Source organism: Paenibacillus sp. Y280, from assembly GCF_056786335.1.
Genome location: NZ_JBXCIW010000003.1, coordinates 288,357 through 345,870, shown reverse-complemented (window position 1 = coordinate 345,870; position 57,514 = coordinate 288,357). Strand labels below are relative to the sequence as shown.

General features: G+C 46.4%; 51 protein-coding genes (1 of these 51 running past the window's edge). 7 read left to right on the top strand and 44 right to left on the bottom strand.

Annotated elements, in window-relative coordinates; all coding sequences use genetic code 11:
• Window positions 1-165 precede the first annotated feature (165 nt).
• The 20 genes from AC1TPC_RS06160 to modA all read right to left on the bottom strand — a co-directional run bounded on the left by AC1TPC_RS06160 (window position 166) and on the right by modA (window position 22,310).
• Window positions 166-1,644: an Lsa family ABC-F type ribosomal protection protein gene (locus tag AC1TPC_RS06160; protein ID WP_482065968.1), complete on the bottom strand. Its 1,479-nt coding sequence runs from the start codon at window positions 1,642-1,644 to the stop codon at window positions 166-168.
• Window positions 1,645-2,089: 445 nt separating this feature from the next.
• Entirely contained in the window at window positions 2,090-2,662 is a 573-nt protein-coding gene (locus tag AC1TPC_RS06155; RefSeq protein ID WP_482065967.1) for a flavodoxin family protein, read from the bottom strand.
• 35 nt (window positions 2,663-2,697) lie between these two features.
• Window positions 2,698-3,960: an ATP-grasp domain-containing protein gene (locus AC1TPC_RS06150; protein ID WP_482065966.1), complete on the bottom strand. Its 1,263-nt coding sequence runs from the start codon at window positions 3,958-3,960 to the stop codon at window positions 2,698-2,700.
• Window positions 3,961-4,011: 51 nt separating this feature from the next.
• On the bottom strand, window positions 4,012-5,226 hold the full coding sequence (locus AC1TPC_RS06145) for an MFS transporter (RefSeq protein ID WP_482065965.1): 1,215 nt from the start codon (window positions 5,224-5,226) through the stop codon (window positions 4,012-4,014).
• Complete coding sequence (locus AC1TPC_RS06140) at window positions 5,216-6,151, bottom strand: transketolase family protein (RefSeq protein WP_482065964.1); 936 nt, start codon at window positions 6,149-6,151, stop codon at window positions 5,216-5,218. The genes AC1TPC_RS06145 and AC1TPC_RS06140 overlap by 11 nt, the downstream gene beginning before the upstream one ends.
• Window positions 6,148-6,957, bottom strand: a complete 810-nt coding sequence (locus tag AC1TPC_RS06135; RefSeq protein ID WP_482065963.1) for a 1-deoxy-D-xylulose-5-phosphate synthase N-terminal domain-containing protein — start codon at window positions 6,955-6,957, stop codon at window positions 6,148-6,150. The genes AC1TPC_RS06140 and AC1TPC_RS06135 overlap by 4 nt, the downstream gene beginning before the upstream one ends.
• Window positions 6,958-8,805, bottom strand: a complete 1,848-nt coding sequence (locus AC1TPC_RS06130; RefSeq protein ID WP_482065962.1) for a M20/M25/M40 family metallo-hydrolase — start codon at window positions 8,803-8,805, stop codon at window positions 6,958-6,960.
• Window positions 8,805-9,857, bottom strand: coding sequence for an N-acetyl-gamma-glutamyl-phosphate reductase (argC, locus tag AC1TPC_RS06125; RefSeq protein WP_482065961.1), 1,053 nt, complete (start codon window positions 9,855-9,857; stop codon window positions 8,805-8,807). The genes AC1TPC_RS06130 and argC overlap by 1 nt, the downstream gene beginning before the upstream one ends.
• A complete protein-coding gene (locus tag AC1TPC_RS06120; RefSeq protein WP_482065960.1) occupies window positions 9,854-11,179 on the bottom strand; it encodes a DegT/DnrJ/EryC1/StrS aminotransferase family protein in 1,326 nt (441 codons plus the stop codon). Before AC1TPC_RS06120 ends, argC begins: the two co-directional genes overlap by 4 nt.
• Window positions 11,176-11,838: a degT/DnrJ/EryC1/StrS aminotransferase gene (locus tag AC1TPC_RS06115; RefSeq protein WP_482065959.1), complete on the bottom strand. Its 663-nt coding sequence runs from the start codon at window positions 11,836-11,838 to the stop codon at window positions 11,176-11,178. The genes AC1TPC_RS06120 and AC1TPC_RS06115 overlap by 4 nt, the downstream gene beginning before the upstream one ends.
• 19 nt (window positions 11,839-11,857) lie before the next feature.
• Window positions 11,858-12,754 (bottom strand): RimK family alpha-L-glutamate ligase, encoded by an 897-nt coding sequence (locus AC1TPC_RS06110; protein WP_482065958.1) that lies wholly within the window; start codon window positions 12,752-12,754, stop codon window positions 11,858-11,860.
• Between the two features lie 11 nt (window positions 12,755-12,765).
• A complete protein-coding gene (locus AC1TPC_RS06105; protein WP_482065957.1) occupies window positions 12,766-12,939 on the bottom strand; it encodes a lysine biosynthesis protein LysW in 174 nt (57 codons plus the stop codon).
• Between the two features lie 108 nt (window positions 12,940-13,047).
• Complete coding sequence (locus tag AC1TPC_RS06100; RefSeq protein WP_482065956.1) at window positions 13,048-14,712, bottom strand: ABC transporter substrate-binding protein; 1,665 nt, start codon at window positions 14,710-14,712, stop codon at window positions 13,048-13,050.
• Between the two features lie 64 nt (window positions 14,713-14,776).
• Entirely contained in the window at window positions 14,777-15,697 is a 921-nt protein-coding gene (gene opp4C / locus AC1TPC_RS06095) for an oligopeptide ABC transporter permease (RefSeq protein ID WP_482065955.1), read from the bottom strand.
• A gap of 16 nt (window positions 15,698-15,713) precedes the next feature.
• Entirely contained in the window at window positions 15,714-16,664 is a 951-nt protein-coding gene (locus tag AC1TPC_RS06090; protein WP_482065954.1) for an ABC transporter permease, read from the bottom strand.
• A gap of 29 nt (window positions 16,665-16,693) precedes the next feature.
• A complete protein-coding gene (locus tag AC1TPC_RS06085) occupies window positions 16,694-17,695 on the bottom strand; it encodes an ABC transporter ATP-binding protein (RefSeq protein WP_482065953.1) in 1,002 nt (333 codons plus the stop codon).
• Window positions 17,670-18,701: an ABC transporter ATP-binding protein gene (locus AC1TPC_RS06080; RefSeq protein WP_482065952.1), complete on the bottom strand. Its 1,032-nt coding sequence runs from the start codon at window positions 18,699-18,701 to the stop codon at window positions 17,670-17,672. Before AC1TPC_RS06080 ends, AC1TPC_RS06085 begins: the two co-directional genes overlap by 26 nt.
• A 311-nt stretch (window positions 18,702-19,012) precedes the next feature.
• Complete coding sequence (locus tag AC1TPC_RS06075) at window positions 19,013-20,080, bottom strand: right-handed parallel beta-helix repeat-containing protein (protein WP_482065951.1); 1,068 nt, start codon at window positions 20,078-20,080, stop codon at window positions 19,013-19,015.
• Window positions 20,081-20,259: 179 nt separating this feature from the next.
• Window positions 20,260-21,129, bottom strand: coding sequence for a helix-turn-helix transcriptional regulator (locus AC1TPC_RS06070; RefSeq protein ID WP_482065950.1), 870 nt, complete (start codon window positions 21,127-21,129; stop codon window positions 20,260-20,262).
• Window positions 21,130-21,464: 335 nt separating this feature from the next.
• Window positions 21,465-22,310 carry a molybdate ABC transporter substrate-binding protein gene (gene modA, locus AC1TPC_RS06065; RefSeq protein ID WP_482065949.1) on the bottom strand — a complete coding sequence of 282 codons (846 nt, stop codon included), beginning with the start codon at window positions 22,308-22,310 and terminating at the stop codon, window positions 21,465-21,467.
• Between the two features lie 161 nt (window positions 22,311-22,471).
• Between modA and AC1TPC_RS06060 the strand changes: the two genes are divergently transcribed.
• Complete coding sequence (locus tag AC1TPC_RS06060) at window positions 22,472-23,422, top strand: substrate-binding domain-containing protein (RefSeq protein ID WP_482065948.1); 951 nt, start codon at window positions 22,472-22,474, stop codon at window positions 23,420-23,422.
• A gap of 22 nt (window positions 23,423-23,444) precedes the next feature.
• Entirely contained in the window at window positions 23,445-24,218 is a 774-nt protein-coding gene (locus tag AC1TPC_RS06055) for an alpha/beta fold hydrolase (RefSeq protein ID WP_482065947.1), read from the top strand.
• Window positions 24,219-24,366: 148 nt separating this feature from the next.
• Here the strand turns inward: AC1TPC_RS06055 and AC1TPC_RS06050 are convergent, their stop codons facing one another.
• From AC1TPC_RS06050 to AC1TPC_RS06040, 3 genes are read right to left on the bottom strand one after another with little or no spacing between them, the layout of a single operon-like run.
• Window positions 24,367-25,533: a Ger(x)C family spore germination protein gene (locus tag AC1TPC_RS06050; protein WP_482065946.1), complete on the bottom strand. Its 1,167-nt coding sequence runs from the start codon at window positions 25,531-25,533 to the stop codon at window positions 24,367-24,369.
• Window positions 25,530-26,636 carry a GerAB/ArcD/ProY family transporter gene (locus AC1TPC_RS06045; RefSeq protein WP_482065945.1) on the bottom strand — a complete coding sequence of 369 codons (1,107 nt, stop codon included), beginning with the start codon at window positions 26,634-26,636 and terminating at the stop codon, window positions 25,530-25,532. The genes AC1TPC_RS06050 and AC1TPC_RS06045 overlap by 4 nt, the downstream gene beginning before the upstream one ends.
• Before the next feature lie 18 nt (window positions 26,637-26,654).
• On the bottom strand, window positions 26,655-28,166 hold the full coding sequence (locus tag AC1TPC_RS06040) for a spore germination protein (RefSeq protein WP_482065944.1): 1,512 nt from the start codon (window positions 28,164-28,166) through the stop codon (window positions 26,655-26,657).
• A gap of 286 nt (window positions 28,167-28,452) precedes the next feature.
• Here AC1TPC_RS06040 and AC1TPC_RS06035 point away from each other — a divergent pair, with 286 nt between their 5' ends.
• Window positions 28,453-30,357 carry a glycosyl hydrolase family 8 gene (locus AC1TPC_RS06035; RefSeq protein WP_482065943.1) on the top strand — a complete coding sequence of 635 codons (1,905 nt, stop codon included), beginning with the start codon at window positions 28,453-28,455 and terminating at the stop codon, window positions 30,355-30,357.
• Window positions 30,358-30,449: 92 nt separating this feature from the next.
• Window positions 30,450-31,457 carry a LacI family DNA-binding transcriptional regulator gene (locus tag AC1TPC_RS06030; RefSeq protein ID WP_482065942.1) on the top strand — a complete coding sequence of 336 codons (1,008 nt, stop codon included), beginning with the start codon at window positions 30,450-30,452 and terminating at the stop codon, window positions 31,455-31,457.
• A gap of 121 nt (window positions 31,458-31,578) precedes the next feature.
• On the opposite strand, the gene AC1TPC_RS06025 is transcribed toward AC1TPC_RS06030, so the two are convergent.
• Window positions 31,579-33,411, bottom strand: coding sequence for an ABC transporter substrate-binding protein (locus AC1TPC_RS06025; protein WP_482065941.1), 1,833 nt, complete (start codon window positions 33,409-33,411; stop codon window positions 31,579-31,581).
• A gap of 159 nt (window positions 33,412-33,570) precedes the next feature.
• On the opposite strand from AC1TPC_RS06025, the gene AC1TPC_RS06020 reads away from it, so the two are divergent.
• Entirely contained in the window at window positions 33,571-33,783 is a 213-nt protein-coding gene (locus AC1TPC_RS06020; protein ID WP_482065940.1) for a hypothetical protein, read from the top strand.
• 98 nt (window positions 33,784-33,881) lie between these two features.
• On the opposite strand, the gene AC1TPC_RS06015 is transcribed toward AC1TPC_RS06020, so the two are convergent.
• The 4 genes from AC1TPC_RS06015 to AC1TPC_RS06000 form a co-directional block, all read right to left on the bottom strand.
• Entirely contained in the window at window positions 33,882-34,523 is a 642-nt protein-coding gene (locus tag AC1TPC_RS06015; RefSeq protein ID WP_482065939.1) for a Bax inhibitor-1/YccA family protein, read from the bottom strand.
• Between the two features lie 173 nt (window positions 34,524-34,696).
• Window positions 34,697-36,238 carry an MDR family MFS transporter gene (locus AC1TPC_RS06010; RefSeq protein WP_482065938.1) on the bottom strand — a complete coding sequence of 514 codons (1,542 nt, stop codon included), beginning with the start codon at window positions 36,236-36,238 and terminating at the stop codon, window positions 34,697-34,699.
• A 69-nt stretch (window positions 36,239-36,307) separates the two neighbouring features.
• Complete coding sequence (locus AC1TPC_RS06005; protein WP_482065937.1) at window positions 36,308-37,225, bottom strand: helix-turn-helix transcriptional regulator; 918 nt, start codon at window positions 37,223-37,225, stop codon at window positions 36,308-36,310.
• A 3-nt stretch (window positions 37,226-37,228) separates the two neighbouring features.
• On the bottom strand, window positions 37,229-37,636 hold the full coding sequence (locus AC1TPC_RS06000; protein WP_482065936.1) for a TerB family tellurite resistance protein: 408 nt from the start codon (window positions 37,634-37,636) through the stop codon (window positions 37,229-37,231).
• A gap of 139 nt (window positions 37,637-37,775) precedes the next feature.
• On the opposite strand from AC1TPC_RS06000, the gene AC1TPC_RS05995 reads away from it, so the two are divergent.
• Entirely contained in the window at window positions 37,776-38,672 is an 897-nt protein-coding gene (locus AC1TPC_RS05995; protein ID WP_482065935.1) for a YihY/virulence factor BrkB family protein, read from the top strand.
• Window positions 38,673-38,795: 123 nt separating this feature from the next.
• Here AC1TPC_RS05995 and AC1TPC_RS05990 read toward each other — a convergent pair whose 3' ends face one another.
• From AC1TPC_RS05990 to nirB, 11 genes are all read right to left on the bottom strand, one after another.
• A complete protein-coding gene (locus AC1TPC_RS05990) occupies window positions 38,796-39,305 on the bottom strand; it encodes a hypothetical protein (RefSeq protein ID WP_482065934.1) in 510 nt (169 codons plus the stop codon).
• A gap of 147 nt (window positions 39,306-39,452) precedes the next feature.
• Window positions 39,453-40,895, bottom strand: coding sequence for a bifunctional 2-methylcitrate dehydratase/aconitate hydratase (locus tag AC1TPC_RS05985; RefSeq protein WP_482065933.1), 1,443 nt, complete (start codon window positions 40,893-40,895; stop codon window positions 39,453-39,455).
• Window positions 40,896-40,919: 24 nt separating this feature from the next.
• On the bottom strand, window positions 40,920-42,041 hold the full coding sequence (gene prpC, locus AC1TPC_RS05980; protein WP_482065932.1) for a bifunctional 2-methylcitrate synthase/citrate synthase: 1,122 nt from the start codon (window positions 42,039-42,041) through the stop codon (window positions 40,920-40,922).
• Window positions 42,031-42,930: a methylisocitrate lyase gene (gene prpB, locus AC1TPC_RS05975; RefSeq protein ID WP_482065931.1), complete on the bottom strand. Its 900-nt coding sequence runs from the start codon at window positions 42,928-42,930 to the stop codon at window positions 42,031-42,033. Before prpB ends, prpC begins: the two co-directional genes overlap by 11 nt.
• 15 nt (window positions 42,931-42,945) lie before the next feature.
• Window positions 42,946-44,106, bottom strand: a complete 1,161-nt coding sequence (locus AC1TPC_RS05970) for an acyl-CoA dehydrogenase family protein (RefSeq protein ID WP_482065930.1) — start codon at window positions 44,104-44,106, stop codon at window positions 42,946-42,948.
• 36 nt (window positions 44,107-44,142) lie between these two features.
• Window positions 44,143-44,994, bottom strand: coding sequence for a 3-hydroxybutyryl-CoA dehydrogenase (locus AC1TPC_RS05965; RefSeq protein ID WP_482065929.1), 852 nt, complete (start codon window positions 44,992-44,994; stop codon window positions 44,143-44,145).
• 16 nt (window positions 44,995-45,010) lie between these two features.
• On the bottom strand, window positions 45,011-46,183 hold the full coding sequence (locus tag AC1TPC_RS05960) for an acetyl-CoA C-acetyltransferase (RefSeq protein ID WP_482065928.1): 1,173 nt from the start codon (window positions 46,181-46,183) through the stop codon (window positions 45,011-45,013).
• Between the two features lie 15 nt (window positions 46,184-46,198).
• Window positions 46,199-47,338 (bottom strand): acyl-CoA dehydrogenase family protein, encoded by a 1,140-nt coding sequence (locus tag AC1TPC_RS05955; protein WP_482065927.1) that lies wholly within the window; start codon window positions 47,336-47,338, stop codon window positions 46,199-46,201.
• A gap of 251 nt (window positions 47,339-47,589) precedes the next feature.
• Window positions 47,590-49,161 carry an ABC-F family ATP-binding cassette domain-containing protein gene (locus tag AC1TPC_RS05950; protein WP_482065926.1) on the bottom strand — a complete coding sequence of 524 codons (1,572 nt, stop codon included), beginning with the start codon at window positions 49,159-49,161 and terminating at the stop codon, window positions 47,590-47,592.
• A gap of 118 nt (window positions 49,162-49,279) precedes the next feature.
• Complete coding sequence (nasC, locus tag AC1TPC_RS05945) at window positions 49,280-51,415, bottom strand: assimilatory nitrate reductase catalytic subunit NasC (protein WP_482065925.1); 2,136 nt, start codon at window positions 51,413-51,415, stop codon at window positions 49,280-49,282.
• On the bottom strand, window positions 51,403-53,550 hold the full coding sequence (nirB, locus tag AC1TPC_RS05940) for a nitrite reductase large subunit NirB (RefSeq protein WP_482065924.1): 2,148 nt from the start codon (window positions 53,548-53,550) through the stop codon (window positions 51,403-51,405). The genes nasC and nirB overlap by 13 nt, the downstream gene beginning before the upstream one ends.
• Before the next feature lie 461 nt (window positions 53,551-54,011).
• Here nirB and AC1TPC_RS05935 point away from each other — a divergent pair, with 461 nt between their 5' ends.
• A complete protein-coding gene (locus AC1TPC_RS05935; RefSeq protein WP_482065923.1) occupies window positions 54,012-55,253 on the top strand; it encodes a nitrate/nitrite transporter in 1,242 nt (413 codons plus the stop codon).
• A 53-nt stretch (window positions 55,254-55,306) separates the two neighbouring features.
• Here AC1TPC_RS05935 and nfsA read toward each other — a convergent pair whose 3' ends face one another.
• The 5 genes in view from nfsA to AC1TPC_RS05910 are tightly spaced (at most 45 nt apart) and all read right to left on the bottom strand, a layout consistent with a single transcriptional unit that may run on beyond the window.
• Window positions 55,307-56,065 carry an oxygen-insensitive NADPH nitroreductase gene (gene nfsA / locus AC1TPC_RS05930; protein WP_482065922.1) on the bottom strand — a complete coding sequence of 253 codons (759 nt, stop codon included), beginning with the start codon at window positions 56,063-56,065 and terminating at the stop codon, window positions 55,307-55,309.
• Window positions 56,066-56,110: 45 nt separating this feature from the next.
• Window positions 56,111-56,314, bottom strand: coding sequence for a CLC_0170 family protein (locus tag AC1TPC_RS05925; RefSeq protein ID WP_482065921.1), 204 nt, complete (start codon window positions 56,312-56,314; stop codon window positions 56,111-56,113).
• 37 nt (window positions 56,315-56,351) lie between these two features.
• Window positions 56,352-56,912, bottom strand: coding sequence for a Ger(x)C family spore germination C-terminal domain-containing protein (locus AC1TPC_RS05920; RefSeq protein ID WP_482065920.1), 561 nt, complete (start codon window positions 56,910-56,912; stop codon window positions 56,352-56,354).
• A 21-nt stretch (window positions 56,913-56,933) separates the two neighbouring features.
• Window positions 56,934-57,356, bottom strand: a complete 423-nt coding sequence (locus AC1TPC_RS05915) for a Ger(x)C family spore germination protein (RefSeq protein WP_482065919.1) — start codon at window positions 57,354-57,356, stop codon at window positions 56,934-56,936.
• Window positions 57,260-57,514: the 3' portion of a hypothetical protein gene (locus AC1TPC_RS05910; protein ID WP_482065918.1), read on the bottom strand. Its footprint extends 78 nt past the window's final position; 255 of the gene's 333 nt are visible here — the last part of the coding sequence; the start codon falls outside the window, past its right edge — the gene reads right to left on this strand; the stop codon is at window positions 57,260-57,262. The genes AC1TPC_RS05915 and AC1TPC_RS05910 overlap by 97 nt, the downstream gene beginning before the upstream one ends.

The window sequence follows — 57,514 nt, the reverse complement described above, 5'->3', positions numbered from 1 at the left end:
TTCTAGCTGCATTTCACCGTCAAACAACTTATCACTAAATACTCATCCTATAAATGGATAGTTTTCCCTAATTGTGTAGCCGCCTGTGCTTATTATATTGGGCTTTCGTAATTCAGGATAATTATAGCCGGCAGATTTATTCTACCGGCCATTCCTAGATTTCCATTAGAGCTCAATGATCTTTGTTGCAACATTGTTGCAAAATTCCTTGTCATGCTCCACAAAAAGAATGGTTGGAGCGTATTCAAGCAATAACTCTTCAATTTGCATGCGAGAAATAATATCTATAAAATTTAGCGGTTCATCCCAAATATGCAAATGAACCTTCTCGCTAAGGCTTTTTGCGATCAGAACTTTCTTCTTTTGTCCTCCACTGAAAGCTGATATATCCTTTTCAAATTGAACTCTGGAAAAATCAAGCTTTCTTAAAATCGCTTTAAACAGGCTTTCATCAATTCCATGGTCCGCAGCAAAGTCAGATAAATGGCCTTGAAGATGGGATGTGTCCTGCGATACATAGGAAATTTTCAATTGACCATCCTTAATGAAGGTGCCTTTATAGTTTATATCCTCACCACAAATAAGCTTAATGATACTTGATTTTCCGGAACCATTTTTTCCCGAAAGAGCAATTCGCTCTCCTTGCTCAATTGTAAAACTTAAATCTGTACAAACCCTCTTCTCTTCGTAAAAAATCGAGACATGATCCAGTTTAGCAAGCTCGTTTTTATGATAAGCAAGTTGCGAAATCTCCAAGCTCTCAGCGTTTTCAATATTTTTAAGAAGCTTCGACTTTTCTTCAATGGCGGATTGCTGTCTTTGCTCAATTGCTTTAGAGCGTTTCATCATTTTAGCAGCCTTGTGGCCAACATATCCTTTATCTACCTTGGAACCTGAGTTTCTTGTTCCGTTCTTTGATTTTTCCACTTCGTGCGACCAGTTTCCCGTCCGTTTCGCAGAATCCGACAAGCGACTAATGTCTTTTCTAAGCTTGTCGTTCACGGCAAGCTCAAAGTTATCTTGTCTCCTTTTATTTTCCCACCAACTGGAAAAATTTCCTTTTTGAATCTCAATATTTGTTTTATTAATTGAAAGGATGTGGTCTACGCAGTTATCAAGAAATGATCTGTCGTGCGAAACCAAAATAAATCCGCTTTTGGTTTTGAGATAATCGCTGACAAGTTTTCTTGCATGCATGTCAAGATGGTTGGTTGGTTCATCAATCAACAGAAAACTGTTTTCTTTAATAAATAAAGTAGCCAGCAGCACTTTCGTTTGCTCTCCGCTCGACAATGAATCAAAGGGCCGATATAAAACATCCTCTGAAACCTTTAGCAAGGAAAGCTCGCGCATTAATTTCCAGTGCAGATAGTCTGGGAAAATATCGTTGATCACATCGATGGTATTGTTTTCCTTGTTCTCAACAGGGAAAGGGAAATATTCGAAACTGACATGAGCAGAAATATTTCCGCTGTACTCATATTTACCAAGCAGCAAGCTCAAAAATGTTGTCTTCCCTCTTCCGTTTCTTCCCGTGAATCCTAATTTCCAATCGGTATCGATTTGAAAATTTACGTTTTCAAATATGTTATCGTAACTGCCCTCATAGGCAAAAGTCAGGTTGGTAACATTTATTAATGACATGAAATAATCCTCCTGTATGGAAAATATAAAAGCTACAAGAAAGTTACTTTCTTGTAGCTCAAATAAATACAGTTAATCCAACCCCCAACTACGGCGGAGTTAGATTAGGATATATTGTTTGAGTGAAAAGAAAAAGTAACTTTCTTGCATATAAAGAATAAAACATGCGAAAAAAACCGCTTATAGTGTTTTATTATTTTATATAGAGCGCAAGAAATATTACATTAGACTTTTCAACTCCAATCTTTAAATTAACCGCATCTTATCATACCCATCCTTTTGTTGCAAGCATCGCTACTCACGTTCATTTAATTGCCAATCGCTTTGTAGTAATCAGGCGATGCAAGCTCCATGCAAAGTATCGCCCTTATTTAAGGCTTCACATGAGCAGATTCTTATTCCGGCAAATTGATTTGCCATTCCTATCCTATCCCTTTCCAAACTATTATAAAATGATTTCGTCTTTAGCGTCTTTAGCTGCAACCGCTCCCCACTTCTTCCGGATTTCCTCCACCGTCGCCAAGGATACCGCATCCTGCAATATATCTCCCGGCTTGTTGCCCTTGCCTAGAATATAGCCAGCAAAATTCGTGCCGGTAAAGTTAAAAATATATTGAAATTGCTGAACAAGCGGAAGCCCTTTTAGATGAGGCTCATCATCGCCAATGCCGATCACGTACGCTGTTTTCGTCGCTAATTTAGCTAGAAATTCCGCTTTATTTTCACGTAATGACTGGGACCAACGATCGATGAACGTTTTCGTCAGCCCGGATGCGCCATACCAATAAATCGGAGTCGAAAATACAAGAACATCCTGTGCCAATACCCGTTCGATCACATGATGATAATCGTCATCCGGATAAAGGCCCTTCTCAGAATGGCGGTAGTCTGTGATAGGTTCAATTGTATAGTCAGACAAATAGATGTTATCTGCTTCAAACCCTTCAACTAATCGTTTGGCTAATTGCTCCGAGTTGCCATTTTTACGCGAGCTTCCATAGATTACGGCGATTCCCATTAGTAAACCTCATCTCCTCTACTCTGTGCTTTCAGTTATGCCTTCGCTATTTCTGCCTCTTGCTGCTGATAAATCACTTTCAAGCTTCCAATAAGCGAAAGGGCCAGTTCTTTCGCTTGTAGCGGAGTATCGCCTACGGTAATGAGGTAACCCAGCCGATCATCCGAGCTTTTTGCTACTGTAACGGCATCGCCAGCAGATACCGAGAAATGTGAGCGGACAACATTCGCATGCTGCTGCAGAACTTCAAGCCCTTCTATTCCTTCGAAAATACCATCGCGATCCGCAGTCACATAAGCAATTGCAGCTGCTCGATTATGCTTTTTCTGAATATCAATAGCGTTATCCAAGTAGTAGTTCACAGTCGCTTCGAAAATATCGATCCCGAACGCCTGCACGAGTAAGTCTGAGGAAATGTTGTCCCCACCCGGTCTCCCGTTCACCTCAATAATGCGCGGACCCGTGCTCGTAAGCTTCACTTCCACATGACTTGGACCATTCGTAATGCCAATGGCCTTTAACGCGTCTGCGGCGGTACGAACGATTTCATCCTCACGCTCCGCATATACGGATGTAGGCAGCGTATGAAGAGTTTCAACAAAATAAGGCAATGGCGACGTAATCTTTTCCGTAACGGTCGAAAAAATCGCCTCGCCATCCTTCACGAACAGCTCCACGCTAAATTCCGGTCCATCCAAATATTGTTCAATTAAATATTCTTCGCGGACTTTAAAATCCATATAGGTTACTTTGAACGCAACGATGATATCCATCGCATTCTGCAGCTCAGTTAAGTTATTGATGAAGTAAACATTTTGGCTGCTCGCGCAATTCGTCGGTTTTAACACCACGGGATACCCTATTTCCTCCGCTGCCGCAGCGGCTTCTTCGTAGGTTCTGATCTTCTTGAATTTTGCACTCGGAACACCGTGTTCGGCGTATGCCTCTCGAGCCAAATCCTTATTTCTGGATCTCAGCGCAGCCTCATAGGGGACTCCTCTTAGGCCAAGCCGCTCAGCCACCTTCGCCGTCAAATGGGACGCGTAATCGGTAGCAGGAATTAACGCATCGAGCTGATCTACATAGGCTGAATTGATTATAGCTTGATAGAGCGATTCTTCGTCACGAATATCAGCCACGATGAGATCATGATAAATGCCTTCATAGCCATATTTTTGCGGATTTTCTGTGGAAGAGACGATAGAAATGACTCTATGTCCCTGCTCAAAAGCAACTCTAGCGAAGCTAACGCCATAGAAACTCGGTTCAACAAAAGCGACTGTTTTGGTCCTCGTCATATCATTTTCCTCCTTAAAGGTTTGTGGAACTGACCTGATTCAAGCATGAGCTCACGCTTCTAGCGCTTTCTTTTGGGTTACTCTACTATTTAGCACGTAATACACGACAAATCCGATGGCCATTAAACCGCTCATGCAGATAAAGCCTACGCCGGGAGAATAGCGATCAATGATAACGCCAAGCCCCGTTGCTGAGACGGTCTGCAAAAGCAAGGATATCGCCATCCAGACCGATGTCGCCCTACCCATATAGGATTTGGAGACGGATTCCATCAATGTCGTTGTCATTAAGATCCGCAGCGAAGAGTTCGTTAAGCCGATCAACACGCTGCCAACATACAACAATAGTATTGTGGAGTTAAAAGCAACAGCCACTAAGTTCAATACGGAGATGAGGAAAAATAGTAGAATCGTTCCGTTTTGCGATAATTTCCTCGCCAAGGGTGCCGCTATAAAGCCAGACAATAGCCCTCCAATGCCGTAGAACATATCCGATAATCCAAAGACGACCGAATCTCCTTTGACTGCAGTGCTGACATAGCCAGGAAGAACGACGTTGTATACCATCGTACAAACGAGTGGAATAATCGATACGATTCCTAATAGGAAAATATAAGGACGTTCCGCCAAGTAGCGAATGCCATTTTTAAACGTGCCGTAAAAGGATTCCTCATCATTCTCGGTAGGAATGGGTGTATATTGTACTCGGCTCAGAAAGAAGCTGCTTACGATAAAGGCGAGCGCATTCAGAAGGAGAATAACCTCAAAACCTACATATTTGTATAAAATTCCTGATAAGGCTCCGGCCATGAACATGCCCACTTGCAAGCTGATCTCGATTAAGGAGTTGCCATGAATGAGATCCTTCTCGGGAAGAAGCTCTTGCACCAAGCTGCGCGAGGCAGACATATACAAGGCCCATCCCATCCCGTTAATAATGGCAAACGCATAAAGGTATTCAATTCGAAAACCCGTCCATACAAAAGCACCCGTAATGATAAGCAATAAAACGGCTCGAATGATATTGGCCCATAGAATAATCGTTTTCCGATTCCACTTGTCAATCAAGGTGCCTGCAAATGCAGAAATAAGGAAGCCTGCGATGACATTTAAGGAAAGCATAAACCCGATGGAGGTTATCGATTTCGTTTGATCCATGAGATACCAGTTCGCGCCAATCGTACTCATCCCTACGCCAAACCCAGAAACAATATCAGCGATAAAATAATGGCGAAAACTTCTTGGTTTTAGTACGCTAAAAACCATCGATACCACCTGCGATTTCCTGAATTTGTTGTTTCAAAGGCTCGAGACCAAAGCCTAGATAATCCAGAACCTCAGTATGTGTACCGCCATAAATCGGCCAATGCTCGCCGCAATGATGGGCATATACTTGAAGCTTGGGCAATAAAAGCGCAAGGTAGGACGCTGTACTGCCGGTTGCACGATGCTCCTCTACAACTAGAAATCGATCGGACAATTCGCGTAATTGCTCGCTATACGATTTCAAGCTTTGAATATCGACATAACATAAATGTGCATGCACAATGGAATCGTCTTCTTGAACGATTTGCTTGCACAGCTCCGTCGCTTGTTCTCCGACAGAAATCAAGCATAATCGCGATCTGCCGAGGGTCACCTCTCCCTCCACAATCATGTCTCTACAGCTCAACGCATCATCTCGGTGCAAGCTGTCAAATGCATCATTTCTAGATAGCCGGATATAGTATGGCTCCTCCGAAGCTGCTGCTTCTTGTATCACTTTTATCGTTTCCTGTTCGCCATGCGGGCAAGCGATTCGGATATTTTGAAACGATTGAATGACAGCAATGTCCTCGAGCGCATGATGCGTCGTGCCGAACCATCCGCCTGAAACACCCCCGTATGAAGCAACGACCTTCACATTTTTGCCCATGTACCCCATTGTCAGCTTGATGCTTTCGGAAGCACGCAAAGCTGCAAAAGAGGCAAAGGTCGAGAAGAATGGAACATAACCTGCCTCGGCAAGTCCTGCGGCGATATCAATACCAGCTAGTTCTGCAATACCTAGGTTAAAAAAACGATCGGGATGCTGCTGTCCAAAAGGATGATTTTTGCCGCCTAAATCGGCTTCCATACATATAATCTGGTCATTGCTTGCAGCGAGCTTGGCGAGCTCATCCTTATACGTATCTCTCCCGGACTTCGTCATGAAATACTCACCTTCCATTTTTGAGCCAGCTTCAAAGGGATTTTCGCATAATGCGCATCCGGATTTCCCTCAATCGCAGGCACGCCTTTTCCTTTAATCGTGTTAGCTAGGATGGCGACCGGTCTATCAGGTACTGGTTCAATCGCGGCAACGATTTCCTCGAAATGATGTCCGTCAATTTCTTTGACAGCGAAGCCAAACGCTTCAAATCGTTCACGCAGGTTGCGGATTGGCGAAATATCATGGACATAACCATCATTCTGGCCTCCGTTGCAATCGACGATATAGACAAAATTCGTGATCGCTTGGGCTTGCACAATCTGAGCGGTTTCCCAGCACAGCCCTTCCTGCAATTCTCCATCCCCGCCAATGACAATGCCTAATCCATTTGTTCGTTTCATTTTCTGAGCGAGCGCCCAGCCGGCTGCGTATGGAATGCCATGTCCCAAGCTCCCTGTAGCGAAAGGAATGCCCGGAAGCTTATGGTTGGGATGGCCCGTAAACAAAGAGCCCTTCTGTCCGTAACTCTCCGCCGGATTATCCGGTATGATGCCATACACATGCAGAGCGGCATATAATGCCGCTGCTGCGTGGCCCTTGCTAAGAATGATGACGGTATTGGGATCATCAACATACTTGAAATACGTGCCGATCAATAGATCGATGGCCGAAAGGCTTCCTCCAATATGACAGCCTGTAGAGGTAGCCGCCATATCGATTATCAATTTTCTCGCTTCTTTGGCTCGTTCGATAAGCATTGGAATCGCATCACTATGCTCCCTTTGCGCTTGTATCGTTTGCTCCATCTATTCCTCCAATCGCAGCCGAAACCATTCGTTTACGGCTTCCTTCAAAATCGTTCTTGTCGTTTCCACCTCATTATTGTGAAGATACTCTTCATTCGTATGATCCAAGCTGGAATCCCCTGGGCCATAGGCCACCATCGGAACGGATTGCCATGTTGTCGCAAGCGTGTTCATGTCGCTCGTTCCGCGTTTTTTGATGTAGTGAATGGATTTCCCTTGCTTCGCGAAGCTGCGAACAAACGCTTTGACCAATTTGTCCGAACGTGGATTGGCGAATCCCGGTGTTGCACGCAATACTTCAACGGTCACACCGTCACCAAATGAAAAGTCAATCTTATTTCTGTAATCGTTGCCTGCCGCTGGCGATATTCTAAAATTCAGCGTCCCTTTAACTGTTAGAAAGCCATGCTCATTACGATGCTCAATATCGATAAGAGAGGATAAAGACTGTGGATCAACTTCCCGTACAAGGTGGCGGATATCCGCCACCACGTTATACAGCTCGTCGATGACACTTGTACTATCCTTGGCCGCGGTATGCTCCTGCGCACGATGAATCGTAATTTGCAGCTTGAACAGTCCGTAGTATCCGAGAGTTAAGCTCTCTTCGCCGCTAGGCTCGCCAATGATAACCGCATCCGCCAAGTAATTGTCGCGAATGAAATGTGCTCCTTTGGAAGATGAGATTTCCTCTTCTACAGCGCCGATAACGAGCAAAGATCCCTGCTCAGGAACATCAACCTCCTGCAGCATATGAATAAAATTAACGAAGCAGCCTTTGGCATCCACGATTCCTCTGCCTGTGATGCCGTTCGAATCGGTACGAACCGGCCAAACATGCGGAACCGTATCGATATGTCCTAACAGCAGAAGCGTATGGGGACCGTTCCCTTTGCGGAATACGATGTTCCCCGCCTCGTCAATCTTCCCCGACACCGACGGGTAGTTAATCGTTTCTAATAAGTACTTTGCAAGCTCATGCTCATCTTCGGAAACCGAAGGAATGCGCGCGACCTTATTTAGCAGATCGAATGCGCCAAGCTCCCGGTCCACATTCCAAAACCAAGTCTTGCTCGTGTTCTCTAGCGTATGAGGTCCCGATATATTCACATCGCAGATGCCTTCGCGGATCGCCAGTTTGGCTGCTCGCACCTTTTGCTTCATACGCCCTTGGACGGAGCTTAATTCATCATCCGTATAGACATTCGCGATCGTTGAATACGGATCTTGTATATCTTCAAGCAGTCCAGCCGTACCAGTAACAAAGCGCAAGTGATGTGCTTCTAAATCGACGGCTAAATGAGCTGCCAGTACATCCGCATCGATGTTTATATAGGCATCCAGCTCGGGATCAAGGATCGGCGGCGTGAGACATACGACATCAAAGGCAGATAAAGCCGATTTCAGAAATGCCGCATGACTGCCGACAAAATGACCAAACAAGGAATCCCGCACGATCACCGTTCGCTGATCCTTGATTGCCTTCAACGGTTTGGCTTTCTGTCCAAACACTAGCCCTTGATCACCGCCTAGCTGAGCGAATACGGATAGTCCGAATCCCTTCAAATGCGTTTGAATCGTCGACAGGATGTTCTCGTGATAGGCAGCGCGGATAAAAGGCATCTCCTCGGGAGCGCAGTACCGCACCTCATCACCTGATGGCAATGTGAGAAAAGGCATTTCACGCTGAATCGATTCATATTTTTGTTTAATCGCTTCCGCCCCGCCTGCCACAAGCAGGACTTGGTTCCCTCGCTTCACGATGCGATTGATTTCCTCAAATACTTTAGGATGGTTCACAATCGTGCTGCTGCCGAGCTTGATGACATATAGACTGCCTTTGCTCATCAAGGCCACGCTCCTTCAAATTCAAATTGCAGACCTTCCTCCTCAGGGAAGTTGAAATAAAGATTGGCTGCCTGAATGGCTTGCCCCGCGGCTCCTTTTATCAAATTATCGATGGTAGCAATGGATACACAATTCCGTCCTTCTACATATGCACCAATCTCGGCATAGTTCGTACCTACGACGGTCTTAATCATGGGCGAACCACTGCCTGAGTTGAAATAATGGAGAAAAGGCTTGGATGCATAGGTGCTGTAAAATGCTTTTTTCACATCTACGTCTGTCACATGCTCTTTGAGCAAGGAATAGGAGGTCGCCATAATCCCTCGCGGTAGATCGAGACTGAAGACGGAAAATTGCAGATTCACGGACCGATCCAAGTGAGACGTCAGCGCATGCTCCACCTCGGGCTTATGCCGATGACCATGAACTTTATAGGCTCTAAAGTTATGGGAGCGTTCCGCATGATGCTCTGTCGTCGATTTTCCGCCGCCGCTTGAGCCTGTCTTGGCATCCGTGACCACACGGCCTTCAATTAAATCATGCGCTACGAGCGGATAGAGCGTATATAGAGTCGCTACCGCCATACAGCCCGGAAGATTGACCACCTTCACCGCAGGATTGATTGGACTGAACTCCGGAATATAGTAATGCCATCCGCCTTCGAACTCATGCTTCAAGGTCTCGGGATAATGCTGGTTCAATAGATCAGTATCTGTTATGCGATAATCGCCGCTTACATTGAAGATATAATCCGTATGCTCTGCCACCTGCTGGATGATTTTAGGCAGGGAACCTGTAGGCAAGCATGAGAATATTGCATCGTAATGACCGTTCAGCTCAGCTGCTTTGTTGAACTTTAGCGAGCTAATCTTTTTCTTATGAATCGATCCGATATAGAACTTATCCACCGGATAGCCAGACTTCGATTCGGAGGATACAAATTCAACTTCAAAGTAAGGATGCTTGCGCAGCAGCCTATATAATTCAGCGCCAGTGAACCCGCTGCCGCCAAGTATGGCTACTCGTTTTTTCCCTGTCTCTGTTATGCTCATCCGAGTCTAGCGTCCCTTTCATACAGCACCTTAAGATCGCTGCCTTGCTCTGCGATTTCACGAATGATATGCGGGTTCGCATCAATTTTTTTAAACGCCAATGCATAGGCTTGAATTCGCTCATATTCAACCGGCGTTCTCAGCTCTCTGCAAATCGTCAAGCTGCTGCGCAGCATTTTTAACGTTTCGGGAAAATGATTCAGATCATATCCAAAATCCTTTCGATCCGATAAGGTGAACGGATAACCATTTCCAAAGCCGATCCGATTTTTGAACGGGAGATGGCCTGGGATCGGCACATTTTGCCATTCGCGTGCGTAGACCCCTTCGTGATTAATGAGCTGCTGAACGGCATCCTTCACCCGAAAGTCTTCTAGATCACCTAATCCTAGACGCTCTGGCGACAGCTTGACACGATACATGTTATAGCTGTGGTTGTAGCCTTCTGGTACGAATGGTCCACTGAACAGCTTCGTCTCGGAAAGTGCATTCGTTAAATACGCGGCATTTCGTGCACGAATCGCATCATAATACGGAAGGCGGTCGAGTTGGCTTAGTCCGAATGCAGCTGCAATCCACGACATGCGGTAATCAATGCCCGAGGACGCTAGAAATGCCAGCGCACGCTCATAATCCTCCTTCTCTTTGAAGAAAGCGATGCCCCCTTCCCCGCCAACCGGAAAGTTCTTGTCCGCCATCAAGCTTTGACCCGCGGCATCGCCAATTGAACCTGCCAGCTGCTGGTGTATGGAAGCAGAATGCGCATGAGAGGCATCTTCTACGAGACGCAGCGAATATTTATCCGTTAGACGTCTTAGCGCTGGCAAATCAGCCGGCAAGCCATGCACATGTACAGGCATAATAGCATTCGTCTTGCTCGTTATCGCTCGTTCCGCTTGTACCGGATCTAGGCAATACGTAATCGGGTCGATATCAACGAAAATCGGGATCGCTTTCGCCGCTACGACCGCCTGAGCGGTTGCAATGAACGTAAATGCAGGCACGATGACCTCATCACCGGGCTGTACACCCACGCCTACTAAAGCGAGGTGCAAGCTCGATGTGCCGCTTGCCGCAGCAATTGCGTAATTGGCCCCTACATAATTGCGATACGCTTCCTTGAACTCATCAACTACTTGATCGCCATCCTGCTGGATGGAGACGAGCATTTGAATGACGTCTTCCTTCGTAATGATCGGAAAATTGGTCTTTCTCACATCCTCTGGAATGATCGCTGGCCCGCCATGAAAGGCTAATGGATCTTGAAGCCAATCATCCGAAGGCAGCTGGAGCGGCTTGCGAATAAAGTCTGTCTTGATCATGAAGGATTCCTCCTGAGTAGAGATACTTTCACACATGCCGCCACCAGCGGGCTAAGCCTGTAGTTAAATTGAACGGCTGGCTGCAGATTCGGCTCGCTCTCTTCCTGCGTCCACATCGTTTGAAGATCAAAGGCGCCAAATATTTTTAATCGTTCAGCTCTTTTCCAAATAAGCTCATCATTTGCTGCGATGGCAGCAACAGGTCCAAAGCCTAATCCTGTAAAATCCAAGATGAGTACAGGCGCTTGGCCGCTTGCCCCCTGTACAATCTGATTCAAGTGGTTGATATTTTCCTGATTTACAGCAATCAACTCATAAGCTTGCTTCACATGCGGCTCTGATACGAGCGTAATCCCTAACCAATGAATAAACTTCCTTTCTTGATCAGTAGGATGAGCTAGTCGCGTAGTCGAATGATAGCCAAGCTCCTGTCCCCATAGCGCACCATGAATCGCACCCGTATAGCTATTAAATAAGGAGACATATTTTGTTTTAGTGAGCTTGGCTATACTTTTCTCAAGCCCCTTTAATTCATGATCATTCTTTTCAATACTCATAATGACGCCTGAATTCAGCACTCTCGATAACACAAATGAAAGTGAAAAATAGTTTTCTTTCTGTATGACAGCTTCTGACTTCGTTAACGTAGCCTCTCCCATTCCTATATAACCTCCCTATCTACTTGGAAATAACCGCGAGGTTTTCCCTGTTTTTCAGTTCTATCGTTTCCTTCACATATTGTGCGATATGATAAGCCACATCGACGCCATGGATTTTCCACGACTTCGCAAATTCCGGGTTTTGATTCACTTCACATACGACGTAGCGCTGTTCCTTATAATCATAAAATAAGTCTGCACCATAAATGCCTTCCCCTAATACCTCAGTCAATCGCCTGCAAATAGATGCAATCTCGTCATTAATTGCGATTGGGTCGATTTCCGCACCTAAATGTGTATTCGTCTTCCAGTTATCAGCTGAAACCCGCCGAAACGCTACGATTGGTTTACGGCCGACAATGACAACGCGTATATCATAATCCCCCTTCTCTACAAATTGTTGCACTAATACCGGAAATGATTGATGCCCAGGGTCGACGGATTCTCGCGCTGCAATCCAGCCATCCAAGCATTCTTTCCCAGTGATTCTCGCAATTCCTCTGCCCCATGATGAAGTTGCTGGTTTAATGACGCAAAGATCTCCAAATGAACGTAGCGCATCAAACAGCTTCTCAGGCGTAAAAGCTATTTTAAAATGCGGCTGAGGAATGCCGTGCTTCTGAAACACAATTGCTTGATGTATTTTATTGGTGCAAATCGTAATCGCTTTGACCGAATTCAGCGTTTCTAGACCGGCCAGCTCGAGCAGATGTGCTCGATTCAACGCGTTTTTCTGAGAAAGGCAGCGGATCAGCGCGAGCCCGAAGGGCTCTACATCAGAGCCCCCTAGCGGCAATTCCATTGAATCCAGATTCACTTGTACGTGAATTCGTAAATTTTTGAGATGTTCGATAATGCGCTGCTCTTCCTCCCGAAGCTTCGTCACACACAATAAAATAGCGCTATTTTGGTCCATATATTCGTTACCTACTCTCCCCAAGTTTCTTCAATTTCTGGAGCCAGAGCAATCGTGACGAGGTTGGATGCTACTTGAACTTCATGTTCTTGTCCGCAAGCTTCGCATTCCACGATTTCACCCGTAGTTGCTTGTTCTTCCACTTCGATATCCGACTTGCAAACTAAACAATTTAAATCTGCCATTTTTCTTGCACCTCCTGCAATTTTTGATAGAACTATTTATTATAAAGGAATAAATTCCTCATAACCGATTTATGACGGCATGGCTTCTGCTTCTGTTGCCAGCTGCGTCTATTTCGTTTCCAAATCCCACTGGTTTACATTGTTGAACGTACCCAAATTGAGCGGTTTGCCTACGAGAACGCTTTTTGATACGACCTGCAAACGTTTCTCGGAATAGACAGCGAGCGTTGGGACATCTTCATGCAACACCTCTTGCAATTGGTTATAGATCTCGTGACGCTTCGCCTCTACGATTTCTTGTTCCCCTTTTTTGATGAGTTCGTCGACTAATGGATTGTTATATCGAATTACACTTTCGGGATCATTGCTTTTATAGGTTGTAAAATAGAGGCTTGGCTCGATATAGTAATCTCTTGTGAAAATGGTAAGGTCATGCTCGCCTTTCTCGACTTTATCGATCAACGTAGGGAAATCGAATTTTTGGACGTCTATCTTAATGCCAACAGCTTCTAGGTTTTGTACCAAAATATCAGCCGCTTGCTCGCGAACCTTATTTCCTACCGGAATCAAAAACGTAAGCTTGCGTTTGGAGTCCCAGCCAGCTTCTTGCAGGAGCTGCTTTGATTTTTCCGGATTGTAATCGTAATTTGCAATGTTCTTATTAAAGTATGGGTGCGAGCTTGGAACTCCGCCGTCAATAATTTCTGCCTGTCCCTTCAAGAGCTGATCGACGATGAGCGGACGATTCAAGGCATGTGCGATCGCTTGACGGATTTTTTTATCAGACAGCTTCTCCGTATTAAAGAAGATTTCAGCCGGCTCAGAGGCAGTAGCTGATGTTACGTTCACATTCTCAAAGCCCTTCACTTTATCGTAATCGGTAATCGGGACAAGCCCGACCGGTAAAGAGTTCATTTGAATTTCTCCTGTTTGCAGCTGTGCTACAAGATTAGCGGCTGGAAGCACCTTTATGAATATGCTGTCAATCTTAGGTACGTCGAGATAGTAATTCTCGTTTTTTGCAACCTCAACGAATTGGCCCTTCTCATAGTTTGCATATTTATATGGACCAATCGTCACCTTCGGCTCCTGAAAATAGGGATTTGTTGATAGCTGCTCCGGATCAGCGTCTTTGAGAATATGCTCCGGCAAGAAATTAACCTTAACTCCGAATCGTTCATTGAACACTAGCGGATCAATTGGCGTTTTAGTCTTGATCTCAAAGGTGGTCGGATCAATAATTTTGAGACCCGAAATTTCCGTCGTCCCTTCGTCTAGCTTCCCTGCATCATTTAATCCTTCTATGAAATTGAGCTGGAATGAAGTATCGACTTTAGGGTGAAGCGCAAGCTTTAACGTAAAAGCGACATCTGCCGTCGTAAACGGCGTTCCATCATTCCATTTGGCATTAGGCTTCAGTTTGATCTGAAACGTCTGATTATCCTTCGACTCGATGGATTCCGCGAGCTTTGGCAAAAACGCTGCCGAATCGATTACATCGAGCAAGGAATCATTGAGTAAATTGATCGGGGCGAGGGAAGCCGAATTATCCTGTGTATTGATCTGGTTTAAGGTGACAGGAGCATTGACGATTCCGATGTACAAGGTTTTTTTGGCTTTGACATCAGGAGTTGCCTCCTGTGCATTTGTCGCTTCCGAAGCAGGCTCGTTTGTTGCTTCAGCATCTGTTGGTGCTGCTTTGCTGCACGCCGATAGCAAAATCATTAATATCGTTAATAATATAAGTCCTTGTAATCGCAGCATTCTTTTCATTGGTATCTCTCCCTATTGTCTGTTTGCTTTTTTTTATTTAAAAATCATCTAAATGGTTTGTTTGCTAAGGTCTCGCATCCAATGCGTCGCGCAGTCCGTCGCCTACAAAGTTAATCGCTAGAACGGTAATGAGTATGACAAAGCCGGCTGGTACCCAAAGCCACTGCTGCTCGGTCAATACGGTTAATGACTGTGCATCGTACAGCATGTTGCCGAGGCTCGCCTGGGGAGCTTTGACCCCCATTCCCAGAAAACTCAGGCCGGCTTCGCTAAGAATGGTACTGGCCACCCCAAAGGTTGCATTTACAATGATAGGACCGAGGGCATTGGGCAAAATATGCCGCAGCAGAATGCGTGGCGTACTATATCCAAGTGCTATGCCTGCTCGGACAAAATCCATTTGCTTATAGGACAGAACACTTCCACGGACCAGCATCGCAATTGTTGGCCATTTGAATAGCGCGAGGACGATCATAATGGTCGATACGTTTGCGCCAAGTACACTAACGATGACGAGAACAACCATCATATAGGGAAAGCTCAAAAAGATATCAGTGATTCGCATTAGTCCCATATCCAGCCACTTGCCATAATAACCGGCCATCATTCCGATGAAAGTACCAAATGTCACATACAAAGCAACCGTGGAAAAACCAATCAACAAGGAAACCCTTGTTCCGTAAAGTAATCGGCTTAACACATCCCTGCCCACTTGATCGGTACCTAACAAGTGCGAAAGCGATGGACGAGCCGAGAAAACGTCCGTAATTTCATCGGGATTATGCGGCGCTAGCCATGGCGCCAAGATAACGATACTCAGCAGCAGAAGGGTCGTCACAAGACCCCACACCGCTAGCTTGTGCTTGAAGAACTTGCGCGTCACTTGCTTAGTGTAGCTCTCCATTTCGCTAGCTGGTTGCTCGTCCTCATTCCCCACACCGGAGGCGAAAACGTCTTTCCTCCATGGAATCTCCGGTATGGACATTTTCTCAGGCCTCCTGTCAGCTGTATTTAATCCGTGGATCGACGATCGAATAAATGATGTCCGTGAAGAAATTTGTCGAGAGTACGACGCAAGCAGCTATAATATTTAACCCCATTAACGTTGGGTAGTCCCGCGATAGGATCGACTCCATCGTTAATTGCCCGATTCCCGGCCACTGAAATACTTGCTCAATAATAATGCTTCCGCCAAGCAGCAGAGGAATTTCCGTTCCGACAACGGTTATAATTGGGATTAATGCATTGCGAAGTGCATGCTTATTCGTCACCATAAATTCACTTAGCCCCTTCGCACGAGCCGTTCGCAAATAATCCTGGTTGAGTACATCGAGCATGCTGGCGCGAACGTACCGAACCTTTTTACCCGCGATCGTTACACCCAGTACTAAGACAGGCAGAATCATATGTATGAGGACATCTCCGGCCCCACCTGTTCCTCCAAGTGTCGACATCCCTCCTGTAGGAAGCCATTTCAGCTGAATGCCTGCCAGATAGATTAATCCTAGTCCTAGAAAAAATGGAGGAATCGACGTGCCGAGAAAGGATAAACCCGTCATCATATAATCGAGCTTCGAATTCTGTCTGACTGCGCTTATTATCCCTACTGGAATGGCGATCAATATCGCTACCAGCATCGATGAGGCTGCGAGCAGCAAGGTTGGCCCAATCCGTTCTCCTATTAATTGTGATACGGGGGCGAAGCTGCTGAAGGAATAGCCGAGTTCTCCGCTAAAGAAACCGCCGAGCCATTTCACATATTGAATATAGAGCGGATCATTCAGTCCGAGCAGCTCCTTCCTCAGCTCCAGCATTTCTTTCGGGATATTTGGATTGATCAGCATATCTACGGGATTACCGGGAGCCATGTTCATGATGAGAAAATTCAAAATCGTAATCCCGAAAAATACGGGAATGGCAATCAACAGTCTACGAACAATGTATGTTCCCATCCAAGCCCTCTCCTTTTCTCGCCTTCGCGTTATGCAAGTGGATAATGGCATGCCACAGCATGGTCGTCTACTGCAAGCACAGGTTCCACTTGCGTACATAACTCCTGCACGTAAGGACAGCGGGTATGAAACCGACAGCCAGCCGGTGGATGGGCGGGACTAGGCACATCGCCGTGAAGGAGAACGCTCTTTTGCTTTCTTAGCGTCGGGTCCGGTGGAGGATACGCGTTCAACAGCAATTGCGTATACGGATGCCTTGGCTTGCGAAATAAATCGTTTGCGGGAGCTAGTTCCACAATTTTACCCAAATACATGACAGCAATCCGGGTACTCATCTGCTTCACTTCACCAATGCCATGGGCGATAAACAGATAGGTAAGCTTCAGCTCATCCTGCAGATCCTGAAGCAAATTGAGAATTTGCGCTTTAATCGAAACGTCGAGCGCAGACACGGGCTCATCGCATACGATCAGCTTAGGTCGGAACGAAATCGCTCTGGCGATACCGATTCGCTGACGCTGCCCACCAGAAAATTCATGCGGATAGCGATTGCTAGCCGAACGAGGCAGTCCTACCAGTTGAAGCAAATTGTCTACCTCACGCTGCACCTCGCTCCGCTTCACCAGCTTGTGAGCTATTAAAGGCTCCGCAAGCGTGTCGTAAATCCGAATTTTTGGATTTAAAGAGGCATAAGGGTCTTGAAATATCATTTGCAGCTGTGTGCGCACAGGCTTCAGCTGTCGCTGCGAATAGTGCGTAATATCTTCATTATTAAATAGTATGCGACCCGATCGAGGATTTTCCAGCCTAACGATGGTGCGCCCAATCGTCGATTTACCGCAGCCCGATTCGCCAACAAGGCCAACGGTTTCTCCCTCATACAAGGCAAAGCTAACATCATCAACAGCCTTGACATGACTCGCCGTATGCGAAAATAATCCACTTCGAATAGGGTAATACGTCTTCAATCCTTCGACCTGCAAAAGGGGTTGCTTCAGTTGCCGGTTATCGAGCGAGCTCTGGAATGCCATGCGATCCCCCTTGTACTTGGTCTGCAATCGTTATTTCCGCAGCGCTCGCCAACCAGCATCGCACGCTATGCCCATGTCCTGCTGGCATGAGCTCAGGCTGCGCTTGTCGGCAACGCTCGACGGCATGCGAACAGCGAGGATGGAATCGACATCCTGCAGGCATATGCTGCAACGAAGGAACCACACCTGGGATCGCATGCAATCGCTCCTTGTTCTCTTGATCAAGGCGCGGGATCGACTTCATTAATCCTTGCGTATAAGGATGCTGAGGCGCTCGGAAAAGAGTAAATACATCCGCCGCTTCGACCACTTGCCCTGCGTACATGACGATCACATGATCCGCCATTTCAGCTACTACGCCTAAATCATGCGTGACTAGCAAGATCGCCGCACCGCTTTCTGACTGAAGCTCTTTCATCAACTCGAGAATTTGCGCCTGAATGGTGACATCAAGTGCCGTCGTCGGCTCATCTGCAATGAGCAGCTTGGGTTTGCACACGAGCGCCATTGCAATCATGACACGTTGACGCATGCCGCCTGACAAAGCGTGAGGATACTCCTTTAAGATCGCTTCAGCCCTAGGAATCCCCACCTTTCTTAACATCTCTGCCGCAACGACCTTTGCTTCTTTACGCGTTAAGTTCAGATGCAGGCGGATCGTTTCTTCCATCTGCTCTCCGATCGAGAAGACCGGATTCAATGACGTCATCGGCTCCTGAAAAATCATTGAAATCTCTTTGCCTCGAAGCTTGCGCAGCTGTGATTCCGTGCAATGGGTTAACGCTGAACCATCGAACCGTATCTCTCCTCTGCGAACAGAACCATTTGTTCCGAGCAATCCCATGATAGAAAGAGAAGTTACACTCTTACCGCAACCCGATTCACCAACAATCGCGATAGTCTCTCCATGCCCGAGCTTAAAGCTTACTTCATCAACCGAAATCATTTCTCCCTGATCGGTCCGAAAAGCTACCTGTAATCGATCGACTTCCAGCAGCTGCCCCACTCACTCACCTACTTCCACAAGGGCATATTCAATTCATACAATTCCTATGAGATTTATAAACTTTAACTACACCCAGCATACCAAAATGTAAATTGATTGAATAATAGAACAATTCTATAAACAAATAGAAAATTGTACCAATGAATACATAACTATCAATAGCTGATAGGAGGATACAAATTAGAGGGGGATGAGGAAAAGTGGTGATCTTTAGAGGATTTAGGCTGTGGCATAGAAAAAGCAGCTCTCCCTCAATTGAGGAATGAGCTGCTTCTGAATCTACCAATTATTTTGCAAGCTGCGCTTCATTTTTAGGAACCGTACTTCGCTCCGCCTTCACCGCTCCAAGTCATTTCGACGAATGTAGACGGATTAGCAGAAGTTGCGGTTTTGGAGCCGGATGCATAGAGGCCTCCAGCAACGCCGGACATCGTATAGTCGGTAAATAGTTTATTTGAGCTATAGTTTGTATAAATCATTGCACCTGAAATATTGGTTGCCTTGACATTCTTAAGCTCCAAATTGTTACCGTAAGACACGCCGTCAGAAGCCGTCGTTTTGCTTGTTCTATATGCTTGACCAGTCGCTTTGTTGTTTTTAACCGTTGTATTTATGATCTGTACATAATTGGCTCTCATGAAGATCCCGTTGTTGCCTACAGTAGATTCAGGCACCGTATTTTGGAAGTCAACAGTGCTGCCAATCACTTTTATATGATGTGTGCCTTCTTTGAAGTCAAAGCCGTCGTTTTTTGTTTTTATAGCGCTGCAATTCAGAAAGGTAATATAGCCGCTTTTGTCCGCATTAGGACTAGTCGTCCAGTTTTGATCCGCATCACCTACATAGAAGCCTTCTCCAAATTTGCCGCTTGTCCCCGCATTTTGCACAGTGGTGTTCGAGATCAGCCAATATTGGCTGTTTTTTCTAATCTTAACGGCTTCCGACAGCGAGTTTTTGCCCGTCACATTGGTTATGAAACCATGCGAAGCCTCAATTAGCAATACTTTGTTTGATTTGGAATTCGCGTTAATCGTCACATTTTCCAGCTTGTAATAATTATGCTTGATATGAACTGCCGCATTGCCTGCAGATGCAGTGAAATTAAACGTAGCGCCGCTTCCCGTTCCCCTGATCGTGATATACTTGCCTGCAGAACCGCTTTTGGATGTGGCAATCGATCCATCCGATATGTTGTACGTTCCTGATACTTGAATAATATCGCCGGGCTGAGCACTGGCTAAATAGCTGCGCAGAGTGGCAACATTGCCGGCTGGTACTGTTTTTGTTGCTGCTTCAACGGTATGACTTGGGTAAAACGCGAATACAAGCATGAAGCAAAGTAGAGATAATACGGTTAGCTTTAATGATTGTTTATTCATTTTCAAACCTCCCTAGTTTTTCATACACTTTCGATTAGAGCCTTATCATTCGTTACCGATGAGGTCCATCCCCGTCATACTCGTAAAGCCACCACCTCTTTCGAATTCAATCAAATACAAAGTTTAAGCGCTTTAATTATAAAACAATTTTAATAACAGTTTTCTGTTCGAAAATATCATTATTCCATCCACATTCGATAACGATGCGGTGTCATCCCATACTTTTTTTTGAACATAGCGATAAAATACGAAGGATAATTGAATCCGGTTTCCCGGCTAATCTCTTCAATGGTCAAAAAATGCATGGCAAGAAGACTTCTCGCTTCCTCCAACCGTTTTTCATTCGTATATTCAATAATCGTCACACCCATCTGCTCCTTGAAGAGCTTGGATAAATAATTAGGGGAAAAATGAAGCTCTGATGCCATATCGTTAATGGTAAACGACAGATTATAATGTCTGTCAATCCATTTCACAATAGCGCCGATAGGCTCGTTCGAGCACGATGCCTCAGGATGCATGGGTGCTGCACTTTTGTCCAGCGAAAAGATATGGCTATTAAAGTAGTTGAAAAAATGAAATAAAAACAAAGTGACTACTTCCTTCTGAAGCTTTGATGGACCGATTGTAAGCATTTCATGCAATTGTAAAAATTGATTTTCAATATAAGAAGCATCCTTGTAGGACAAATGGAAAACCTGAGTTGGCAGCTTCAGTTCCATCAATTGCATAAAAGCAGATGTTAATTGCGGCAGCACCGTGAGGAAACGATCGATGACCGACGTTTTAATTTTTAATATGCTGCGAATGTAATTCGGAGGAACAATGACTTTTATTTCGTGTACTTGGAAAGGTTTGATAAGAATTAAGGTGCCAGGCTTAAGCGAATACATTTGATTTCCAATGTTGTAGCTGCCGGCCCCTTCATGAATATACAAGATCTCCAATCCGTCGTGGGCATGGAAGTATTCAACAGGCTCCGTATTTACCCTTAGATAATTAAAGAGATATAAATTGTCCCTCCAATCGATCGACTTATGAATTTTCATAGCATACCTCCCACATGAATGATCCGACATTCAGAAACAGGAATATAGTTCCGACTGCAACATTTGCATGGATGAACTGTTTGATCCTTCCGTCATATTAATTGATTCCTTTCGTTTAATCATCCAAATCGAACAGCGTTGAATGCTCTTAATAATATTCTTTAGATGAAAGCGTTTTCCTTTTTTTGTGGAAGAGAGGATTGCTTTTCAATAATACAGTGGCAATCTGGTAGATTAATTTCAAATGCCAAATAGCCGCTGTAAAAAAGCAGATCATGATTTCTTCCTAATCTAATATACCTGACTGCCTCTAACGATCGTCCAGCAGGTGCTGCTTAATTCAGAATCGAAAAGCCATATTTAACAAATACATCAAGCGCTTCTTGCGTTTGTAAATACGAGTAAAACTCCTCGGCCTCCTTGGCATGTTTAGTTGCTTTTACGATGCCAATCGGATAGTGAATCGTTTTATAAGATGCTGCATCAACCGCAAAAGCGACCTTTACCTTATCAGTTGTCTGCGCATCTGTTTTATAGACAAAACCTGCATCCGCATTTCCGGTTTCTACATATTGCAATACTTGTCTTACATCCTTCGCTTGTACGGATTTGGCCTGCAACGCAGCCCATAGCTTCGCGTTCGTCAGCGCTTCCTTGGCATAGCTGCCAGCAGGCACGCTTTCCGGAATGCCAATTGCAACTGTTTTCACTTCCGCCTTCGTTAGATCGGTTACCCTTTCAATCGGTGTTTTATCGTCAACAGGAACGACAACTACAAGCTCATTTTTCAATAAATTGATTTGTTGGTTCGGATCAATCAGCTGCTTGTCTACAAGTGCCGTCATGTTCTTAACGGCCGCAGACAGAAACAAATCGACTGGCGCCCCTTGCTCAATTTGCTGCTGCAGCGCACCGGAAGAGCCGAAGTTAAAGCTAAGTTTAATGTGAGTGTGATCAGCTTCATATGCCTTTTGAATTTCTGTTAAAGCGTCGGTCAGGCTTGCAGCTGCCGTGATTGTCAGCTCTACCGCATCGAGCGGCTCCTTTCTGGGCTCAATTGTACTTTCAGCCGGAGCATTCGTATTCAAATTCGTTTTTGGTGCTGTGCTACAGGCTGCAAACACCAGTGCCATGATTATTATAATAGATAAAAACATATAACCTTTAATCATTTTTAACACAATCTACACTCCTTAGTTATATTTAGTTATAATTAACTATATCTAAATATATTATATACCGTTCATCTTATTTGTAAATGCGTTTAACGAACGTACACATCCTAATATGGTACAATGAAAAAAATAGTAAATGGCTTGTACAGAAATTAAGGAGGAGCATCATGTCCAGCGATGTCTCGTATACGACCGAAGAAATTGCCAAGCTGCTGAAAATATCCAAACTCACCGTTTATGATCTTATAAAAAAAGGCGAGCTGCCCTCATACCGTGTAGGCAAACAGATGCGAGTCGACCCCGCTGATTTAGAAGCCTACAAACAGCGCGCCAAAGGCATGCAAATGAACGAGCGTCCAATCATGGCAGACGTTCCTGCACAATCACATGCGCAAGTTTCCCATACCGGGCTCCGTCCCCTCGTTATTACAGGCCAGGATCTCAGCCTTGACATTTTAGCGAAGTATATGGAAAAAAAGATGGACGGTATACGTCCACTGCGCGCGTATGTCGGGAGCCTTGACAGCCTGATCTCGATGTACCGCGGTGAATCCGACATCGTCAGCACTCATCTTCTCGATGGTGATACAGGCGAGTACAACCTCCCTTATATTAGAAAGCTGCTTATAGGCTCCTCTTACATCGTCGTCCATTTACTTTCCAGAAATGCAGGCTTCTATGTCAAGCAAGGCAATCCTTTATCGTTGAAGGGCTGGTCTGATTTGGGCACTCCAGGCTTGCGGATTGCAAATCGAGAGAAAGGCTCCGGCGCACGCGTTTTGCTAGACGAGCAGCTTCGTCTACATGGCTTAAAGTCCAATCAGCTTATCGGATACGAGCAAGAACAAAGCAATCATCTTGGCGTAGCCTCCAAAGTGGCATCCGGTGAAGCTGACGTTGGCATCGGTATAGAGAAAGCCGCATCTATTGTAGGAAATATAACGTTTATTCCATTAATTCAAGAACGCTACGATCTCGTCATGCTAAAAACTGCAAGCAATCAAGCTTGGATTCAGTCCTTGCTCCATATTCTCAGATCCGATGATTTCAAGAAGGAGCTTCAAACGATTTCAGGCTATGATCTGACGCGAACTGGCGAAATTTTATTAGAAACGTAGTGGATACAGAGGAGGATTGGATGTGCAAGGATTACAACGTAAACAAAAAATTCGAGTTCAAAGCGGCCAATTGGAATACATAACGACCGGAAATGGCGGTCCTCCTATTATTTTGATCAATGGAGGTGGAGGGCCGCTGGAAGGCTGGTATAAAATTATGCCTAAGCTTGCAGAGGTCAGCTCAGTTGTTGCCTATAATCGATTCGGAATCGGCGGCAGCGATAAGCCATCTGGGCCTCAGCACGGAATCGCTATTGTTGAATCTTTAAAGGAAATGTTAAATGCTTTGCAAATAAAGCCGCCCTACCTATTAGTCGGTCACTCCTTAGGCGGCTATTATGCCAATTTATTCGCAAGACTTTACTCCGAAGACGTAATGGGCGTAGTTTTGTTGGAAGCCAGCCATCCAAGCGACCTGCTCCTCAATCAGCACCAAGGGAGGTTCGTCCAGACGATAAACAAGATGCTCGGCATGTTCGATTCTTTCTCAAAAACGAATGCATTCAAAGAAGTAAATCACGTTAAGGAAACGGTCGAGCAAATTCAACGATCAAACCCCTTCCCGAATATTCCTTTAGTTGTCGTTACTGGGGGCAAACAACCGCATAAATGGTTCATGCCTGCAGAAGTACATAAGCAGCGTATGGATAACCAAAAAGATTTTCTGAGCCTAAGCAATCAAGCAACTCAAATAATAGCCCCAAACAGCGGACATTTCCCTCAATTGACGGAACCCGAAATCGTAATAAAAGCTGTGAAGGCATGTATTCAATCCATTAACAGCTGCAACAATTAAAGCATCATAAAAAAATGGACATTCGTCTTCGATAAACGGATGTCCATTCTCATTGTTAGTTGCAAGGAAGGAGAAGAAATTCTCTTAAAGCAAAAATGGTCTCTTCCTCGATATGGAGGTTTGTTGCTCGCTTATGTTAGGTCCGTTATTATTTTATTACTTCGTCCTGTGGAAGACCCTGTGGAGCATTTGTTTTCCCTTGTCTCAGAATCGTTACCTTGACATCATAGGAAACGTCTACGGTTGGAAATATTTGGTCCCATTCCTTAGAGGCCTTCTTCCATTGCTTCGGAAAGCTCCGATGGTATTCCTGAGCAAATCCTAAAATATCTATTTTCTTTTCTTTCTGCACCACTTTTAGAGCGTAATTCATCCGATCGATCAGATCCTTTTTTAACTCCTTATCCACACGCTTCAATATTTTCGGATCGCTAACTTTTAGATGGCTTCCGTTTTGGATTACATCAAATTGAGCCTTTGTTTTCACCGTCATTTTCCATTGTCCGTTAACGTATGCAGGTTTAAGCTTTGTACTGCTCCTTAGGAGTCTAACAATCAGAGCACCTCCGGCATCTGGAGGCTCAACTGTGAACAAGTCATCGCGAATTTCGTTGCGGATCCATTGTACGCCTCGCGTTACCTTGTCATTAATCTCTCCGACCATTTTGTCTTTATGGAAAAGAGCCGTACTCTTTGTATAGGCGGAGTTGTCTCTTTTTCTCTCCTCCTCATTCAGCATATCGATGATAGGAATAGCTGAATTGAACGGAGGCTGCGGCATTAATCCGACCAATTCCAACAATGTAATCTCTATTCCTTGCTTCTGCTTGCTTAATTCTCTCAGTACCTCTGTCGTGCTTCGCTCCAATGCTGGATGTATTTCTAAAATCTCTTTGGCTTTTCTTTCACTAATATAGATGTAGGCTCTGGGCCTGGGCTGAGGATGGCGAGCCAAGAAATCAACACATTCACGAATACCTTCCAACCCTACTTTTTTACTAAAGATTACTACTTTGGTATGCCCCCAAAACACTTTGCGAGGCAGCTTGTTTTGAAGACTTACAAAGGCCTCAGCCAATGTTTTTGCCTCGCCGTACCTTACCAAGTTCTCCACATTTTTGTCCCCGTTGATACCTTGACTGCCTCCCGACAATTTAGGGATGTTAATTTGAGCGCTAATCATCCAGCGTCCTTTATTTTTATCAATCGCGATTCCTTCAATCAATGTAATATCGTTTATTTCTGTACGGTCCCAGCAGCCTGTAATGAGAAGCAGACATATGCATATCATCAAGGAATACAGGATACGAATCATTGGTCCACAACCCTTTTCTTCATGCTTCGCCTGCGCAGCGAAGTGATAATTAACAGAAGCAGCGGGAATCCCGTTTGGAATCCCATTAAAATATAGGGCAGCTGTGTACCAAGATAATGTGATAGCCCAGGCAATGTCGGCGGTATCCAGTATGTAAACAGCACCAGCAAAAAGCCAACGGGAAAAACAACATTTCGTATGCTTGACAAGTTTAGCCATTGAGCCGTTCCAAGTGTTACCGAATAATAAAATACTGATATTTTAAGAAAGGCACCCATCACCCAAATGGCCATAACGAGTGATTCAACATGCTCGAAGAAATCGGCAATGCTGATATACCGAACCGCAGACATGAATGGATACAAAATATTGGCAACACCTCCGCCTACGAGGAACAGGAGTACAAAATTTACAAAAACTAAAGTAAAAGCAACGATAAACATAGACATCAAGGCAGACTTCTGCCCTTTCTTTCGATTGACAAGGAAAGGAAGCATAAAGGTGATTAATGCATATTCACTAAACCAGCCCATAGGAGCTAAAGCTCCTTTAATGGAAGGCATGATCCCATTCTCAAACATCGGAAACATTCTCCTTATTTGAAGGTCCGGAAGCAAGAGTATGACGAGAAGCACAACAATGAATATGATAATGGGGACGATTAACTCCGACAATCTTGCAACCACTTCAATCCCTGACCTGACAGCAAATGCGCATACAAGCGTAAGGCTCGAAATAATGACAAGTAGAGGCGTACGCGTCAAAAATAGGCCGGAGATAAACTCTGCGTACTCCTTGATAATCACCCCTGTTACATGCATATAAAATACCAGCATGAGAAGTGCGATGGCTTTGCCAGGAATACGGCCGATGATACGATTAATATATTGGATTATGGTCTCTTCCGGATATATTCGATTCAACGCGCACATGACCAAGACTGTTGTGCATCCTACAATCGACGCCCATATGGGTGAAAGCCATAGATCAAGATGAGCCTTCTCCGCTGTGATGCCAGGCACAATGAGAATGGCGGTCGCGATAATGGTGGGGTACATCATAATGCCCATCTGCAATGCGGTTATTTTACCTTTTTCAACCATTTGGTCCTCACCTTCTACTTATAAATTTTCATTTGGCGGTCCGCCTAATTTAGGGCCTTTACGCAGCATCCACCATGGCTTTCGCAATAGAACATCATGCATTTGCTTTCCGTTCATTGGACCTAGTGGTGACATATAAGGTACGCCGAACGATTTCAACCCGCATAAGTGTACCAGCAGCAGCAGAACACCGAGAATGAGTCCAAGCAATCCAAGCGTTCCCGCCAAAATCATAACGGGAAAGCGAAGCATGCTGAAGGCCATTCCGACAACATAACGAGGTATAGCAAACGATGCAATACCGGTGAGGGAAACGACAATGACCATCGGCGTAGATACGATTCCTGCTTCAACAGCAGCTTGACCGATTACTAATGCGCCGACGATGCTTACCGCAGCACCAACCTGCTTCGGCAAACGCAAGCCTGCCTCTCTCAGAGCCTCGAATGTGATCTCCATAATAAAGGCTTCAACTAATGCGGGAAAAGGTACACGCTCCCGGGCCGTAGCCATGCTCTCAAGCAGAGTCGTTGGAACCATCTCTTGATGGAATGTAAGAACGGCAATATAAAACGATGGCAGCAGAAGTGAAATGATGACGAATAAATAACGCAGCCAACGAATCATAATGCTGAGAAAATAACGGGTGTAATAATCCTCGCTTGATTGAAACAGCGAAAATAAAGTGATCGGTGCAACAAGCACGAAAGGCGTATTATCGACTAAAATGACGACCCGTCCTTCGAGCAGACCAGCTACAGCCACGTCTGGTCGTTCGGTATTCATAATTTGCGGGAAAGGCGAGATTGGGTTGTCCTCAATCAGCTCTTCAATATATCCGCTCTCAAGGATACCGTCAATTTCGATCTTTTGCAGACGTGACAATACTTCTTCAACGATCGCCGGCTTTGCGACTCCTTCTATGTAGGCCACAACGACTCCGGTTTGGGTGTATCGACCGAGATCAAGCCTCTTTGTTTTGAATTTAGGCGATCTAATTCTTCTGCGCAATAGTGTTGTATTCGTTGACAGCATTTCTGTAAATGCATCACGAGGTCCTCTAATGACCGTTTCGGCAACCGGCTCTTCAATGGAACGTTTTTCCCATTTGGCAAGTCCCAGTGCAATCCCTTGGTTTAACCCATCCACAAGCAAGACCGGATTTCCAATAGAAATATGCTCAATGCATTCTTCAATGTTGTTGATGTTCTTTACCACGGTGACAGGTATTTTCTTCTTAATCAATTCCGTCAGCGACAAAATTTCCCCTTCGGTATCATTCATGAGCGGAGTAAGCACATTTTTGTCCAGCTCTGCAATACTCGACATGCCATCCATATAAATAAGACACGCTTCAGTGCTGTTTCCAAAGGTAAACGAACGGAAAACAACATCTGAACAGTCGCTATATAAGGCTTTAAAGGCATGAATATTATCAGCTAAGCTGGAGGAGAGCTGTGTTAGCAAGATAGGAAGCTGCGGCTTCTTGTTTCTGTTCGGACGAGATCTATATTTAGTACGGAAAAACATAGAAATCTCCCTTTCTGGTTCGTTTTGTTTCAGTATCCCCACAAAGTGGGAAATAGTATTCCAAATCAGATCAAATGATTGTTCTGTTCAAAGTTAATTTTCAAATTCATTCTTTTCTTGCATCTAGAATCGGCTTCCATTTGCACAATTAAAACTCAAAAGTTTAAGCGCTTTAATTTTAATTGACATCCCTGTTTTGTCATCCTACAATACAGAAGTGACAGTCATTTTATTTACATGATTTACACATTAAGATCCTATTATCAATGAAAGGTCGTGTTGGATTATGAAAAACAGCTATGTCATGAAATCGCATTCATTCTTTCATTTAAGAACAGTAATGTCGGTTGCCCTGTCCCTTGTTTTGCTGCTTGCTTCTATGCCAGCAGTATTCGCGGAAGAAAGATCTGCCGCAGCATCGAAGCCTCAAAAGCCTTTTCCACAACAGATGACTTACACAAAAGGTACGATTAAACCGAACCATGTCAGTCAGAATCAGATGAATAAGGAGGTTAAGCTGCTCTACAAGGAATGGAAGAAAAAATATATGAAAGTAAATCCATATGATGCCAGCCAATATTATGTTTGGTATAACGATGGCGGTTGGAATGACGACGCAGTAACCGTGTCGGAGGCACATGGCTATGGGATGCTGATTACTGCGATCATGGCAGGTGCTGATCCGGAAGCGAAAAAAATATTCGATGGCATGTATCGTTATTTCCGTGCTCATCCAAGCCAGCTCAACCCAGATCTAATGGCTTGGCAGCAAGCGGATCGCGGTGGCAAGATCATCGACGTCAACGGCTCGGATTCTGCAATTGACGGCGATATGGATATTGCCTACTCCCTATTGCTTGCTGATAAGCAATGGGGAAGCACAGGTGCGATTAATTATCGTGCTGAAGGCATCAAGGTCATAAACGCCATTATGGAAAACGAGGTTCACCCTGAAGATTTTCACCTCCAATTGGGTGACTGGGTGAAGAACTCGGATAGCGAGCCTAGCTTCAAGCCCTCCACTCGCCCATCCGACTTCATGCTTCAGCATATGAAGGAATATGGAAAAGCAACCGGCGATGCACGCTGGGATAAGGTTCTCTCGACAACATACGGAATTATTAAAGATGTGCATGAGAACTATAGCGCTAAAACAGGTCTTCTGCCGGATTTCCTTTATAAGGATGCAGCAGACGGAAAATATAAGCCAGTCAACGAATTCAAATGGGATACGGAAAGCGGTCACTTTTTGGAATCGGAGTTTGATGGTGCCTATAACTATAACTCCTGCCGCACGCCTTGGCGCATCACGACAGACTACCTGCTTACAGGCGGCAAAAGAGCGTATAATCAATTATCCGTTCTAAACAAATTCATAAAGGACAAGCATAAAACGCCAGATAAAATATGGTCGGGCTACACGTTGGATGGCAAGACGAAGCTGAGCGAATGGGATGGCGGGATGGATTTCACCGCACCATTTATGGTCAGTGCTATGATCGACTCTGCTAATCAACAATGGCTTAACGACTTGTGGGATTATCATACGGATGCAGTCAATCCTACAGCAGAAGAATGGCGTTATTACTATGGCAATACCATCCGCTTGCTCAGTATGATTGTTGTATCAGGCAACTGGTGGTCGCCAACGGGAATCGCAGCTACTGATATTTCCGGCCACTGGGCTGAGAAGGATATTATCAAATCTTTATCTGAAGGCATTGCTGCCGGGTATCCTAATGGTGCCTTCAAACCGGATGCAGGCGTGAAACGCGCTGAATTCGCTGTCATGACAGCAAATGCGCTGAAGCTGTCTGGCGAAGGAGCCGCACTCGCATTTAACGACAATCCATCTATCGCGCCATGGGCCAAGCAATCGGTTGCCCAGCTGGTTCAAGCTGATCTATTAAAAGGTTGGATTAAAGAAAGCTTCCTCCCTTCTACCGAGGTTACTCGTTCTGAAGCGGCGATACTCGTTGCAGCAGCATTAAAGCTGCCGCTTGAGGAGCAAGCATCAAATACCGGCTTCTCTGATGACGCCTCTATTCCAGATTGGGCGAAACCAGCAGTCAAAGCATTGGGTATTGCTGGAATCCATTTGTTTAAAGCGCAAGACGCGCCATTCATGCCGAATGCGAATTTAACTAGAGCGGAAGCTAATACAATTTTGCGTAGTCTAGCTGGAAATTAATTCCATCACTGCTCCTAAGCGTTGCATACTGCCAACTTGCCACAAAATGTGGTATGGTAGAACAATGCAGTTATGTTCCAAGGAGCGAAGCGATGATGAAAGTTAGTATTTTTGATGTGGCACGCAGATCCGGATTATCAGTCGTTACCGTCTCAAGAGTGATCAATAATGCGGATACGGTGCGTGAAAAAAATCGAAATAAGGTGCTGCAAGCGATGAAAGAGCTCGATTATCATCCTAATGCTGCCGCCCGAAGTCTAGCTAGAGGAAAAACCGGAGTCATCGGCCTTATCATTATAACGCTGAATGACTCCTTCCTTGATGCTGTTGTTAAAGAAATCAACGATATGTTAGAGGGTCACCACTATCTCCTTGCCTTGTTCATATCCAATGAAGACGAAACGGATCTTCATAGCGCTATATTTCAGGAGGATCGTGTGGATGGCATGTTTATCCTGTCGCCTATTCATGAGGAGCGTTATGTAGAGGAGCTCACACGAAAAAATATTCCATTTGTCATGATTGATAATCAACAGGAAAATTCGTCCGCACCTTCTGTTCAAGTCGATAATTATCAAGGCGGTTATGAGGCAACTAAGCATCTAATCGATCTAGGACATACGGATATCGTCCATATAAGCGGGCCTTCGCTGTTTCTAAGTAGTAAGGAGCGTATTCGGGGATACCTATCGGCAATGGAATCGGCGGGGCTTTCAACACGTATCGAGCAGGGTAATTTCGATATTAATTCCGGCTATGAGATAACCGATCGATGGATCGAATCCGGTACTCTTCCTACAGCCGTATTCGTTGCGGACGATTTGATCGCATTTGGCGTTATGGATGCACTTAAAAATAAGGGCTACCGTCTCCCTCAAGATCTTTCGGTAATTGGCTTTGACGATCAACTCTTCGCAGACCAGTTCCGTCCTGCGCTGACTACCGTTCGTCAACCGGTCGAGCTTATCGGAAGCCATGCTATTGATCTGCTCCTCAAACGAATGGAAAACCCAGACGCTCCTGTTTCTCAAGAGCCTTTGAAGCTGCAGCCTGAGCTCATTATTAGACAGTCAACCTGTCCTCCAGCTGCTAGGAAATAATCGCAAATAAACGAATGAAGCAAAAGAAGGAGCGGCTATATGCCCCTCCTTCTTTTGCAATTTCTATGGATTATCATCCTTAAATCGCGACTGATCCTTCTTCCAGATGTTTTACACCTGATTACTGCAAATTCGCCATAGGACTCGACTCGATGAGTTGAGAAACATCTTCGGTTCGCTCTAGCCATATATCCTTAAAATCGATCCAGCCAAGGGAGTTCACGCCTACCCCTTTAATATTTGGATTGTAAAAGGTGTTAAGCTTTTTGTGAAGCAAAAAGAGGACATGTGTTTCATCCTTCAGCTTCTTTTCGATTTCAAATAGATGATTCCAACGATCCACTGCTCGTTCGCATGCCAATGCAGAATCAACCTTCTCTTTCACCCAGCCACGCAAGCGAGGGTCCAGATGCTCTCTGAGGAAATTGCCTGTCTGCTCATAAAGCTCAATTAAGCACACCTCATCCTCCGCAAACACGACGCAAAACAAGAGACAGTCAGCGTTTTGAAGAACTTCAGGCTCTCTGATGCTCTTCCAGGTCTCTACTTGTACAACAACCTCAATTCCGAATGCAGACAAATGGCGCTGAAGCCATAAACCATCCTGCTCATGTATGCCATAAGTACTTATTCGGATTGCCTCTCCGTTATAGCCAGACTCTTTAAGCAGCTCGATTGCTTGCTCGGATTCGCATTGATCCTGCCATTCGTAAGTAGCCTCATTTGGATGAAACCCTTGAGCAGGATAAATGCGGTCCTCTCCCAGCTCCTTTATCATTTGAGTCCGATCTACGAGTAAATCAATCGCTTTCCGGAAATTTGCGGATTGCTGTGGACCTTCCTTCCCCATATTCCATGTAAGCAAGCTGCATCCGTTGCAAATTGACACTATTTTCTTCCACCCTTGTTCCGGCTGGATATCTCTTATATCGTGATCAATGAGCAGCTGTTCCCAGCTCTTTGTATAAACGACCGTATCCTCTGGCATGATGACGATTTCGACGCCGTCCAAATGGGCTCTTCCTTGAAAATAGCCTGCATTCGCCTGCATCGTGAATCGATCAGCAGTCCAATCGGTGAACCGGAAAGGTCCCGTACCAACCGGCCGCGTCCAAAATAATTCATCCTGTTCCACCAGTTCATGAGGAACAATGGATAATCCGGGTGCACAGAGAAATCTCGGGAATAGCCAGTTTGGATTCGACAGTTTTATTTTTACCGTTCTCTGGCCAATTGCTTCGACTTGTTCGATTGTTCGAACGAACCATCCGGAAGCGCAGCTTCCGTGCAAACGATTGAGTGTATATACGACATCCTCGGCAATTAGCTCTCTGCCATGGTGAAACATGACTCCTTTGCGCAGATGAAAGGTCCACACCTTGCCGCTGCCATCATGCTCCCACGCATGTGCGAGCGACGGAACGACTTTGCAAGCATCACGGTCATATTGGACGAGGCAGTCGAACAGCTGCTTGATCATATGAGCACTGAATGAATAATAAAGATCTTTCGGATCGAGCGTCAAAATCGGTCGATGTACGGGAAGCCGAAGGATGTCGGATTCAATATCATTAAGCTGCATCGTGCGGTAACCGAAATGTCCATTCAACCATTCCGCGAATAAGCTTCTTGCGGCTGTCCCGTCTCCATAGCTATCAATAAGTTCAAACGCTTGCTTATACTCGCCTTTAGTTGCAAGAAGCTGCGCTAGCTCAAGCAGCTTTTTTTCTTTTGCAAGCAGGAAGGTTATTTGTGATCGGTTGCCTCGCCCGCGGCCTGCTATCCATTCGATGAAGCCCTCCTCTTCAAGCTTTCGGAGGATCAGCTTCACGTTGCGTGAGGAACAGTACAAGGCGTCTGCCAGCTGTTCCAATGACACCTTTATTGCTTTGCCAGCCCCATCAGCACCGGCAAACTTCGAATATAACAACAAATAACGTTCATGAGTCAACAAAAGGCAATCCTCCTTAACGTCTGAGTGTACGGTTAAATAAAAGGGGAAATATACGAAAACGATTATACACTTTTTATCCCCTTTTAACGACTGCATAATAAAAGGACCAACACCCCACACAAAAATAAAACGGGAATGGTTCTAAGGAGGATGTGGAGTATGATGATTGATCAATATGTCGCTGAACAATTATGGAATGAACGTGAGCGGGAATTGGAAAGAAAAATTCGCCGAGGAGATTTTATCGAATATGGTACGCCGAAAGTCTCTTTTTTCAGAAGATTATTCTCAAGTCGTAGAGTGGGTAGGTATGGCTCATCCAAAAAACAGAATCCCTCAGGCTGCAGCCATCAAGAAACAATGGAGGAATAAATGAACCAGGCTAAACTTTTGACCAATAAAAAAGGTTAATCTTCATGGAAGAAGATTAACCTTTTTGTATCGTTGTGAAAAGAATTCAGCCTGAGAGCTTAATCATCCAGCAGTGATTTTACGAATCGAAGAGCAAAAATGATGATGTTGACCAAATCCAGATAAATGTTCACAACCATCAATGGAATATCACTATCATCGAACCCTTCCTTGGACATCCGGTTAAAGTCATACAACGTATAACCGATGAAGATAAGCAAGCCGAAGCCCGCGAATAGCGTTTCCATCATCCCATCGAAAGGAAATATAAATTGCATAAGCCCGATTACGAGAAGTCCAATCAACGATGCGAACAGAAATCCGCCTAAAAATCTGAAATCCTCTTTCGTGTAGGTTGCATAGATCGCAAGACCGGCATAGACGATAACCGCTACCGCTACGGTCTGGATGACAGTGCTCGTACCCATCGAGGCGATATAATAGCTTAAAATAAATTGCAAGGTAGCTCCCGATACCACCATAAATGCGTACATTAGAGAATAGCCGATCGCTTTCGATTTGCGAAGAAATACGATGGCAAGAATAAGGCCGATCTCCAAAATGAAAAGCGGAATTCGAGCAACGCTCGGCAGCATCGTTCCAATAAACATCCCAATCACCGATACGAGCAGTGCAAAGAAAAATGTGAGCATTAATTTTTGCATGGGCTTTCTATACCCGCTTGATTGACTATTAATCATCTTCTTTATCTCCCCAGCATAAGTTTTTTTATAGACCCAATAATAGCATAAACGACGTTTATAAAAAAGTAATTTTTTACATAATATGTTTGCGATTTAAACAAAAAAACCTCCATTCATCCATTTGGAAGAAGAAGGTTTCTTGCATAAGCAGCTATTAATACCACAATGCTCTAATGCGCGGATGAATATTCGGCTGTTTCCGCCGTTGCGTCAAGCTTCTTGCGACCCATGAAGAACGCTGAGAGCAATGCGAGCACGACCGGCACAATTGCCCAGGCAAAAGTGTAAGCGATTGAGCCTGAGAGCATGCTGGAGAAGCTATCAAGCAGGCCAGATGGAATGAGCGCCCGAGTATCCGGAGAAAGCAGCGCATGAGGGTCCTTGAAATCAAGTCCTTCCGGCAATCCCCCGCCCTCGCTGCCTTCAGCGGAATATAGCTTAGTCATTTTATTCGTGAAAAACTGGCTCTGAATGAGACCAAACGCTGTAATGCCAATGGTCATGCCAAGCGAGCGGATAAAATTAAGCGTTGCGCCTGCAGTTCCTCTCTGGCGGTACGATAAGCCATGAATGGCAGCATTGCTAAGTACGGAGAATGATGCGCCGATGCCTAAACCGATAAGCACCATATAGATGGTGACCGTCAATCGAGATGTTTCAGCGGAGATGGTGGCAACAAGCGCGATCCCGAGTGCTAAAATAGCGAGTGTTGGTATCATTATGTTTCGGTACGAAAATTTGTTCATGAGGCTTCCCCCAAGCGTTGCGGTAATGACTGATCCGACCATCATAGGCAGCAGCACAAGACCCGAATTTGTAGCAGAGCCGCCAAGCACTCCTTGAATGAAGATTGGAATGTAGACCGATGCCGCAATAAATGCCGCTCCACTAAATAGAGCTACTAGAATACTTGTCGTGTACAATCTGTTCTTGAACAGACCAAATGAGATGATGGGCTCCTCTGCTCTCTTCTCTGCCATAAGAAATGCGATTAGAAGGACGGCAAAGCCGGCGAATAAGGTTAAAATGATTGGCGATTGCCACGCGAATTGCTTGCCGCCAAGCTCTAGCGCGAACATGAGACAGACAATCGCTCCAATTAGCGTAAATGCCCCTAGCCAATCTATAGGCTGCTTGGAATGCTCATGCGATTCCTTGTAGAAAAAAGTGACCATCAGGAAGGAGAGCAATCCTAGTGGAAGATTAATATAGAAAATCCATTGCCAAGCGATATGGTCCGTAATATAGGCCCCGAGCAATGGACCGAAAATACTCGATAAGCCAAAGACGGCTCCGAATAGTCCGCCTAATTGCCCGCGTTTCTCTATGGGTACAGCATCAAACATGATCGTGAACGCAATCGGAATGAGCGCGCCTCCGCCGATGCCTTGTATAGCTCTGAAAATAGCAAGCTCGGTTATTGAATCCGCTAGGCCGCACAATACCGATCCAAGCATAAATACGATAATCCCAAATACGAAAAACTTCTTGCGCCCATACATATCAGACAGCTTGCCGAAAATAGGCATTCCCGCCATCTCTGCAACCATATAGGCCGAAGTGACCCAAATAAATTTGTCCATGCCTCCAAGCTCACCGACGATATTGCCCATTGCTGTCGCGACAATCGTGTTGTCCATGGACGCCATGAGAATTCCGAGCAGCAAGCCTCCGATTACGATGGAAAGGCTGCTTTTTTGATTTTGCTTCACTGATAAACACTCCTTTTGATTTCATTTAGCTTGTTATCAGTGTAATAAAAAAAGTATGACAGCTGAGTGTCATACTTCGGTATACCGTTTTAACATTTCTTCAATTGCCGTTTTTACCATATCTCGAAGCTCAGCCGGCTGAGCGACAACAACGCCGTCACCGAAGCTCAACAGGCTCGGAATGAGCCAACGCTTCACGGACCATGCATCCACTTCGAGCGTCATGGTAAGCGTGCCATCATCATTGAAGCTTTTCTCGGCGCTATAGAAGAAGTCCATTGCCCGTGCCAAGCATTCAACTGAAAAATGAAGCGTCGCATTTATTTTATTTTCTTGCTGTTGTCGATCAAAGGGGAGATTTCTATCGGGAAGCTGACTATGCTTCTGAAAGTATTCCGTTGAGACAAGCAAATTTGCCATTCGCGGCAGCTTAAATTCACGATAGTCTTTGCGTTCTCTGCAAAATCCGTATAAATACCAGGAGTCAAACTTATACAGCAGGCTGATCGGTTCTACGCAGCGCTCCTTCCTCTCGCTCTGCGCATTGACATACTCGAAACGGACGATTCGGCATTCCGTGATCGCTACCCTGAGCGTACGGAGTGAATCCTTGTAGGCTCCGCTCCCTCCAATGTCCATCGTCAAGCTTGGCGATGCATCACTGTGTTGAAGAGTTTGCAGCTTATGGATCGTTTCCAAAGCGCGTTCGTCATCGAAGACGGTCGACATGCTGTGAAGAATCGTAATGAGCGAGCTCACATCGTACGAGCCGAGCAAGCTTTTGTCCATTTTATACGATTCGATGATGCCATACCCGCCATTTACGCCCTGATAGGATACGACAGGAATTCCTGCTGCACAAATAGCATCGATATCGCGGTAGATCGTTCGTTGAGACACTTTGTATTTGTCTGCCAAAGCGGATGCCGAAAGCACCTCATTATTCAGCAGCATATAAATCATCGAGATTAATCGCTCCAGCTTCATCGGTTAAGGGTTCAAGATGAGCTTTAAGCCTTCGATTTTCAATTGATCCATTCGAATGACCCAGCTCTTCAATGTCTCAAAGGTTTCATCAGAAAAACCAAGCAGCTGCTTCATGTCATGCGTAATTTTTTTCTCATCGTCGTTGTAGTCTCCATCCGCAAATATAAGCAGCAAAATTTCTGCGAAAAAGATTTTTTTCACATGCTCATCCTTCAGGCCGCCGATAATATCCGAAAGCTTCTTCTCATTAGAGAAGTTGAAATCGGTTTGCTGGTAATCCATTTCTTCCATAAACGATTGCAAGTATCCTCTTTCTTTTTTGTGGACAAAACCATCGGCATTCGCTACGAGATGCGCGAGTTCCAGAAAAGATTCTTTATGTTCTTTGGATTGTAGAAAATGTAAAAACAATCGGTCCACTCCCTAGTTTCAAATATGTTTGACTATATTCTTATTCGACAGGTTGGGGATTTTTCCTACATTTTCGATCAACTTGTTTAGTAATCTTGCCTTTTTGTTTAATTTTAAAATAAAAGGATGGTGACTGCGTATGACGCGAATGTCTCAAACGCTGCAGTTTATAAAATGTCTATACAGCCGATTTCGCGAGGATGATGTTCCTGCGCTAGGCGCACAGCTGACCTATTATTTGATATTATCGTTTTTTCCGTTTCTTATTTTTATGGTTAGCCTGCTTAGCTTTATTGAGCTGTCAGGGGATAGCGTTGTAGGAGAGCTGATTCGCCTGCTCCCTTCCGATGCAAGCGATACGATTACCGGCATATTGGCGGAGGTCGTGGATAACAGCAGCGGGACGCTTCTCTCATTCGGTATGTTTGCTACGATCTGGTCGGCTTCAAACGGCATAAACGCGATGATTAAAGGGCTGAACAAGGCATACGACATTGAAGAGCAGCGTCCTTTCTGGAAGGTTCGCGGCATCTCGGTCATATCGACGATTTTTCTAGTTGTCGTGATCGTACTCGTCATGGTAATGCTTATTTTCGGAAAGGCAATCGGACACTATTTGTTCGAATGGCTGGGTTATCCTGGAGGCTTTCAATGGTCATGGAGCGTTCTAAAATATGTGATTCCTATTGCAGCTATGATCGGCGCGTTTACTTTGCTTTACTGGATTGTACCAAGCAGGCGTCTCAGCTTCAGAGAGGTGCTGCCGGGTGCTGTCTTTGCAACCTTCGGCTGGATTGTGACATCGCTGCTATTCCAGTTTTATATGAACAGCTTCGGCAACTATTCGAAAACTTACGGCAGCCTGGGAGGCATGATCATTCTATTGATCTGGCTCTATATCAGCTCGAATATCATTATGCTCGGCGGTGAGATCAATGCCACGCTTGCCTCAGCAAAATCTCGAATCCCCCATTTGAAATCTGCACGTCATAGCTTTCGGCTGCAGCCGAATAAAAGCAAAACGATTCATTCATAATGGTTTTGTGCTTGTCACGGCTTTGCGGACTAAAGGATCATTACGTACGAAAAAAAGGGTAAGATGCCAACAGCGCTGGCTTCTTACCCTTTTTGGATTACTGAATTGCGGTTTTGCCTATTATTAAGGGACGTATTGCTGCACGATCTGAACGATTTCCCCATCCTTTAAGGTCATATGATAAGGGAAGCTTTTTATATCCAAGTCATCTTCCGTTTCCAATAGCTCGACGAATTTTTCAACGGTAATCGGCTCATTCCAGACAATATCGGCTTCGTTCACATTACCTGTGCGGTTGTAGATTTGCATGAGAACCTTCGCATCATCTGCTATTGGCCATTCATGAAGGGCATCATCTTCATCAATGATGTAATAGCCGTCCGGTGGACCATCAAGACCCGAATCCGATTCAAGCTCTAAAAATTTATCGACAGCTTGCTCGCCCTCGTACCAATCGATTTGATCGATGGACAGCGTGTATTGATTATTTTGCTTCTGCACACTATCGATATAGCCCGTTTCCAAATCCGGCGTTTGCTCTACCGGCTTATAATCACGGCCTCCCGTCGGCGCAAAGCTAAAGGCCGTGAGACAAGCTATCGCAACAACCGCGATCATTGCATTTTTTTTCATAGCGCTGACGCTCCTTTTATTTATGGTGTATATTTTTATTCGTCTTACCTATAGAATATAACGTTTTCTGGGTGCAATAAGTTACAGAATAGCTACAAAAATATATTTGTAAAAAAAAGAAAAACCTGCGCTCTCGCAGGCATTCACTCATATGACAAACAGGTTCACAAACCGGTTCACGGGAGTCGATTCCAGCGTCTGCTGATCCCGGCATTGCTCAATGATATGCTGCGTTTGCTTAACGGGAAAACGGGTTCTCAGATTGGATTCGAATTTGCGCTGCAGAAGCGGGATTGCTTCAACACGCCTTCTCCTATGACCGATCGGATATTCGATCTCTTTCTTCTCCGAGGATGTACCATCCGTGAAAAATAGCTGAATCGCATTCGCGATCGAGCGTTTACCGGGGTCTAGGTAATCCTGCGAATAGGATGGTTGCTCGGCCGTAATCATCTTAAGGCGGAGCTCATCAATTCGCGGGTCTTGCGCAGCCTCTTGTTCATAATGATCGGCTGTCAAATTGCCGAATAGCAGTCCGATTGCAACCATGTATTGCAGGCAATGGTCGCGATCCGCCGGATTATGGAGCGGCCCCGTCTTATCAATAATGCGCAGCGCTGACTCATGCGTGGTGAGAACGATTTTGTCAATTTCATGCAGTCTATCCTTAACTAAAGGGTGAAGAGAAATGGCGCATTCGACTGCCGTTTGACCATGGAATTCTGCTGGAAATGCGATTTTGAACAGTACATTTTCCATTACGTACGAATCAAAGCTTCGCTTGAAGGAAAAGGGCCTCCCTTTATACAGCACATCATAGAACCCCCATCCCGGCGCAGTCAGCGCGGAAGGATACCCCATTTCGCCTTGCACGGCCATGAGCGCAAGCCGAACAGCCCGGCTTGTCGCATCGCCAGCAGCCCATGACTTTCGCGTCCCGGTATTAGGCGAATGCCGGTAGGTGCGAAGCGGATGGCCGTCGATCCAAGCCTGCGATACGGCTGCGACAATCTCATCCTGCGTTCCTCCGAGCATGGCGGTCACAACTGCCGTCGATGCGACCTTGACGAGAATTACATGATCGAGCCCAACGCGATTGAAGCTATTCTCGAGGGCAAGAATACCTTGGATTTCATGAGCTTTAATCATCGCAGTGAGTACATCGCGCATCGTTAAAGGTGGTTTTCCCTCGGCGATGTTCGTTCTGCTTATATAATCTGCGACAGCAAGAATGCCGCCTAAATTATCGGATGGATGGCCCCATTCCGCTGCGAGCCATGTATCGTTATAGTCGAGCCAGCGAATCATGCAGCCAATGTTGAATGCGGCAGTGATCGGATCAAGCTGGAAATCGGTGCCGGGTACGCGTGCCCCATTCGGCACGAATGTCCCCTTGACGATTGGACCCAGAAGCTTCGTGCACTCCGGATAACGCAGCGCGAGCAAACCGCAGCCGAGCGTGTCCATGAGGCAATATCTAGCTGTCTCGTATGCTTCTTCGCTATCGATTAAGTAATTAGCGGCATATTTTGCGATATCAACAAGCACTTGATCGGGATCGGGCCTGTTGTTGCTGATAGGCGTTGACATGGGCAGCTTCTCCTCCCCTTCTCGTTACGCTCGATCATTAATGGAAGCCCACGGCTCCTGTTCCGGCCCGTTGTAATCGGCACTTGGTCGAATGAGACGGTTATTGGCCCGCTGCTCAATGATATGCGCAGACCAGCCGCTCAAACGCGAGATAACAAAGATTGGCGTGAACAAGGAAGTTGGAATGCCCATTAATCGATATGCCGATGCGCTGTAGAAATCCAAATTCGGAAAGAGCTTTTTCTCCTGCTGCAAGATCTGCTCAATTCGCTCCGATATGTGATACAGCGTCATATCTCCTGCAGCCTCAGAGAGCTTCTTCGACCACGTTTTGATCAAATCCGATCTCGGATCGGAGACCGAATATACGCGATGACCAAAGCCCATAATTAATTTTTTGTCCATCAGCAGCTGCATAACACCGCTTTCGGCTTCGCTTGGGCCTCGGAATTGTTCAATTAATTCCATAGCTGCCTCGTTTGCGCCGCCGTGAAGATTGCCGCGCAGCGTGCCGATACCGGTTGTAACTGACGAGTATATATCGGACAAGGTGGACGTCGTCACGCGTGCTGCGAAAGTGGAAGCGTTAAACTCATGCTCCGCGTACAAGATGAGAGAGACGTCCATCGCCCTCTCGTGAAGCTCGTTTGACCTATGCCCATGCAGCAGCTGGAGAAAATGTCCGGCAATGCTGTCGCTATCCGTTGCTGTATCGATCCTGCTTCCATTTCTGTGGTAATGATGCCAGTACAGCAGTACGGAAGCGCAGCTTGCGATCAGACGATCGGCAATTTCATATTGATTATGCTGCGTGGTCTCAGGCTCAAAGGCCGCAAGAGCTGAAACGCCTGTACGGAGTACGTCCATCGGATGCGTGCTTCCAGGCAGCTGTTCCAATATCGTGAGCAAGCCAGCCGGCAGACTACGCAGCTGCTGCAGCTTTTGCTTATATTGCTGCAATTCCTTATGATCCGGGAGCTTTCCGTAAATGAGCAAATAAGCGGTTTCCTCAAAAGTGCCATAGCCTGCAAGATCTTCAATCGAATAGCCGCGATAAGTTAGCCCCTTTCCTTCCTTGCCAACGGTAGAAATCGCTGTAACCCCGGCAATGACTTCCGCAAGCCCGCCCGGTTTTTTAGTCGCCATCGCTTGACTCCTCCTTTCGGCTTCCGTATAACTGATCCAGCTTATTCTCATAGCTGAAATAATCTAGAAAGTCATAGAGCTCCGCACGCGTCTGCATATGGCTTACCACATTCTTTTGCGTCCCCTCGCGCCGGATCGTCTCATAAACGAGCAAAGCAGCTGCGTTCATTGCGCGAAAGGCCGATAACGGATAAAGAGCCAAGCTGACGCCCGCCTTCTCAAGCTCCTCAATCGTGAATAGCGGCGTCTGGCCGAACTCGGTAATGTTGGCGATGACGGGAACCTTTACAGCGTCTGCGAACGCCTGGTAATCTTCAAGCCTAGTGACGGCCTCAGGGAATATCATGTCCGCCCCTGCTTCGACACAGGCACAGGCTCTTTCGATCGCGGATTCCAATCCCTCAACCGCGAGAGCATCCGTGCGAGCCATAATGACAAACTGCGAGTCCGATCTTGCGTCTGCGGCAGCTTTGATGCGGTCCACCATCTCCCCCTTGCTGACGATGGATTTATTAGGGCGGTGCCCGCAGCGTTTGGCCATAATTTGATCCTCGATATGAACGCCGGCTGCTCCGGCGCGATTCATTTCCTTGATGGCGCGGGCAATTTGGAAGGCTCCGCCAAAGCCGGTATCCACATCTGCGAGCAGCGGCAGCTCCGTTGCGCTCGTGATCCTTCTTACCTCCTCCAAACAATCGTGAAGCGTCGTGATGCCAAGGTCAGGCAGCCCAAAGGACGCATTTGCGACGCCTGCGCCAGATAAATATATGGCACGAAATCCGACTCGTTCCGCCAGTATGGCCGAATAGGCATGAATTGTGCCAGCGACTTGCAGGGGCTTTTCGTCGATAAGCGCCTCGCGTAGACGCTGCCCCGGGGATACACCCATTCTGCCACCGCCTTTTCAATATAAATTGAATGATTTAAGCAATTGGCCGCTGATTACGATTCTGTGAATTTCGTTGGTACCCTCGTAAATTTGAGTAACCTTGGCATCGCGAAAGAGCCTTTCTGCTGACAACTCCTTCTTACAGCCCTCTACTCCGAGCAGTTGCACCGCCGCGCCCGTTACCGCAACAGCCGTATCGGATGCGAACATTTTTGCAATGGATGCTTCCTTCGTACAAGGGAGTCCTTCTTGGCGCAAATATGCAGCATGATAGACGAGCAGTCGCGCCGCTTCTACCTGAGCGGTCAGATCGGCAAGTTTAGCATGCAGATGCAGCGGCGGCTTGCCGCGCCTCATCACTGATTGTGCGATGAACGGATGGTATCGACTATTCAGCACCTCAAGCGCTGCTTGTGCAATGCCGAGTGCTTGCGCCCCAATGCCGATTCTACCGCCGTCAAGCGAGCCCTTCGCGATGGCAAATCCTTTTCCTTCCTCACCAAGCCGTTGCGAAACCGGCACCTTCATCTGATCAAAAATCAATTCACAGGTGCTGGAGCCATGCAGTCCCATCTTCTTTTCTTTTCTGCCAATCGTAAGTCCGAGCGAATCTCGCTCAATAATAAATGCGGTAATACCGCGAGCGCCCTTAGTCGAATCTGTTGCCGCAAAGGTGACATAGATGTCCGCTGCGCCGGCATTCGTAATAAATACCTTCGTCCCGTTCAAAATATAATGATCTCCGACCCGGACGGCCGAAGTTCGTATGGAGGAAGCATCCGATCCGGCGTGGGGCTCGGTTAAAGCGAAAGCGCCTAAGCTCTCGCCAGACGCAAGCCTGCTCACAAATTTTGCAAGTTGCTCCTGCGTGCCGTATTGCAAAATCGGGAACGTGCCCACGGATGTATGAACGGATAAAATGACGCCTATCGTCGCGCTTACTTTCGAAATCTCGTTAATCGCAACGATATACGAAATAAAGTCGCCGCCAGCGCCGCCCCATATCTTCGGAATGGGAATGCCCATTAATCCGTGCTGAGCCATCTTCGTCACCAATAAGCTTGGAAATTCATCGTTTTGTTCCATCATCGGCACAACCGGGGCAATCTCTGTCTCCGCAAAATGTCGGACCGCTCTCTGCAGCTCTTCTTGTACCTGCGTATACCGGAGCTCCACTGCCCTGCACCCCTTTCCGAAAAACGAACCCCGCCTTCAATCGTAAATGTAAAAACCGCGTCCCGTCTTGCATCCCAGCCAGCCGGCCTGCACATATTTCCGCAGCAGCGGACAAGGTCTATATTTAGAGTCGCCAAACCCATCATGCAGCGTTTCCATAATGGCTAAGCAAGTATCCAGTCCAATGAAATCAGCCAGCGCGAGCGGCCCCATCGGATGATTCATGCCAAGCCTCATCACTTGGTCCACAGCTTCCAACTCTGCTACTCCCTCATAAACGGTGAAAATGGCTTCATTAATCATCGGCATCAAAATGCGGTTAGAGACGAAGCCAGGAAAGTCATTTACCGCTACAGGCAATTTGCCTATGGCGATTGAAAGCTCTTTTATCCTATTGAAGGTTTCATCCGATGTCGCTAGCCCTCGAATGATCTCGACGAGCGGCATCACGGGAACTGGATTCATGAAATGCATGCCGATAACGAGCTGCGGCCGATTCGTAGAGGCTGCCATATCGGTAATGGATAAGGAAGATGTATTGGTCGCCAAAATCGTATTAGCGGCGCAAATCTGATCCAGCCGATTAAATAAGTCTTTCTTCATGTCCATACGCTCTGGCGCAGCTTCAATGACAAGCTCAGCTAGAGCAGCGCTATCAATTACCGTTGAAGCAGCAAGGTTGCCAAGCGTCAACACTCGCTCCTCCTCGGTTATTTTTCCCTTAGAGACAAGTCTAGATAATGAAGCTTCGATTGAGGAAATGCCGCGATTAACAGCAAAATTGTCGATATCGTAAAGAGTTACCTGACGCCCGCTTTGAGCAAGCGTCTGTGCGATTCCGCTGCCCATTTGCCCCGCGCCTATTACCGTAATTGTTCGAAAATCCATCCCAATCACCTCTGTTTCAGCCATCCACCTGAATCAGTACCGCATCGCCTTGTGCGCCTCCGCTGCAAATTGCAGCAATGCCAAGACCGCCGCCGCGCCGCTGCAATTCAATCATTAATGTAAGCACAATTCTTGCGCCGCTAGCCCCAATCGGGTGGCCTAGCGCAATTGCGCCTCCATTTACGTTGACCTTCTCCGCGTCCCAGCCGAGCAGCCTGCCGCATGTTGGAATGACGGAAGCAAAGGCTTCATTTACTTCAAATAAATCGATGTCCGTAATCGATAGCCCCGTCTTCCGCAAAAGCTTCTCGATGGCGAGGACGGGTGCGGTAGCGAGATAAGGAGCTTCCGTCCCGATCGCGCTATGTGCGATGATTTTGGCAATTGGCTTGTATCCGCCTCGCAGCGCCTCTTCATTTGAAATCAATACCAAAGCTGCGGCCCCGTCATTTATGCCGGGAGCATTTCCTGCAGTGATCGAACCGCTGAAACCGTTCAGCGGCTTAAGCTGCGCCAGCTTCTCGCCATCCGTATCGGAGCGCGGACTCTCATCCGTACTGAGAATAGCGTTTGCAGGAGTCGAGTACGGAATGATTTCCTCATCGAACAGATGACTCCGAATAGCCGAGCTCGCACGATTATGGCTTCTTAACGCCCACTCGTCCTGCTCGGTACGGCTTATGCCAAATTCTGCTGCGATAGCATTGGCATGTACAGCCATTTGCACATTGTGGAATGGACAGAGCAGACCATCGTTGATTAAGAGATCCGTCAGCTGCGAATGGCCGAGCCGACTTCCCCACCTTGCTGTCTGAATAGCAAACGGCGCTTGGCTCATGCTCTCCATACCGCCAGCCACAATCGTATCGGCCTCTTCGGCGCGTATCATTTGATCCGCCAAGGTGATGGCCCGCAGCCCGGAGGCACATACTTTATTGATTGTTTCCGAGGGAACGCTCCAACCGATACCCGCTAGTCTTGCAGCCTGCCGAGCTGGATTTTGCCCGCAGCCCGCTTGGAGAACCATGCCCATGATGACACCATCCACCTCATCGGCAGCTATCCCGCAGTATTCTATAGCCGCCTTAATCGACGCTGCCCCAAGCTCGACAGCCTTAACGTCCTTGAACATGCCGCCGAATTTGCCAAATGCCGTTCTTTTCCCGCCGACAATGACCGTTTGACGCATGGTGGAATCGCCTCCCTATTCCGTCAGCATGCGGTAGAACAAATCCGTCTCCATACCGCCGGTGCCCACCTCGGTTTCCAAGCATTTGGCATCTCTCAAAAACCGTTCCATCCGGTATTCCTGCATATACCCGTAGCCGCCAAATATCTGTATAGCCTCAATGGCTGCATGAACCGCCGTTTCTGCCGCAAATTTGCGGGCTATCGCCGCTTCTCTGCTGCAGCTTAATTGCTCATCCCTGCGCCATGCTGCCTGATAGGCGAGCAGACGAGCAGCTTCGATCTTGGCTGACATGTCCGCCAGCTTAAAGGAGATGCCCTGCTGCTTGCCAATCAGCAGTCCGAATTGCTTGCGCTCCTTCGCATAGGCTGCGGCGGCCTCCAGCGCCCCCTGCGCAATGCCTACGGCTTGCGCTGCAGAGCTGATATGGCCGATATCGATCAGCGAGGAAGCTATTTCTTGCCCTTGTCCGGCTTTTCCTATTCTATGATCAGCTGAAATGACACATTCTTCGAAATGGATTTCCGCGGTCATAAAGGAGCGCAAGCCAAGCTTGCGCACTTTATTTCCGATCTTAAATCCAGGCGTACCCTGTTCGACTAGAAATGCGCTGTACGTAGATTTCCCCGAGCCAGAGGGTGATTGGGCAAATAGAACGCAGCGATCTGCGATCTCCGCTTGAACGGCAAAGGAATGTGCGCCGTTTAGCTCCCAGCTTCCTCCTCTCTTGCTAGCGAGAATGGTGTAGTCCGCTCTTTCTTTGTTCTTATCTGCTATTGGCAGCGCACATGCTCCAAACCTAGCACCGCTTGCCAGCTCTTTAAGAAATAGTTGTTTGGCTGCCTCGTTGCCAAAAGCAAAGATAGGCCAAGCTGCATAGACGGTATGCGTAGCTAACGCAGCTGACGTAGATGCGCAAACACGCGACAGCTCTTCCAGCACAATGGCATAGGTCAGCCAATCACTTCCAGCACCGCCATAAGCCTCGCCGATTGGGATGCCAGTCAGGCCGAGTTCTCCCATCCGTCCAAATAGCGATCGATCAAAAAGCTCATTAGCATCCCGTTCCTCCGCGCCCTTTGCAACCTCGCTTTCTGCAAATTCCCGAATGACCGACCTTGTCAGCTCCAGCTCCTCGGATAAGCAAAATTGCATCTCCCTCCCCCTCTCACGGCAGGCAAAGTGTGGTGGACAAAGTTCGACGGTATCCGCATCTATCGTAGTATATGAATGCGGCCACCTCAAAAATGACTTCACCGGTCAGTTAATAAAGCGCATCATTCCAATTAAATCCCATTATTAGGAAAACAAAAGAAGCCAACCTTTGCAGGCTGGCTTCTTGTAGACTTCTTATTTAAGTTGAACGGTAAACATAAGGATTCTTATTGCTTATACTTCATCTGTGCTTATACATTTTGTTGTGAAATTTCTCCGCCTTGCTCAAAAGTAAGCAGCTTCGTCGCGATTTTGTCGATGAAGAACCGGTCATGGCTGACCGTAACGACGGCCCCGGGAAAATGGATCAAAGCCTGCTCCATGACCTGGATGCTTGTCAGATCAAGATGGTTAGTAGGCTCATCCAGCACGATAATCTCCGCACCCGACAGCAGACATTTGGCAAGTGCGACCCGTGCCTGTTGGCCGCCAGACAGGCTTCCGATCACCTTGTGAAGATCAGCCTCCGAGAACTGAAGCATCGACAGAAATTTATTCACTTTCTTTCGCGGAGCATCAAGGCCAAGACCATAAACGTTAACGGCATGGCTTACCGTATCCTTCTGATCGAGCTCGTCCCACATTCGATTGAAATAAGCGAAATTAACCCCTTTGCTAAATCGTACCACACCCGAATCCGCCAACTCTTGCCCAGTAAGCACCTTAATGAGCGTGGACTTGCCGCTGCCGTTCGAACCGATTATGGCAATGCGGTCCTCCTTCTGAATGTCAAAGCTTACATTTTGGAAAATGCCGCGCTCACCATAGCTCTTGCTAATCGCTTCCACTTGGCACAGCTGGTCAGGGAAGCGCAAATTTTCATAAATATCGGTTATGAGAACATTAACCGGATTGGGCTCTACACGCTTCTTCATATCAGCCAGCTTGCGCGACAGCCGATCTTTGGAGGATTTTCTCTGCGACTTATTGTCGATCTCCTCCGCTTCCATCAGCAGAAGCTCCTCTTCCCATTCAAACTGCCGGTCCAGCTCCTTCTTGCGCAGCTTTTTTTTGCGAATATAATCGGTATAATTGCCTTCATATTCTTGAAAACGATAGTTTTCAATTTCAATTGTGCGGGTAACCACCCGGTCGATAAACTGCCGATCATGAGAAATAAGCACCATCGTGCCGTTAAAGCGATGCAGCCATTGCTCAAGCCAGGTCAATCCTTCTATGTCCAAAAAGTTCGTCGGCTCATCGAGCAGGACGACATCAGGCAGCTCAATCAGCATTTTGGCTAATGCGGCACGGTTGCGCCAGCCTCCGGATAGCTGATCGACCGGCTGCATGCGGGAATGCTCATCGAACCCAAGCTTAGTCAGTACCGTATCGATCTCGACAGCCGCGTTCCAGCCATCATGATGCTCCATTTGCTCAAACAGCTCCGCTTGGCGATCAAGCAAACGGTTCATTTCACCATCATCGGCAGCCGTGCCTAGCTTCTCACCAATTTCAGCCAGCTCACGCTCAATGCTCCAAATATGCTCATAGCACAGCTCAACTTCCTGCTGAACAGATCGGCTGCCGCTCAGCTCTGAGAACTGGGAGAAATAACTGACCTTGACCTGCGGATCTACCTCTACTTTTCCCGCCGTAGGTACTTCCCTGCCGAGAATGAGCTTAAATACTGTCGATTTACCGGCACCGTTCCGTCCTATGAGACCGATCCGTTCCCCTTTGCTTATACGAAAATAAATATCGCGAAAAATAAGAGTATCCTCATATTTTTTCGTTACGTTTTCGAGTCGAATCACGCTCATGCCTATCACCTCTGTATATGGTTGTAAACCACGCGCGACCTTCATGTCAAGCCTGACGCAACAAAGGACCGCATGGCTGCTTCATGGAAGCTCATAACGATCCTTGTTCTTTCAACTCTTATTTCCGCAATCGGAGAGGGCTAATCGCTACAGACGATGTTTTGAAGCCAGGCATTTTGCAATTGGGATCAAGCTCTGGACTTGTCGCTTTATTGACGTTCTGTACGCCTCCCCAGTGCATGGGCACGAATAGCGTGTCCTCCCTTATTTTATCGGTGATTCGGCTTCGTACGTTAAAGCTGCCCCTAAGCGAGGTAACCTCCACCCATTCGCCATCCTCAATGCGGTGCTTCTGAGCTGTCTTTGGATGAATTTCAATATAATTTTCAATATTTCGTGCAGCTAATGAAGGGCTTCTGCGCGTTTGGACGCCTGTCAAATAATGCGAAAGCACCCTTCCATTCGTCATCGTAAGCGGAAATTCATCGCTAGGCGTCTCCTGCGGAAGCCGACTGGCAACAGGCATAAAAATCGCTCTTCCATCCGAATGGGCAAAAGCTTTCTCGAACATCATGCCTTCGTTGCCATCCTCCTCGGTCGATGTACATGGCCAATAGACACCTCCCTCACGCCTCAAGCGATCATATGTTATGCCGTAATAGTCTGCTATTCCACCGCGGCTTGCAAGTCTAAGCTCCTCAAAAATTTGCTCGGCGGATTCAAAAGAGAAATACTGCTGTTTTCCCATTCCTTCGGCTATTTGGCACAAAACAGCCCAGTCATGCCTTGTCTCTCCTGGCGGAGCTATCGTAGATTCCCGCAAGAGCACGCGGCCTTCCAAATTAGTCAACGTGCCGTCATTTTCCAAATACGCCGTGACCGGCAGCACGACATCCGCGAGTCTAGCCGTCTCAGACAAGAACATGTCCGCAACGACTAAGAAATCTAGCCCCTGCAAACCTTCCTCGACTAAATTGGCATTTGGATTCGATACGATCGGATTCGAGCCCATCACGAACAAGGAACGGATCACGCGTTGATGCACAAGCTCCATCATTTCATAGGCGGATACCCCTTTGCGCGGCAGCTCCTTCGGATCTATTCCCCATACACCGGCAACATAAGCCCGGTCCTGTTCGTCTTCAATATTTCGGTAGCCGGGCAGCTGATCGCTCTTTTGTCCGTGCTCTCTACCGCCTTGCCCGTTGCCTTGCCCGGTTACAGCGCCGTAGCCGCAGCCAGGCTTGCCGACTTTGCCCGCAGCGAGTACGAGGTTTAGGAAGTTCCGTACCGCCACATGGCCGTCCGTTTGCTGCTCAACGCCTCTCGCCGTGAAAATAATGCCGGTTTCCGCTTGCCCATAAGCCATTCCGGCTTTACGAATTCCAGCTCCATCCAAGCCCGTTAAGTTCGCCACTTCATCTAACTGAATAGTAGACAAGTGCTCCTTCAATTCAGCAAACCCATTTGTACGATTTGCAATGAACGCTTCGTCCATCAGCTTCTCGTCCAGCAACACCTTAAGCAAACCATTGGCAAGTGCTGCATCCGTGCCGGGCTTCAACTGCAAATGGATATCGGCAATTGCAGCCGTAGCTGTAACTCTCGGATCAATGACGATGATGACGGCTCCATTTTCTTTGGCTTTGTTGAAATAAGGCATTAAGGTCGGCTGGCATTCGGCAATATTCGTTCCCGCCAAAATAATGCAGCGAGCAAGCGGAATGTCGGATAATCGGCAGGTTAGTCCACGGTCGATGCCAAAGGTTTTGTTGCCTGCTGACGCTGCAGCCGACATGCAGAACCGGCCGTTATAATCGATATGCTTCGTTCCAAGCGCTACTCTTGCAAACTTGCCTAGCAGATAGGCGCTCTCGTTCGTTAGCGATCCCCCGCCGTATACTCCTAGAGAATCGGGGCCATGCTCGTCGCTAATGGCTTGAAATTTACTGCTAATCGCAAGCATTGCCTCCTCCCATGATGCAGGGACAAGCTGACCATTCATTCTTACCAATGGCTGAAGAAGACGCTCCGAGCTTGCCGCATGCTGATGAGCGTTCATCCCCTTCACGCATAAGCGTCCTTCTGAAGCGGCATTCGGTATACCTTCAATCACATATGAAGGCCTGCTCGAGCCAAGAACAGGCAGCTCTTTCGTGATGCGCATCTTGCACTGCACGCTGCAAAACGGACATTGCGTATCCATAACATAGCTTGTTTCCTTAACGATAGGAGCATTTATCATTTGACGCATATGCTCTCACCAAGCCCTTCCACACTTTGTTTCACTAAGGTAGCTGCCTGAGCTCTGCCGGTTAGCTCCATTTGGCAGCTGCTATCCAATAGCATTTCTCTCATTTCGATGATTCCTGCTCGCTCCAGCCACTTCCAAACCGGTTCGTCATATTCGGCATTTTCTCTATAAAGCTGAAGACAAGCTACCGATATCGTTAAAGCAAGTGCATCGGTCTCTGCTATTGCGATTAGCTGACCCTGCTTAACCGGATGCTCGGCATGCCCGCCAGCATAGATTTCCCAGCCCGCCGGCGCCCCTGTAATCCCGATATCGGAAACGAGTACGCCTGCAGGTTGATGAATGCTGGACGTGATAGCTGCTTTTACTGGTGCTGGAAAAGGCAAGCTTGCGCAGCTGCTTTGGAGATCTTGCCCAAGCGACAATGAATCAAATGGTTCGCAGCTGCCATCTTTTTTGACTGGATTTATAGGGATCACGGCTACACTGAACCCATAATCCACTTCGATATTCCTCTCTTGAATGGCAGTATGCGGATGATATAAGACTGAATAATAGTTCAACGCTGATGAGCAAACCGGGCAGCCGGACTGTTTTTTCCAGCCCAATTCTGCCTTTATTTCATGAAGGGTGGATTGTAAATCACCTTTAATGGCTTCCTTGAGCAATTCATGACTAACATCCGTGCAGCCGCAAATAGGCGGAGCTGCAGCTTTAACACTTTCCTTGCCACGACTAAGCGCATATTGCACGATCGCTGCTACCATCGGCCTGCAGCCGCCGCAGGAGCTCGAAGCCTTCGTTTGGTCACGTACCTGGTCGGTCGTTTGCAGGCCATCTTGGGTGACCGCGCTCATGATGGTACATTTCTGGACAGCGTTACAGGCGCATACTGTCTCTCTTTCAGGCATCATTTCAGCTAATCGATCAAGCTCGTTTGTGCCCCCCGTGCTAGAAGGTCGGTTAAGCTCCGATATCGATGCTCCTCTTTTCACGAGGTCGAGCAAGGAGGTTCCTTCCGCTGTATCACCAAACAAAATCGCTCCGCGAACCGTTCCTTCTTTCATCGTCACTTTTTTGTAGGTTCCACGAATACCGTCATACTGCTGGATTGCAGTCTCTGCTTCCTCTTGGCGAATTTCCCCAACCGAAAAAACCTCGACACCTGAAACCTTGAGCTGTGCATAAGGAACAGAACCAAGGTAGGGCTCTGATTTCTGTCCGCAAATGCTTCTCGCCAGCACCTTTCCTTGCTCATACAGCGGTGCAACTAAGCCATAGGCGACACTTCGATGCTCCGCGCATTCTCCAACCGCATATATATGAGGCTTGCTCGTTCTCATATAATCGTCGACTATGATTGCTCTATTGGTTTCGATCCCGCTCTTTTTGGCAAGCTCGGCGTTAGGACGAATTCCGACGGAAATGACGATCAAATCAGCCTCTAATGTGGTTCCATTCGTGAAGCGGATGCCTTTGGCGCGATTTAAGCCGAATATGCTATCCGTTTCCTTGCTCAGCCAAAATCGCATTCCCTGCTCTTCCAATTCCTTGCGAAGCATGTCTGCTGACATGTGATCGAGCTGTCGATTCATCAAATAAGGCGCATTGTGAATAACATCCGTCTCCATGCCGAGATTCAGGAGGCCCCTCGCAGCTTCGAGTCCCAACAAGCCGCCGCCGATGACTGCGGCCTTCTTGTATTTTTTCGCATAATCCATCATCGTCCTGCAATCGTCAATGTTGCGGAATGAGATGACGCCAGACTTATGAATACCTGCTATTGGCGGAATAAAGGCTGATGAGCCTGTTGCAATAATCAGGTGATCATAATCGGCACGAATGCCGGATACGGTCGTCACATATTGAGAATCCGAATGAATGCAGGCGACTGTCTCACCCGTATATAGTCGAATTCCATTTTCCTCATACCATGACCAATCATTGATCACAATGCTTTCAATAGAGGAATCTCCCTGAAGCACCTTTGACAATAAAATACGGTTATAGTTCGGATGAGGCTCATTTCCAAATACGGTGATTTGAAATTTGTCCGGCGCAAGCTTTATGATTTCATCGACACATTTGATTCCTGCCATCCCATTGCCTATCACAACTAATTTCTCTCTGCTCATCTATGTTCACATCCACTTTTGCAATTTCCTAGTTCGTTAACGATCCGAACCGAACCTCCTGCCCAGCTGAAGCGCCCGCCCCTCCAGCGAATGATTTGAGTAAAAATGAACATAAAAAGCCCTTTCCCGCATACAGGGAAAAGGCATCATTGCCGCAAGAGTCAGCACGCCACTGTGCTGTACTCATTCTATTATGTATAGATTAGTTCATGTTGATTTACATGTCAATATATATAACGCACACTTTGTAATTTCACGTTAAAAAATTTATGTGTAATGTATATTGACATATACATTACGCGAACCTATAATTCGAGTTGGGGGGTTACAGTGTATGTGATCCAATAAATAAGAGGTCGCACAATGATGTGCTGCCATGGCAATGAAGCCGCTTTTCGTTCCTTTACATGGACGGATTGCGGCTTTTTAGGTTGATTACATTAGAAAAGGGAGAGATTGGGATGGAGAGAAAAGGATTTTGGCAAAGCGGGCATAAGCCCACCCTATTCAGCGCATTTTTGTATTTTGACATTAGTTTTATGATTTGGGTGTTGATCGGTCCTCTGAGTGTTATTATTGCGGCTGATTATCCGATGGATCCTGTACAAAAAGCAAATCTTGTCGCATTACCTATATTAGGGGGATCGATATTAAGGTTAGTGTTAGGTTTCATGACAGATTACATCGGGCCAAAACGTACCGCACAATTCGGAATGCTCTTTACGCTTGTTCCATTAATTATGGGCTGGAAATTCGTACATTCCTTGGATCAGCTTTATATTGTGGCGCTTTTGCTTGGCGTTGCCGGAGCTTCCTTCGCTGCAGCCTTGCCGCTAGCCAGCCAGTGGTATTCCAAGGAGCATCAAGGTCTTGCAATGGGAATAGCCGGCGCAGGCAACAGCGGTACTGTTATTACAACCTTGTTTGCTAACCGTCTTGCACAGCACTATGGAAGCTGGGAATTGGTTTTTGGCCTTGCCATTATTCCAATCGTTCTCGTATTTATTATTTTCACGATCTTTGCCAAAAATAGTCCGAATCGCCCTGCGCCAAAGAAGCTTTCGCATTATGCACAAGTATTGAAACAAGGCGACGCATGGGTATTCTGCGCTTTCTACTGCGTAACCTTTGGCGGATTTGTTGGTCTCGCCAACTATTTGACCATCTTTTTCAATACGCAGTATGGATTATCGCCGGTCAGAGCTGCCGATTTCACTACCTTCTGTGTCATCGCAGGCAGCTTCTTTAGACCAGTCGGCGGCTATCTCTCCGATCGTATTGGCGGCACAAGAATGCTTACCATCCTTTACGCGGTCGCTGCCTTAATGCTTGCAGCTGTATCTTCCTTGCCCGCACTGCCAGTCGTTATCTCGCTGCTCTTCATCGGCATGATGTGTCTTGGCGCAGGAAACGGCTCAGTGTTCCAGCTTGTGCCGCAGCGCTTTGGCAGCGAGCTTGGCCTCATGACTGGCATTATCGGGGCTGCTGGCGGCTTAGGCGGCTATGCTCTCCCTCTTATTCTTGGAAAGCTTTATAAGTCCACTGGCTCGTACACATCAGGCTTCCTCATTTTAAGCTTCTTGACGATATGCTCACTCGTCTTATTGACGGTCATGCAGTCGAAATGGAAAAATAAATGGATGGCTAAAGGCGGCAAAGCACGTTTAGAGCCTGTCGCTGAAGCAGCACAAGTTAGCGCGTAACCTGAAGCTGCACAACTAGAAGAGCCTCATATCCTTAGAATAAGCTGCATGGCTTACTCTAAGGGTATTTTTTTGTCGTTTAAAAATCTTTTCATATACAGCCGTTTCGGATTTTGAAGCAGCTTCGTCATCGCTTCCGTCCATCGATCGCTCCGCGCTCCATTCGTCCTTTCCGTATAGTAGCTTGAGATTTCTTTATCATAGCCTTGCAATTGTTCGACCAGCTGTTCTTTAACCTGATTATATCCATCCTCATGATATACGCTGGCAAGCGGCAGCCTTGGTTTAAGGTCGGATAGATTCGCGGGATGACCAACGCTAAGTCCGAATAACGGGATAACCCGGTTTGGCGTCTGAAGCAGCTCTGCAACGTCATCCAGTTTATTTCGCAGACCTCCTATGTAGCAGATGCCTAGACCCATAGATTCTGCGGCAATTACAGCATTTTGCGCAGCAAGCGCCGTATCGATAACCCCGATCATGAACATTTCGGTGGAATTCAGCGTTTGCTCGATTTGAGCGGTTGTTGCCCCTTCCAGCTCAGCAGACAATTCCAAGCGATGCAAATCTAAGCAAAACACAAAAAAATGCCCGTTTTTGGCAACATAAGTTTGGTTTCCTGAAAGCTCAGCGAGCTTCTCCTTCTTCGCTTCATCCTTAATGCCGATAATCGTATAGGCTTGCACGTAGCTTGACGTAGCTGCAGCTTGCGCGCTTTGCACGATTAGTTGAATTTGCTCATTCGTAAGCGGCGTGTCCGTATAGGAACGAATAGAGCGGTGGTTTAGCAGTGTTTGGATCGTATCGTTCATCGAGCATTCCTCCTTTTTTCGTTTCATTATGACAGGTATTACTATTTATTTCAGCACCATTTCCCATATAATCAAGAGAATCCCGATTATAATATTAAACCAGCCGATAAATCGAGATACTTTGTATTCCTTGCTTAGTCCCTCTATTTTAAATGGTTTGACATCGATTAGCATAATGAGCAATCCGGTTGTGATCAATAGTAAAACAGCGTAATTGTGATAACTGATTGTATACCCATCGCCAATCATATTCGAACAGCCCCCTCCAACTCACCCGAGCAAGACATTATTTGGCCTTCATTCCAATATGGCGCAGCTTCATCGATACATGAACATCAAATTTGCTTTTCTTGTACATTTCGCGCCATCCTTCGGTCGTTTTTATATGTTTGTTCCAATAATCCGATTTTGTTGCTCTTACATATTCTCCGAATCCGAATATATCGGACCCTTTACTTTGCGTTTTTTTAATAATATCCGTATAAAATTTTGCAGACACCGCTTCCTGCTTCTGTTCAATTGTCCTTAGCACTTGAGGATCATTAAACTGTATATTCTCGCTAAGTTTTTCCTCCATGTTTAGCTCAACGGCAATGCCTATTGTAAAATGAGGAACATTGTCTTTAATTTGAACCTGAATTTTTGATTTGCGATGTGTTGTATTGGTCATTATCGTACTTCCATCAAGTTGGATGAACACCCGATAGCCCGCAGGATTTACGCCTTTAATTCCTAAATATCCGGCTATTTCAAGCGGCTTCGTTGCGCCAACCATCTTATCGCCGACGAAATAGGCAAGGCTATTAATTTCAACATTTTGTTCCTTCTTCATGACAACATAGGGCAAAAATCCCTCCTGCCCTTTCTTTTATACGTTGCTCCAGAATATGCCGATATAATCTTTGGGAAATTTCCCCATTCTAATCCCTTCATCAAGGGTAGACATCAAATAGAGAGTAGGAACTCTCTCCAGCTTAGGAGCGGCTTTCATGAACTTGATGGCTTGTCCTTTTGAAATCATAAGCCAAGCCATTCTACGAACTTCTGGATTGCGGCGAAAATAATCATCCACATTTCTCATTCCTTTTCTGGCCAATGCCTCAGAGACAACGATGACGCGTAAATGACCAAAAAAGAGTCTGCTGGAAACCTGCTGCTGCAAATTCATAATGGCATCGTCGATACTGTGACCGACTATATCAATGACCCATACCGTTTGACTGGATGAACCATTCGCGCTTCCGCTTTCGCCTGGTCCGAGCGGTATTCTGCCAGGAAGCGCGATTTGCACGGCTGCACAATCAATCCCTTATTCGGTGCAGGGATGGAGCCATCCACATGTGAAACGTCATCCTCTCCTTCTTCTTCTTCTTCTTTTTTATCTGGATCAGCGATGTCAATGGACACGCCTAATACGACTGCGCGCTCTTCGATTTCAAGTCGGTCCCA

Coding starts and splice junctions, on each gene's coding strand:
- AC1TPC_RS06075 (WP_482065951.1), bottom strand. CDS start 20,080: ATGAATAAACAATCATTAAAGCTAACCGTATTATCTCTACTTTGCTTC.
- AC1TPC_RS05985 (WP_482065933.1), bottom strand. CDS start 40,895: ATGTCAACGCCTATCAGCAACAACAGGCCCGATCCCGATCAAGTGCTT.
- AC1TPC_RS06005 (WP_482065937.1), bottom strand. CDS start 37,225: ATGAAGCTGGAGCGATTAATCTCGATGATTTATATGCTGCTGAATAAT.
- AC1TPC_RS05965 (WP_482065929.1), bottom strand. CDS start 44,994: ATGGATTTTCGAACAATTACGGTAATAGGCGCGGGGCAAATGGGCAGC.
- AC1TPC_RS06110 (WP_482065958.1), bottom strand. CDS start 12,754: ATGGACCAAAATAGCGCTATTTTATTGTGTGTGACGAAGCTTCGGGAG.
- AC1TPC_RS06015 (WP_482065939.1), bottom strand. CDS start 34,523: ATGATTAATAGTCAATCAAGCGGGTATAGAAAGCCCATGCAAAAATTA.
- AC1TPC_RS06150 (WP_482065966.1), bottom strand. CDS start 3,960: ATGACGAGGACCAAAACAGTCGCTTTTGTTGAACCGAGTTTCTATGGC.
- AC1TPC_RS06040 (WP_482065944.1), bottom strand. CDS start 28,166: ATGTTTTTCCGTACTAAATATAGATCTCGTCCGAACAGAAACAAGAAG.
- AC1TPC_RS05935 (WP_482065923.1), top strand. CDS start 54,012: ATGGAGAGAAAAGGATTTTGGCAAAGCGGGCATAAGCCCACCCTATTC.
- nfsA (WP_482065922.1), bottom strand. CDS start 56,065: ATGAACGATACGATCCAAACACTGCTAAACCACCGCTCTATTCGTTCC.
- AC1TPC_RS06130 (WP_482065962.1), bottom strand. CDS start 8,805: ATGAGCAAAGGCAGTCTATATGTCATCAAGCTCGGCAGCAGCACGATT.
- nirB (WP_482065924.1), bottom strand. CDS start 53,550: ATGAGCAGAGAGAAATTAGTTGTGATAGGCAATGGGATGGCAGGAATC.
- opp4C (WP_482065955.1), bottom strand. CDS start 15,697: ATGTCCATACCGGAGATTCCATGGAGGAAAGACGTTTTCGCCTCCGGT.
- prpC (WP_482065932.1), bottom strand. CDS start 42,041: ATGGCGACTAAAAAACCGGGCGGGCTTGCGGAAGTCATTGCCGGGGTT.
- AC1TPC_RS06100 (WP_482065956.1), bottom strand. CDS start 14,712: ATGAAAAGAATGCTGCGATTACAAGGACTTATATTATTAACGATATTA.
- AC1TPC_RS06070 (WP_482065950.1), bottom strand. CDS start 21,129: ATGAAAATTCATAAGTCGATCGATTGGAGGGACAATTTATATCTCTTT.
- AC1TPC_RS05950 (WP_482065926.1), bottom strand. CDS start 49,161: ATGAGCGTGATTCGACTCGAAAACGTAACGAAAAAATATGAGGATACT.
- AC1TPC_RS06020 (WP_482065940.1), top strand. CDS start 33,571: ATGATGATTGATCAATATGTCGCTGAACAATTATGGAATGAACGTGAG.
- AC1TPC_RS06030 (WP_482065942.1), top strand. CDS start 30,450: ATGATGAAAGTTAGTATTTTTGATGTGGCACGCAGATCCGGATTATCA.
- prpB (WP_482065931.1), bottom strand. CDS start 42,930: ATGGGTGTATCCCCGGGGCAGCGTCTACGCGAGGCGCTTATCGACGAA.
- AC1TPC_RS05995 (WP_482065935.1), top strand. CDS start 37,776: ATGACGCGAATGTCTCAAACGCTGCAGTTTATAAAATGTCTATACAGC.
- AC1TPC_RS06090 (WP_482065954.1), bottom strand. CDS start 16,664: ATGGGAACATACATTGTTCGTAGACTGTTGATTGCCATTCCCGTATTT.
- AC1TPC_RS06050 (WP_482065946.1), bottom strand. CDS start 25,533: ATGATTCGTATCCTGTATTCCTTGATGATATGCATATGTCTGCTTCTC.
- argC (WP_482065961.1), bottom strand. CDS start 9,857: ATGAGCATAACAGAGACAGGGAAAAAACGAGTAGCCATACTTGGCGGC.
- AC1TPC_RS06135 (WP_482065963.1), bottom strand. CDS start 6,957: ATGGAGCAAACGATACAAGCGCAAAGGGAGCATAGTGATGCGATTCCA.
- AC1TPC_RS06035 (WP_482065943.1), top strand. CDS start 28,453: ATGAAAAACAGCTATGTCATGAAATCGCATTCATTCTTTCATTTAAGA.
- AC1TPC_RS06105 (WP_482065957.1), bottom strand. CDS start 12,939: ATGGCAGATTTAAATTGTTTAGTTTGCAAGTCGGATATCGAAGTGGAA.
- AC1TPC_RS05960 (WP_482065928.1), bottom strand. CDS start 46,183: ATGCGTCAAACGGTCATTGTCGGCGGGAAAAGAACGGCATTTGGCAAA.
- AC1TPC_RS06115 (WP_482065959.1), bottom strand. CDS start 11,838: ATGGGAGAGGCTACGTTAACGAAGTCAGAAGCTGTCATACAGAAAGAA.
- AC1TPC_RS06120 (WP_482065960.1), bottom strand. CDS start 11,179: ATGATCAAGACAGACTTTATTCGCAAGCCGCTCCAGCTGCCTTCGGAT.
- AC1TPC_RS06155 (WP_482065967.1), bottom strand. CDS start 2,662: ATGGGAATCGCCGTAATCTATGGAAGCTCGCGTAAAAATGGCAACTCG.
- AC1TPC_RS06145 (WP_482065965.1), bottom strand. CDS start 5,226: ATGGTTTTTAGCGTACTAAAACCAAGAAGTTTTCGCCATTATTTTATC.
- AC1TPC_RS06045 (WP_482065945.1), bottom strand. CDS start 26,636: ATGGTTGAAAAAGGTAAAATAACCGCATTGCAGATGGGCATTATGATG.
- AC1TPC_RS06060 (WP_482065948.1), top strand. CDS start 22,472: ATGTCCAGCGATGTCTCGTATACGACCGAAGAAATTGCCAAGCTGCTG.
- AC1TPC_RS05990 (WP_482065934.1), bottom strand. CDS start 39,305: ATGAAAAAAAATGCAATGATCGCGGTTGTTGCGATAGCTTGTCTCACG.
- AC1TPC_RS06140 (WP_482065964.1), bottom strand. CDS start 6,151: ATGACGAAGTCCGGGAGAGATACGTATAAGGATGAGCTCGCCAAGCTC.
- AC1TPC_RS06085 (WP_482065953.1), bottom strand. CDS start 17,695: ATGGCATTCCAGAGCTCGCTCGATAACCGGCAACTGAAGCAACCCCTT.
- AC1TPC_RS05955 (WP_482065927.1), bottom strand. CDS start 47,338: ATGCAATTTTGCTTATCCGAGGAGCTGGAGCTGACAAGGTCGGTCATT.
- AC1TPC_RS06160 (WP_482065968.1), bottom strand. CDS start 1,644: ATGTCATTAATAAATGTTACCAACCTGACTTTTGCCTATGAGGGCAGT.
- nasC (WP_482065925.1), bottom strand. CDS start 51,415: ATGCGTCAAATGATAAATGCTCCTATCGTTAAGGAAACAAGCTATGTT.
- AC1TPC_RS05925 (WP_482065921.1), bottom strand. CDS start 56,314: ATGATTGGCGATGGGTATACAATCAGTTATCACAATTACGCTGTTTTA.